This is a genomic window from Pseudomonas sp. TAE6080 (assembly GCF_018732265.1).
GTDB classification, from domain to species: Bacteria; Pseudomonadota; Gammaproteobacteria; order Pseudomonadales; family Pseudomonadaceae; genus Aquipseudomonas; species Aquipseudomonas brenneri.
Window position 1 is genome coordinate 112,328 of record NZ_JAHIDY010000006.1, and the last position, 57,671, is coordinate 169,998.

The 57,671-nt window shown below is 61.6% G+C and carries 42 protein-coding genes and 1 pseudogene (1 of these 43 cut by a window edge); 20 read left to right on the forward strand and 23 right to left on the reverse strand.

Features of this window, described 5'->3' with window-relative positions; translation table 11 throughout:
* Window positions 1-31: 31 nt before the first annotated feature.
* From KL786_RS06945 to KL786_RS06960, 4 genes are all read right to left on the reverse strand, one after another.
* Complete coding sequence (locus KL786_RS06945) at window positions 32-1,195, reverse strand: EAL domain-containing protein (protein WP_215517129.1); 1,164 nt, start codon at window positions 1,193-1,195, stop codon at window positions 32-34.
* Between the two features lie 94 nt (window positions 1,196-1,289).
* Window positions 1,290-1,631 (reverse strand): hypothetical protein, encoded by a 342-nt coding sequence (locus KL786_RS06950; protein WP_215517130.1) that lies wholly within the window; start codon window positions 1,629-1,631, stop codon window positions 1,290-1,292.
* Complete coding sequence (locus KL786_RS06955) at window positions 1,628-2,014, reverse strand: phage holin family protein (protein WP_032862786.1); 387 nt, start codon at window positions 2,012-2,014, stop codon at window positions 1,628-1,630. Before KL786_RS06955 ends, KL786_RS06950 begins: the two co-directional genes overlap by 4 nt.
* Window positions 2,015-2,016: 2 nt before the next feature.
* On the reverse strand, window positions 2,017-2,331 hold the full coding sequence (locus KL786_RS06960; RefSeq protein WP_029298079.1) for an ElaB/YgaM/YqjD family protein: 315 nt from the start codon (window positions 2,329-2,331) through the stop codon (window positions 2,017-2,019).
* Window positions 2,332-2,685: 354 nt separating this feature from the next.
* Between KL786_RS06960 and KL786_RS06965 the strand changes: the two genes are divergently transcribed.
* Complete coding sequence (locus tag KL786_RS06965; protein ID WP_215517131.1) at window positions 2,686-3,894, forward strand: ammonium transporter; 1,209 nt, start codon at window positions 2,686-2,688, stop codon at window positions 3,892-3,894.
* Here the strand turns inward: KL786_RS06965 and KL786_RS06970 are convergent.
* Complete coding sequence (locus KL786_RS06970; protein WP_252193625.1) at window positions 3,881-5,617, reverse strand: cation:proton antiporter; 1,737 nt, start codon at window positions 5,615-5,617, stop codon at window positions 3,881-3,883. The two genes, KL786_RS06965 and KL786_RS06970, sit on opposite strands and share 14 nt — an antisense overlap.
* 148 nt (window positions 5,618-5,765) lie before the next feature.
* Between KL786_RS06970 and KL786_RS06975 the strand changes: the two genes are divergently transcribed.
* From KL786_RS06975 to KL786_RS06985, 3 genes are all read left to right on the forward strand, one after another.
* Window positions 5,766-6,002: a glutaredoxin family protein gene (locus KL786_RS06975; protein ID WP_032862783.1), complete on the forward strand. Its 237-nt coding sequence runs from the start codon at window positions 5,766-5,768 to the stop codon at window positions 6,000-6,002.
* 75 nt (window positions 6,003-6,077) lie between these two features.
* Complete coding sequence (locus KL786_RS06980; protein WP_032862791.1) at window positions 6,078-6,413, forward strand: hypothetical protein; 336 nt, start codon at window positions 6,078-6,080, stop codon at window positions 6,411-6,413.
* 49 nt (window positions 6,414-6,462) lie between these two features.
* Entirely contained in the window at window positions 6,463-7,353 is an 891-nt protein-coding gene (locus tag KL786_RS06985) for a pseudouridine synthase (protein WP_215517132.1), read from the forward strand.
* A gap of 68 nt (window positions 7,354-7,421) precedes the next feature.
* Here KL786_RS06985 and KL786_RS06990 read toward each other — a convergent pair whose 3' ends face one another.
* Window positions 7,422-7,643, reverse strand: a complete 222-nt coding sequence (locus KL786_RS06990; protein ID WP_029298091.1) for a YgdI/YgdR family lipoprotein — start codon at window positions 7,641-7,643, stop codon at window positions 7,422-7,424.
* 80 nt (window positions 7,644-7,723) lie between these two features.
* Window positions 7,724-8,326 carry a molybdenum cofactor guanylyltransferase MobA gene (mobA, locus tag KL786_RS06995; RefSeq protein WP_215517133.1) on the reverse strand — a complete coding sequence of 201 codons (603 nt, stop codon included), beginning with the start codon at window positions 8,324-8,326 and terminating at the stop codon, window positions 7,724-7,726.
* A 76-nt stretch (window positions 8,327-8,402) separates the two neighbouring features.
* Here mobA and moaB point away from each other — a divergent pair, with 76 nt between their 5' ends.
* From moaB to yegS, 3 genes and pseudogenes are all read left to right on the forward strand, one after another.
* A complete protein-coding gene (moaB, locus tag KL786_RS07000) occupies window positions 8,403-8,942 on the forward strand; it encodes a molybdenum cofactor biosynthesis protein B (protein ID WP_215517134.1) in 540 nt (179 codons plus the stop codon).
* The gene (locus tag KL786_RS07005; protein ID WP_215517135.1) at window positions 8,926-10,152 is read left to right on the forward strand and encodes a molybdopterin molybdotransferase MoeA; all 1,227 of its coding nucleotides are present in this window, start codon (window positions 8,926-8,928) and stop codon (window positions 10,150-10,152) included. The genes moaB and KL786_RS07005 overlap by 17 nt, the downstream gene beginning before the upstream one ends.
* 87 nt (window positions 10,153-10,239) lie before the next feature.
* Window positions 10,240-11,164: pseudogene (yegS, locus tag KL786_RS07010) on the forward strand (lipid kinase YegS); the annotation flags it as partial.
* Here yegS and KL786_RS07015 read toward each other — a convergent pair.
* From KL786_RS07015 to KL786_RS07025, 3 genes are all read right to left on the reverse strand, one after another.
* Window positions 11,126-11,785 (reverse strand): response regulator transcription factor, encoded by a 660-nt coding sequence (locus KL786_RS07015; RefSeq protein WP_032862776.1) that lies wholly within the window; start codon window positions 11,783-11,785, stop codon window positions 11,126-11,128. The pseudogene yegS and the gene KL786_RS07015 overlap by 39 nt on opposite strands.
* Entirely contained in the window at window positions 11,782-12,675 is an 894-nt protein-coding gene (locus KL786_RS07020) for a sensor histidine kinase (protein WP_215517136.1), read from the reverse strand. Before KL786_RS07020 ends, KL786_RS07015 begins: the two co-directional genes overlap by 4 nt.
* 337 nt (window positions 12,676-13,012) lie before the next feature.
* Window positions 13,013-13,459 carry a hypothetical protein gene (locus tag KL786_RS07025; protein ID WP_390898761.1) on the reverse strand — a complete coding sequence of 149 codons (447 nt, stop codon included), beginning with the start codon at window positions 13,457-13,459 and terminating at the stop codon, window positions 13,013-13,015.
* A gap of 552 nt (window positions 13,460-14,011) precedes the next feature.
* On the opposite strand from KL786_RS07025, the gene KL786_RS07030 reads away from it, so the two are divergent.
* Window positions 14,012-14,947, forward strand: a complete 936-nt coding sequence (locus tag KL786_RS07030; protein ID WP_065942574.1) for a chemotaxis protein CheV — start codon at window positions 14,012-14,014, stop codon at window positions 14,945-14,947.
* 109 nt (window positions 14,948-15,056) lie between these two features.
* Window positions 15,057-15,863 carry an MOSC domain-containing protein gene (locus KL786_RS07035; RefSeq protein ID WP_076963792.1) on the forward strand — a complete coding sequence of 269 codons (807 nt, stop codon included), beginning with the start codon at window positions 15,057-15,059 and terminating at the stop codon, window positions 15,861-15,863.
* A gap of 63 nt (window positions 15,864-15,926) precedes the next feature.
* Here KL786_RS07035 and ppnP read toward each other — a convergent pair whose 3' ends face one another.
* The 8 genes from ppnP to KL786_RS07075 form a co-directional block, all read right to left on the reverse strand.
* The gene (ppnP, locus tag KL786_RS07040) at window positions 15,927-16,211 is read right to left on the reverse strand and encodes a pyrimidine/purine nucleoside phosphorylase (RefSeq protein ID WP_215517138.1); all 285 of its coding nucleotides are present in this window, start codon (window positions 16,209-16,211) and stop codon (window positions 15,927-15,929) included.
* Between the two features lie 48 nt (window positions 16,212-16,259).
* Entirely contained in the window at window positions 16,260-16,802 is a 543-nt protein-coding gene (locus KL786_RS07045; protein WP_215517139.1) for a 3'-5' exonuclease, read from the reverse strand.
* Between the two features lie 70 nt (window positions 16,803-16,872).
* A complete protein-coding gene (locus KL786_RS07050; protein ID WP_215517140.1) occupies window positions 16,873-18,807 on the reverse strand; it encodes an acetyl/propionyl/methylcrotonyl-CoA carboxylase subunit alpha in 1,935 nt (644 codons plus the stop codon).
* 148 nt (window positions 18,808-18,955) lie between these two features.
* Entirely contained in the window at window positions 18,956-19,717 is a 762-nt protein-coding gene (locus tag KL786_RS07055) for an enoyl-CoA hydratase/isomerase family protein (protein WP_215517173.1), read from the reverse strand.
* A gap of 17 nt (window positions 19,718-19,734) precedes the next feature.
* On the reverse strand, window positions 19,735-20,892 hold the full coding sequence (atuD, locus tag KL786_RS07060) for a citronellyl-CoA dehydrogenase (RefSeq protein ID WP_032862768.1): 1,158 nt from the start codon (window positions 20,890-20,892) through the stop codon (window positions 19,735-19,737).
* Between the two features lie 20 nt (window positions 20,893-20,912).
* On the reverse strand, window positions 20,913-22,529 hold the full coding sequence (atuC, locus tag KL786_RS07065; protein ID WP_215517141.1) for a geranyl-CoA carboxylase subunit beta: 1,617 nt from the start codon (window positions 22,527-22,529) through the stop codon (window positions 20,913-20,915).
* Window positions 22,530-22,532: 3 nt separating this feature from the next.
* Window positions 22,533-23,420: an SDR family oxidoreductase gene (locus KL786_RS07070; protein ID WP_215517142.1), complete on the reverse strand. Its 888-nt coding sequence runs from the start codon at window positions 23,418-23,420 to the stop codon at window positions 22,533-22,535.
* A 12-nt stretch (window positions 23,421-23,432) separates the two neighbouring features.
* The gene (locus KL786_RS07075; protein ID WP_215517143.1) at window positions 23,433-25,211 is read right to left on the reverse strand and encodes an acyclic terpene utilization AtuA family protein; all 1,779 of its coding nucleotides are present in this window, start codon (window positions 25,209-25,211) and stop codon (window positions 23,433-23,435) included.
* 157 nt (window positions 25,212-25,368) lie between these two features.
* Between KL786_RS07075 and KL786_RS07080 the strand changes: the two genes are divergently transcribed.
* The 3 genes from KL786_RS07080 to KL786_RS07090 all read left to right on the forward strand — a co-directional run bounded on the left by KL786_RS07080 (window position 25,369) and on the right by KL786_RS07090 (window position 27,981).
* Window positions 25,369-25,992, forward strand: a complete 624-nt coding sequence (locus tag KL786_RS07080; RefSeq protein ID WP_032862762.1) for a TetR/AcrR family transcriptional regulator — start codon at window positions 25,369-25,371, stop codon at window positions 25,990-25,992.
* A 97-nt stretch (window positions 25,993-26,089) separates the two neighbouring features.
* Window positions 26,090-26,887, forward strand: a complete 798-nt coding sequence (locus KL786_RS07085) for a substrate-binding periplasmic protein (protein WP_215517144.1) — start codon at window positions 26,090-26,092, stop codon at window positions 26,885-26,887.
* 80 nt (window positions 26,888-26,967) lie between these two features.
* The gene (locus KL786_RS07090; RefSeq protein WP_215517145.1) at window positions 26,968-27,981 is read left to right on the forward strand and encodes a GNAT family N-acetyltransferase; all 1,014 of its coding nucleotides are present in this window, start codon (window positions 26,968-26,970) and stop codon (window positions 27,979-27,981) included.
* An 87-nt stretch (window positions 27,982-28,068) separates the two neighbouring features.
* Here KL786_RS07090 and KL786_RS07095 read toward each other — a convergent pair whose 3' ends face one another.
* Window positions 28,069-28,620 (reverse strand): RNA polymerase factor sigma-70, encoded by a 552-nt coding sequence (locus KL786_RS07095; RefSeq protein WP_029298131.1) that lies wholly within the window; start codon window positions 28,618-28,620, stop codon window positions 28,069-28,071.
* Between the two features lie 446 nt (window positions 28,621-29,066).
* Between KL786_RS07095 and KL786_RS07100 the strand changes: the two genes are divergently transcribed.
* From KL786_RS07100 to KL786_RS07110, 3 genes are all read left to right on the forward strand, one after another.
* Complete coding sequence (locus KL786_RS07100) at window positions 29,067-42,011, forward strand: non-ribosomal peptide synthetase (protein WP_215517146.1); 12,945 nt, start codon at window positions 29,067-29,069, stop codon at window positions 42,009-42,011.
* Window positions 42,012-42,161: 150 nt separating this feature from the next.
* Window positions 42,162-44,897, forward strand: coding sequence for a carbohydrate binding domain-containing protein (locus KL786_RS07105; protein WP_215517147.1), 2,736 nt, complete (start codon window positions 42,162-42,164; stop codon window positions 44,895-44,897).
* A 171-nt stretch (window positions 44,898-45,068) separates the two neighbouring features.
* The gene (locus KL786_RS07110; RefSeq protein ID WP_215517148.1) at window positions 45,069-48,470 is read left to right on the forward strand and encodes a hypothetical protein; all 3,402 of its coding nucleotides are present in this window, start codon (window positions 45,069-45,071) and stop codon (window positions 48,468-48,470) included.
* Between the two features lie 82 nt (window positions 48,471-48,552).
* Here the strand turns inward: KL786_RS07110 and dsbG are convergent, their stop codons facing one another.
* The 3 genes from dsbG to dsbD are packed head-to-tail and all read right to left on the reverse strand — an operon-like array spanning window position 48,553 to window position 51,889.
* A complete protein-coding gene (dsbG, locus tag KL786_RS07115) occupies window positions 48,553-49,314 on the reverse strand; it encodes a thiol:disulfide interchange protein DsbG (protein ID WP_215517149.1) in 762 nt (253 codons plus the stop codon).
* Entirely contained in the window at window positions 49,290-50,159 is an 870-nt protein-coding gene (locus KL786_RS07120) for a TlpA disulfide reductase family protein (RefSeq protein WP_215517150.1), read from the reverse strand. Before KL786_RS07120 ends, dsbG begins: the two co-directional genes overlap by 25 nt.
* Window positions 50,159-51,889 carry a protein-disulfide reductase DsbD gene (gene dsbD, locus KL786_RS07125; RefSeq protein ID WP_215517151.1) on the reverse strand — a complete coding sequence of 577 codons (1,731 nt, stop codon included), beginning with the start codon at window positions 51,887-51,889 and terminating at the stop codon, window positions 50,159-50,161. Before dsbD ends, KL786_RS07120 begins: the two co-directional genes overlap by 1 nt.
* Before the next feature lie 171 nt (window positions 51,890-52,060).
* Here dsbD and KL786_RS07130 point away from each other — a divergent pair, with 171 nt between their 5' ends.
* The 5 genes from KL786_RS07130 (at window position 52,061) to KL786_RS07150 (ending at window position 56,829) form a co-directional block, all read left to right on the forward strand.
* The gene (locus KL786_RS07130) at window positions 52,061-52,741 is read left to right on the forward strand and encodes a response regulator (protein ID WP_032862754.1); all 681 of its coding nucleotides are present in this window, start codon (window positions 52,061-52,063) and stop codon (window positions 52,739-52,741) included.
* Window positions 52,738-54,060 carry an ATP-binding protein gene (locus KL786_RS07135; protein WP_215517152.1) on the forward strand — a complete coding sequence of 441 codons (1,323 nt, stop codon included), beginning with the start codon at window positions 52,738-52,740 and terminating at the stop codon, window positions 54,058-54,060. The genes KL786_RS07130 and KL786_RS07135 overlap by 4 nt, the downstream gene beginning before the upstream one ends.
* A 123-nt stretch (window positions 54,061-54,183) precedes the next feature.
* A complete protein-coding gene (locus KL786_RS07140; protein ID WP_215517153.1) occupies window positions 54,184-54,957 on the forward strand; it encodes an N-acetylmuramoyl-L-alanine amidase in 774 nt (257 codons plus the stop codon).
* A gap of 155 nt (window positions 54,958-55,112) precedes the next feature.
* On the forward strand, window positions 55,113-56,525 hold the full coding sequence (locus KL786_RS07145; RefSeq protein WP_215517154.1) for an aspartate aminotransferase family protein: 1,413 nt from the start codon (window positions 55,113-55,115) through the stop codon (window positions 56,523-56,525).
* 79 nt (window positions 56,526-56,604) lie between these two features.
* A complete protein-coding gene (locus tag KL786_RS07150) occupies window positions 56,605-56,829 on the forward strand; it encodes an MbtH family protein (RefSeq protein ID WP_029298158.1) in 225 nt (74 codons plus the stop codon).
* Window positions 56,830-56,885: 56 nt separating this feature from the next.
* Here the strand turns inward: KL786_RS07150 and KL786_RS07155 are convergent, their stop codons facing one another.
* Window positions 56,886-57,671 carry the 3' portion of a metal ABC transporter solute-binding protein, Zn/Mn family gene (locus KL786_RS07155; protein ID WP_215517155.1) on the reverse strand. It continues 138 nt past the right edge of the window, so only the last 786 of its 924 coding nucleotides appear in the window; the start codon falls outside the window, past its right edge; it ends in the stop codon at window positions 56,886-56,888.

Below are 57,671 nucleotides of genomic sequence, written 5' to 3' on the forward strand. Positions count from 1 at the left end.
CCGGTTCGGCGTGCCCGGAGCAAGCGAAAAACTACAGGCCGGCGGCGTCAATATCGATTAACAGCAAGCGCTGACCGTTATCGAAGAATTGTCCTGCTGTCAGGCAGTATTGATTGGTTGTGGCATCGCGGTAGGTGGTGGAGAGAATCACGCGGCGTTCTTCCCAGCCCTCGGCCAGCAGGTGATAGAAATAGGGGCGCCATGACCAGTTGTGGCCCAGGTAGCGGCCGTCCGCTTGCCAGGCATTTTGGCGCCACTCGAAGTTGGGAGTCAGTTGGGTGCCGTGGCGATCGCACTGATAGAACCGCAGCAGCCTGGGGAAACCCGGCAACCATGGCAGTTGATTCAGCGGCTCCTGGGCCAGTACCCAGCCTTGCAGGATCTGCATCAACTCGATCAGTTGCTGGCGCAGCAGCATGATTCGCCCGCGCTCTGCCAGTTTCTGCTGCACATATGCCTGGCGCAGCACGGCGAAACGCGGGACGAAGGCATCGGCTGCGAACCAGTTCAGTTGCGCCTGGGCAAAGAGGTAGCCTTGGACATAACGCGCGCCACATTCAAGGGCAAAGTTCAGTTGCGCTTCGGTTTCCACACCTTCGGCAATGATCCAGCACCCAGTTTTTTCCGCCATTTGGGCCAGGGCGCGCACCACTTCACTGCTTGGGCCTCCCAGGGCCGCGGCCTGGAACAGGCGCATATCCAGCTTGAGGATATCCGGGCGCAGGGCCAGGACCCGATCCAGTTGCGAATACCCGGCACCAAAATCATCAATGGCAATCCGTGCGCCGGCCTGACGGTAGCGTGCGACGACCTCGGCCAGGCGCTGGCTGTCACCTCCCAGTTCGGTGATCTCAAACACAATGCGTTGTGGATCGATGTCATGGGCCTGTAACTGTTTCAGGCTGGGCAGCGGTTGGCCCGGTCGCAGCAGGGTGATCCAGCGGGGGGAGATATTGAGGCTCAGGAACCAGTCTTCAGGCGCTTCATGCAGGCGGCTCAGGGCATTGTCACGGATCTTGCGGTCCAGGCGGCGCAACGCCGAGGTAGGCGTACGGGCATCGGCGAACAACGGGCCGACCGACAGCAATTGCCCGTCTGTCTGTTGCAGGCGGCCCAGTGCTTCCACCCCGGCAATACGGCCGGTGGCGGTGTCGATAAACGGTTGGAAAAATGCGAGCGGTTGCCCGTCAATCACAGAGCCTCCTTAGGATGCTTCAGTATGAAAAAGGCCCGGCCCCTACAGAGAGGGCGCCGGGCCTGATCCATGTGCAAGAATGCAGCCAGTTGCGTCAGGGCTTGCGGGCGGCACTCTGCATGGCGAGCTTGATCAAGGGGATCAGTCCTGCACCGAGTCGTACCAGGCGGGTCATGGTGCCGATTCCGCCACTCTTGGCGCCTTTACCGGTGAAAAATCCCAGCAGGGTCACCGCCGCGACGCCCCACAGCGGCGCATGCTTGATACCGAACCCGTCCTGCCAGCTCTGGCCCATGTTGCGCACCTTTTGCAGGGGCAGCAGCAATTGCTGGGATTCGTGGCGAATTTCCTGGCGGTGCATTTCCATGCGCAGGCGAATCAACGCCTTGCGCATTTCCCGCCGGGAGTTGGTTTGCGGCAGTTCAGTCAGGCTCATGGCAGCAGGCGCTCCCGGTCGTTGGCCAGCTCTTCGAGGGTGGCGTGGAAAGGCGTGGACTCATCGAATACCGCGGCCTTCAAGCGCAGCCCGCAGAACGCTGCGGCGAGTACATAAAACACGCATAGGCTGATGATCCCGGTCAGGCGATAGGTATCCCAGACCAGGATCATGACCAGCGCCGATAACCCCACCAGCAGCAGCAGGGCAAACACCAGCGCCAGGCCGGCAAACAGCAGCAGGCTGACAGTGCGTGCCTTCTGTTCCTGCAACTCGATGCCGAACAGCTCGACATGGCTGTGCAGCAAGCCCAGGACAGCCGCGCCGAGGCGCCGCGAGGTGGAGCTTGGGCCCGTGGACGAGCCGGTTTCGCCGTTAGACATGATTAGCGCCTTGTAGCCAACAGGCCGATCAGAAAGCCCACGCCGGCCGCGATACCCACGGACTGCCAAGGGTTGGCCTGTACGTAGTCTTCGGTGGCAGTGACTGCCGCCTTGCCGCGTTCGCGCAAGGAGTCTTCAGTCAACTTCAGGGTTTCCCGGGCTTGCAGCAGGCTGTCGTGGATTTTCGAACGCAGCTCATCAGCTTGGTCACCGGCCAGAATCGCGGTGTCGTCCAGCAGCTTTTCGGTATCGCTGACCAGGGTCTGGAAATCTTCCATCAGTATTTCTTGAGCAGTCTTTGCCGTTTTTCTGGCCATGGTTAACTCCGTGAGTGGCTGTCTGATGCTTTTGCAGGGTTTTGGTTGAGAGTCGCCGGTATCGGTGAAGGTTCACTGCAATTGTCTGGTACAGCTTTTGCTTTGCCTTGGTGCGCGAGCCGCAAGGCTTGCGCGCAATGTGGGCGGTTTCGGCAAAAGCCTTGAAAAACCTTACCCTAAATCACTAAAACCCGTGGAAAAACCCACAAGTCACTGCCTTCTTCATCTGTCGTCGCGCCAAAGCGGTTCAAACCCTCTCAAGAAGGGTGGAACGCGTGGTGCCAATTTAGTGCGCGACCGTCGGCAATGAACTGCTTTGGTGCTTTTTCCTGAACTGCAGGCCTGCCAATTCCCATGGAAAATGTGCAAAGCGCGGTGGACACCCTGGTCCACAGCTCCAATACGCTGTTTATTCTGATCGGCGCGGTAATGGTCCTGGCGATGCATGCCGGTTTCGCGTTTCTGGAGGTCGGTACGGTGCGGCAGAAGAATCAGGTCAACGCGTTGTCGAAAATCCTCAGTGATTTTGCGGCCTCGACCCTGGCCTATTTCTTTATAGGCTATTGGATCTCCTATGGGGTCAGCTTTATGCAGCCGGCCGCAGTGCTCAGTGCCGACCATGGCTATGGCCTGGTGAAGTTCTTTTTCCTGCTGACCTTCGCGGCTGCCATCCCGGCGATCATCTCCGGAGGCATTGCCGAACGTGCACGCTTTGCTCCACAGCTGTGCGCCACGGCGTTGATCGTGGCGTTCATCTACCCGTTTTTCGAGGGCATGGTGTGGAACGGCAACTTCGGTCTGCAAGCCTGGTTGCTGGCGACCTTTGGCGCGACGTTCCATGACTTTGCCGGTTCCGTAGTGGTCCACGCCATGGGCGGGTGGTTGGCGTTGGCTGCGGTGCTGCTGCTGGGCCCGCGCCAGGGACGATATCGCGATGGACGCCTGGTGGCGTTCGCGCCTTCGAGCATCCCCTTCCTGGCGCTGGGCTCGTGGATATTGATCGTCGGCTGGTTCGGTTTCAACGTGATGAGTGCGCAGACCCTTTCCGGTGTGAGCGGGCTGGTGGCGGTCAACTCGCTGATGGCGATGGTGGGCGGTACCGTGGCGGCGCTGGTGATCGGGCGTAATGATCCGGGCTTTTTGCACAATGGTCCGTTGGCCGGGTTGGTGGCGATTTGCGCCGGTTCCGACCTGATGCACCCGGTGGGGGCATTGGTCACCGGCGTGGTGGCCGGTGGCTTGTTCGTCTGGTGCTTTATCGCCGCCCAGGCGCGTTGGAAGATCGATGATGTGCTGGGTGTCTGGCCGCTGCATGGCTTGTGCGGTGTGTGGGGCGGGATTGCCTGCGGGATCTTCGGGCAGAGCGCCTTGGGTGGGCTGGGCGGCGTGAGCCTGATCAGCCAGTTGATCGGCACCGCCCTGGGGGTGGTAGTGGCCCTGGCTGGCGGGTTGCTGGTGTATGGCGTGCTCAAGCGCATCTGCGGCCTGCGCTTGAGTCAGGAAGAGGAGTACTACGGCGCGGACTTGTCGATCCATAAGATTGGTGCGGTCAGTCAGGATTGATCGGCGCTTGCCGGCTGTCGTCGGTGTGCTGGTAGAAACCGTGAAGCAAGCGGTAACGGTTGCGCCGCACTTCGTCGACCCGCTCGCGCACTTGCTGGTCAGGCTGGCCGAGCATGATCAGCGCGTGTGACGCGAGCATCAGGCTCGACTCCAGCAACTCGGGCACCACCTCGCTGGCGCCGGCAGCCTTCAGTTCGGTCAGTTGGCTGTCGTCGCGGGTGCGCACCAGGATCGGCACCTTGTGGTTGATTCGACGCGCTTCCTTGAGCACCACCAGTGCTACATCCGCATTGTCCACGGCAATCACCACCAGGCGCGCGCGCTCCAGGCCGACCGCGCTGAGCAAGGCGCCGCGTCGGCAATCGCCATAATGCACGCTGCTGTCCTCAGTGGCGGCTTCCTGTACGCGCTCGGGGTCATCGTCCAGAGCAATGAACGCCTGTTGTTCACGGCGCAGAAAACGCCCGATGGACTGACCAACGCGGCCATAGCCGCAGATCAGCACGTGCCCGCGCAGCTCGGCGTTGAGCGCGGTGATTGCTTCCAGTTGCACTTGCTGGTTGGGCTTGCGATGCAGGCGCAGCGCGATAGCGGGCGCGGCCCGCAGCAACAGGGGCGTCAGCAGCATGGAGCAGAACGTCGCCGCCAGTAGCAGGCTGCTGATTTTGCCTGGCAGCATATTGCTCAATTGCATCTGCGCCATCAATGCAAAGCAGAATTCACCCCCCTGGGCCAGGGCCAGGCCACTGCGCCAGGCGGTTTCGCTGTCGCTGCCGCGCAGCTTGACCAGCGCGGCTACGACGCAGCCCTTGATCAGCATCAGCGCCAGGGTCAACCCGAGGATCTGCAGGCTGTGACTGATGAACAGCTGCAGGTCGATCAACATGCCGATGCTGACAAAAAACAGTCCCAGCAGGATGTCGCGAAACGGCCGGATATCCGCTTCGATCTGGTGCCGGTAATGACTTTCCCCCAGCAGCATGCCCGCCAGGAATGCGCCGAGGGCTGGCGACAGGCCCAGCAGGTGTGTCAGCCAGGCCGTGAGCAGCACGATCACCAGGGCCAGCAGCACGAACAGCTCTGCCGAATGTGAGGCGGCCACTTCGTGAAACAGGCGCGGCAACAGCCAGCGGCTGGCGAGCAGCAGGCCGAGAAACAGCACCACGGTCTTGCCCAGGGTCAGGGGCAGCGCCCAGTACCAGGCTTGTTCGCTGCTACCGGCGAACACCGGGACCAGGGTCAGCAACAGTACCGCGACCACGTCCTGGAACAGCAGCACGCCAATCGCATTCTGCCCATGACTGCTGAATATCTCCCCCAGGCTGGTCAACTCCTTGCTCACAATGGCGGTCGATGACAGGGCCAGACCGGCCCCTAGCAGCAACGCGGCCACCGGCGACATGCCTATCAACAGCAGCAACCCGCCCAGCAATACCGAGCAGCACAGTACTTGCAGGCTGCCCAGGCCAAACACCACCCGGCGCAGGGTGAGCATCTTGGACAGGGAAAACTCCAGGCCCAGGGAAAACAGCAGGAATACCACCCCCAGTTCGGCGAGGTCTGGCAGGTCTTCGCTGTCATTGACCCAGTCCAGGGCTGTTGGCCCGACGGCCAGGCCCACGCACAGGTAGCCGAGCACCGGCGGCAGCTGCAGCCGGCGAAACAGCGCAATGACCACCAGGGATGAGGCAAGAATGATCAGCAGGTTGGCAAACACAGACATCTCCGTCGGGGTGTTGCGGGAAAAAAGCCGCGAGAATCGCTGAATCAGTTATAGGCCATGGTGATCTGGATCAGGTGTTTGTCGCGACTTGGCGAGGTTTTTCCGACGGCCTAGAATGAACGCCTGTTTTCTATCGGGTCTGTTCATCATGCCTCCTGAATGCCAGCTGTTCGGCACCTTGGCCTGCCACCTTTGCGAGCTTGCCGAAGAAGAAATCATGCCGTTGGTCGAACACGGACTGTTGGTTGAGCTGATGGATATCAGTGAATCCGAAACCCTGTTCGAAGCCTATGGCCTAAGGATTCCGGTACTGCGCCGGGTGGATACCGGGGCAGAACTGGATTGGCCTTTCGACACTGAGCAAGTGGTTGCCTTTCTACGTTAGCGCTAATCCCATGGCAGGTTGCTGATTATTCGGTTACTGTATGTTTGTACAGCGATTGAGTGAGAGGGAATGCCCGTGGTGAATGTTGAACAATTGAAAAGCAGCGTCAACCGCATGTCCGTCGATATTGTGCGCGATGCTGTGAATGAACTGCGGCTCGATGGCCTGGTCACGGAAGGCAAGACGCCGTTCAACAAAGTGCATTTCAATACCTGCTTTGCCGAAATCGAGGCGCTGTTCCAGCGCGCCGGTTATCACAAGCAACTGGATGTGGTGGGTTACCAGGGGTTGCTGTATGCGCTCTATGACCCTGGCCGCTGGGAGGCGGTGGATGTACTGCGCTGGCTCAAGGAGTTCACCGAGGCGGCCAGTGCCTCGCCGGTACTGCGGGCCGAGTTGGTCAAGGCTTGAGGATTTGGGGGATAATGCCCCTTTGGTTTTTCAAGTCTTGAGTGTGTGCATGTCCGATACCGGTTTTTCCGCGGCCCAGAACCAAGCCAGTACGTTGTACCTGCCACCTGGCTCCTGGGTGACGGTGCTCGATTGCCTGTGCGGGCACTTTCGCGCTATCGGCCGCGAGCAGTGGCTGGACCGTATCGCCCGTGGTCGGGTGCTGGATGGCAATGGCCAGCCCATCGGTGTGGACCTGGCCTACAAGGAAGGACTGCGCATCCACTACTTTCGCGAAGTGCCGGATGAAAAGCCGATCCCGGTGCAGGAGGCCATCCTGTACGCCGATGAGCACCTGGTGGTGGCCGACAAACCGCATTTCCTGCCCGTCACTCCCGCCGGCGAATACGTCGAGCAGACGTTGCTGCGCCGCTTGATCCGCCGCCTGGATAACCCGTCACTGGTACCGCTGCATCGGATCGATCGCCATACCGCTGGGCTGGTGCTGTTCTCTGCCAACCCACAAAGCCGCTCGGCTTATCAGCAACTGTTCCCCACCCGCCAGATCGATAAACTCTACGAAGCCATTGCACCGGCCTTGCCTGGGCTGACATTTCCGTTGGTCCACAAGAGCCGCCTGGTCGATGGCGAACCGTTTTTCCGCATGCAGGAAGGGCCCGGAGTTAGCAACACGGAAACGGCAGTGCAGGTGCGCGAGAAGAACGGCGACCTGTGGCGCTATGGCCTGTTTCCGGTGACGGGCAAGAAGCATCAACTGCGCGTGCATATGACGGCGCTGGGCGCGAGTATCTGCAATGACCCGTTTTACCCCCAGGTTATCAAGGATGCCGTGGATGACTACGCCAACCCGCTCAAGTTGCTGGCCCAGGGCGTACGGTTTATCGACCCGGTGACGGGCGAGGAGCGCAGTTTCAGCAGCAGGAACAAGCTTGAGTGGTGATGTTTGCCACACGCCAGATACAACAAAGCCCGCTCAAAAGCGGGCTTTGTTGTATCTGGCGTTAAGACTTACAGGTCTTTAACGGTGCGAACCTGATCCTTGTTGATGCGGGTGCGCTTGCCATCCAGTTGTTCGAATTCGTAGAAGCCCGAATCCTGATCGAATTTAGGGGTATCGACAGCCTGGATTTCGCGACCGTCATTCAGGGTGATCACTGTTGGCGAGGCGCAACCGGCGAGGGTAGCAAGGCCCAGTGCAAGCATGAGAGCGGCGATGGTCCGTTGGGTCATGAGTCTTCTCCGAGAGTAATGCTGTATTGAGTTCTGACCTTGTGACGTGTGCAACGTCGGCAAAGTTCCTTGTCTAGCGCTCATTCTGACACGCCAGGGCGTGGGTGCAACAACTCTGGCGTATTGAGGTTGGCCAGGCGTGGGTCGTTTTCTGCGCAATCGAGCGCCTGTGCCCCCAGTTTCAGCAGGATCTGGCGCGGGCTGCGCTCTGCAGCCAGCCAGGCGTTCTCTACCGCCTCGCGCAGATGCGTCGGTATGACGCAGAGCAAAGGTTCCCAGAACGCGCCGTGGCGGATCATCACCGGCACCTGTGGGTGTTGCCGTGCGGTTTCGAGCAGGTCGGCCAGCAGCTGCCCATCGATGTGCGGCACATCACAGGGCAATATCAATAAGTGCTCGTGGCGTGCGGCGGCCAGCCCGGCGCGGATGCCGGCCAAGGGACCGGGGAAGTCTGCACTGTCGTCGTTCACCAACTGGTCGCCATAGGGGGCGTACTGCGCCTGATTGCGGTTGCAGGAGATGATCAGGTCGTCGGTCAACGGCCGCACCAACTGGTGCAGGTGGGCAATCAGCGGTTGCCCGTGCCAGTCGAGCAGGCCCTTGTCCAGCCCGCCCATGCGCTGGCCGCGACCGCCGGCCAGCAACAGGATCGAGCAGGGCAGGGGCGAAGAATTGAATGGCATGACGGCTCCGCAGGGGCAGTGAAATAGGGGGCTGTGATATAACATCGGGCTGTTCCTTCGACAACCGGACCGAGCCATGAAAGCCAAGGCTGATGCGCCTTTCGTACCTCTGAACATCGCTGTACTGACCGTCAGCGACACCCGTACCCTGGAAACCGACACCTCCGGGCAGGTCTTCGTCGACCGCCTGCTCGCGGCGGGCCATCACCTGGCCGAACGGGTACTGCTCAAAGATGACCTCTACAAAATCCGTGCGCAAGTGGCGCACTGGATCGCCGAGGATGTGGTGCAAGTGGTACTGATCACCGGCGGCACCGGCTTCACTGGTCGCGACAGCACCCCGGAAGCCGTCAGTTGCTTGCTGGACAAGCAAGTGGACGGGTTTGGCGAGCTGTTCCGGCAGATATCGGTCGCCGATATCGGCACCTCCACCGTACAGTCCCGTGCCTTGGCCGGCCTGGCCAATGGCACCCTGGTGTGCTGCCTGCCGGGCTCTACCAATGCGGTGCGTACCGGTTGGGACGGGATCCTCGCCGAACAGTTGGATGCGCGCCATCGCCCGTGCAATTTCGTGCCGCACCTCAAGCTCGCCGAGCCGTGTGAATCTCGTGGATAAGCCCGGCAAAACCGGTGCGTTGATGCCCGTGGAAGAGGCCCTTGAGCGGCTGTTGAGCATGGCCGAGGCTGCGCCGATCCGTGAGCAGGAACACCTACCCTTGGCCGAGTGCGACGGGCGCGTGCTGGCTGAGGCGCTGGTGTCCACCCTCGACCTGCCGCCTTGGCCCAACAGTGCCATGGATGGCTACGCCTTGCGCACCGCCGATTGGGCGGGGGAACCGCTGGTAGTGAGCCAGCGCATCTTCGCCGGCCAGGCCCCTGAGCCCTTGGCGCCAGGTACCTGTGCGCGGATTTTCACCGGCGCCCCGGTACCCGAAGGGGCCGACTGCGTGGAAATGCAGGAAAACGTCGAGGTGCAGCCCGATCAGCGCGTGAGCTTTACCCAAGCACTGCACCCAGGGCAAAACATCCGCCCCAAAGGCCAGGAGACAACTGTCGGTGAAGAAGTCCTGGCTGCCGGCACGCGTCTGGGGCCGATTGAACTGGGCCTGGCAGCCTCCTTGGGTCGCGACCGACTGCCTGTGGTGCGCCGCGTGCGTGTGGCGGTGTTGTCGACGGGCGACGAGTTGATCGAGCCGGGCCTGCCGTTGGGGCCGGGGCAGATCTACAACAGTAACCGCCGAGTGTTGTGCAGTTGGTTGCAACGCCTGGGCTGCGAGGTGATCGACGCCGGTATCTTGCCCGATGACCTGGAGTTGACCCGTACCCGCCTGGGCGCACTGGGTGCGGTGGACTTGATTCTGTCTACCGGCGGTGTCTCGGTGGGGGAGGCCGACTTCCTCGGTATCGCTCTACGCGAGGAGGGTGAGTTGGCCTTGTGGAAGCTGGCGATCAAGCCTGGTAAACCGCTGACATTCGGCCATTTTCGCGGTGTGCCGGTGATCGGTCTGCCGGGGAATCCGGCGTCCACCCTGGTCACGTTCGCCCTGCTGGCACGGCCCTACCTGCTGCGCCGCCAGGGTGTCGAAGCGGTGCAGCCCCTGCGTTTCGAGGTGCCGGTGGGATTCGTCTGGGCCAAACCGGGCAATCGTCGCGAATACCTGCGCGGGCGCCTTGAGCAAGGGCGGGCGGTGATCTACCAGAACCAGAGTTCCGGTGTCTTGCGCAGTGCCGCCTGGGCCGAGGGTTTGGTAGAAGTCCTGGAAGGCACCACATTGGCCATCGGTGACCGGGTTAACTTCATTCCCCTGAGTGAACTGCTGGGCTGAAGAATTAATTGACAGCCCAATGGCTTTTTTCCGCTTGTCGAAGGTCAACATCCCTCAGGTCCCCTGCAACGATAGGAGCTTCACCCCATGAGCACACCCAAGGCACTGCTGATTCTGCACGGCAAGCAAGCCCTCAATGAAGACGTGCGAGCGGCAGTGCAAGGCAAGCGTGAGCAGGGCTGGGAGCTGGCAGTTCGCGTCACCTGGGAGGGCGGCGATGCCCAGCGCCTGGTGGATGAGGCCCTGGAGGCTGGTTACACACGCTTGATCGCGGGTGGTGGCGACGGCACGTTGCGCGATGTGGCCGAGGCCATGGCTCGCGCCAAGACTGACGCCAGCCTGGTGCTGATGCCCCTGGGCACCGCCAATGACTTCGCCCGTGCGGCCGGTGTGCCGCTGGAGCCGCACCTGGCCCTGGAACTGCTGGACGTTGCACCGCACGCCATTGACCTGGGGGAAGTGGGCGGGCAGGTTTTCCTCAACATGGCTACCGGCGGCTTTGGCAGCCAGGTCACGGCCAACACCTCCGAGGACCTGAAAAAGGTGCTGGGCGGCGCGGCTTATCTGTTTACCGGCCTGTCGCGCTTCAGCGAGTTGCGGGCGGCCTACGGAGAACTGGTGGGGCCGGACTTTCATTGGCGCGGTGAGTTGCTGGCGCTGGGGATCGGCAACGGTCGCCAGGCCGGTGGCGGGCATGAACTGTGTCCTGGCGCGCTGGCCGATGATGGCTTGCTGGATATCAGCATTCTGCCGGCACCCCAGGAAGTGGTCGGCACCTTGCGCAGCCTGATGACCGACGGCTGGGGCCTGGACAACCTGTTTGTGCGGGCACGCCTGCCGTGGGTGGAAATCAAGGTGGCCGAAGGGCTGGATATCAACCTCGATGGCGAACCGCTCAAAGGCAATGATCTGCACTTTCGTGCCTTGCCCAAGGCCTTGCAGGTGCACTTGCCGCTGGACTCACCGTTGCTGGCTAATCGTCCAGGCTGATGATCTGCTCGCGCACGGCAAACAGCACCAGGCCGGCGACATCGAAAATCTGCAGGCGCTTCATGATTTGCGAGCGGTGAGCTTCCACGGTCTTGATGCTCAGGCCCAGGCCGTGGGCAATTTCCCGGGTGGACTTGCCGCGCACGATCAGGCGCAGGATTTCCAATTGGCGTGCGGTCAGGTTGTGGCGCTGCACCGGCTGCGTGGTTTGCGACTGGCTGTGGATCAAGGCCTGGTTGATCACCGTGTGCGCGATGGCCGGGCTCAGGTAGCGCTCGTTATTGCGCAGGGCCAGCAACGCATGCTCCAGCTCGTTGGCGGTGGTGTCCTTGAGCAGGTAGCCGTGGGCGCCTGACTCCAGGGCACGCATGATCAACTGCGGGTCGGTGTGCATCGAGAGGATCAGCACTTTGCTCTTGGGGTAGGCGTGCTTGAGTTGCTGCAACGCATCCAGGCCGCTGGTGTGTTTCATCGACAGGTCCAGCAGGACGATATCGGGCTGCAAGGCAGTAAATTGTGCCAGCACCTGCGCGCCATCATTGGCTTCGCCGATCACGGCGTAGCCGGGGATATCGAGGATCAGCGCACGCACGCCGGCCCGGATCAGTGCGTGGTCATCCACCAGGAGTAAATTGCAGGTCACTCTAAAACCTTAGGCGTACTGGCCCGTTCGAGGGCGCGGGGCGCCCAGGGGAAAAGCGCCTCGATCCGCGTCCCGGAACCGGGCTGGCTCCTGACGGACAGCGTGCCTCCCAGTTGATCAATGCGCTCGGACATGCCCGCCATGCCTCGTTGCCCCTCCAGGCCGGGGTCGGTAGCGGGCGAGAATCCCTGGCCGTCATCACTGATAAACAGTGACAACCCCTGGGGCAGGCGTTGCAGGCGCACCAGCAGGTTGCGTGCCTGGGCATGGCGCAGCATGTTGGTCACGGCCTCCTGGGTGATACGAAAGGCCGCCACCGCCATCTCTTCCGGAATTCCGGCCAGGCGTTGCTGGCATTCCAGGCTCCAGTGCACAGGGGTGTTTTCCAGGGTCTTGAGCAGGTGCGCGCGCAGGCTTGCTTCCAGGCCCAGGCTGGCCAGCTGCCGGGGGTTGAGAATGGCCGAGACGTCGCGCACCTTGGCCAGGGTTTCGTTGAGGGTGTTACACAGCACATTGCACTGCCCCTGCAACTCTGCCGGCAGGCGACGCTGGAGCCAGTCACATTGCAGCTTGGCGGCAGTCAGCAGTTGACCGATATCGTCATGCAGTTCGCGGCTAAGGCGATGACGCTCGTTTTCCTGGACTTGCAACAAGCGGTCTGCCAATTCCTGGGGTTGAAACTTGATGGACTTGCGCGAGCGCCAACGCTGCAGGCCAACGGCGGCCAGGATGGCGAGGTTGAGCAGTAGCAGGAGTATCGGCAGCGGAGCCTGGTGGGCATATACCCACAGGCTGACAAGGGTCGCGCACAGGCACAGGCCAAGCGTGATCCAGCGGGTACTGCTTCGGGATCCGAATCTGGCGATGAGTGACTTGGGGCTGGTGTACATAGCAGATGGAGCCGATGGGTGTTCGCTGCGGGTAGACCGGTCACGACCGCTGACTGGGCTCTGTTTGAAAAGCATATTGAGTCTGATAAGAGTTCGAAGGCGTTCTCGGGGGTTTTACAGCATGCCGGTCAGCCACTTCGAGCGCGGCAATAGTACCATCAACAATTACCGCTGGTCGCCTGGAACGGTGCTTAGTTCAACGGTGGCTAGTTGTATTATTAATCTTGTCTTGCATCGTTATTACCAATGCTGGCTCATTGATAGTTGGCTGGCTAAATACCTGCTCGGGCACTAGTTGGGCACCCACTGGCATGCCCGGATTAACCGCGAGGCCTGTTCAGGAGGCGTGGGGCATGGATTGGCGACAGGAGCTGCCAATGTCCTTCTGTGGGATCTGCCGGGCGACGGTTTCAATCAGCGTGGTTTGTTCCGCTTCATCCAGGCTGAGCTTGCCGGTCTTGAAATCGATCAATTCCAATTGCCAGGCCAGTAATGTCAGACAGTCATGCAGGGCTGAGAGCGCCGCATCATGCAGTTGCACCGGGTTTTGGGCATTGCTGATCAGGGCCTGGATATGCCGCGAAAAATTGCCGATGACTTCCAGCGCCATGGCGTCGGCTTTCTCGGCCAGCCGGGTCAGGCTGTTTTTCATGCAGTCGATAGCATCGTTGTCGTTGCGGATCAAATGCAGGTGGCTCAAGCATTCCTCCGACTTGGCCAGCAGCATTTCGGCCTCCAGAAGGAACTCGGGAAGTGCATCTTGCCACTCTTTACCGTCGTTCATCATGAAAGTCTCCACAACATACGGTCAGATAGTGAGATGTAGTACTGGCGTAATAGCTGCAAACTAGCGCCGAAATATGACCGGAATCTGTAGTTCGTTTCTGATTTTTTAGTAGTACTTTTATTTGACTGATGAGCGTCGTGACTGCTGGCGCTGCTTGCAGTAGAAACATCCAGAGGCATTCGCATCACTTCGATTGCCCAGGTGTTAATGCCTGGAAGGCCCTTGGGCCGTGGGCTTGCGATAGCAAACAAAAGCCTGACTCCATTCATGCAATGAGAATGGCGTCACATTAATGGCTATTGGATATCGCGAATATCAGGTTGGACCCGATTGTGACTAGGGGAATCCCCTATGGCGTGGAACCTCGTGGTGTTTTGAGGGTCACGCGTGGCTGACGGGCTGGCAGTGAGATGACTTCAGTAAAGCATGATGTCAGTGTGACATCAATGCATTTGCGTGGCATTTTAGCGGGGGTCAAGGTCTGGCACTGTTTGCCGATAACCTCTTCCAGTAAGCAGCAAATCTTTCAGCGCACCCCAGGAGTCTTCAATGGCCGGCATTCTCGACACGGTAGATCAACGCACGCAATTGGTGGGTGAGAATCGCCTGGAGATCCTCATGTTTCGCCTGGCAGGGCGCCAGCTGTTCGCGATCAACGTGTTCAAGGTGCAGGAAGTCCTGCAATTGCCCAAGCTGACGCTGATGCCCCAGCGCCACCCGTTTGTCTGCGGCGTGGTCAACCTGCGCGGCCAGACCTTGCCGGTGATCGACCTGTCCCAGGCCATCGGCATGCGCCCACTGGTGCCGGGGCCTAACAGCACCATTATCGTTACCGAGTACAACCGTTCGGTACAGGCCTTCCTGGTGGGCGGCGTCGACCGTATCGTCAACATGACCTGGGAGTCGATCCTGCCGCCGCCGGCCAGCGCCGGGCGCCAGCACTACCTCACGGCGATCAGCAAGGTGGATGAGCAGTTGGTCGAGATCATCGACGTGGAAAAAGTCCTTGCCGAGATCGTGCCCTACAACGCCAAGGTCTCCCGGGAAAAGCTCGAAGACCCGGTGCTCGAACGGGCCCGTGGCCGCGAAGTGCTGTTGGTGGATGACTCCAATGTGGCCTTGTCGCAACTGCGCGACACCCTGGGGCAACTGGGGGTCAAGATGCATATCGCCAGTGACGGCCTCAAGGCCTTGAACATGCTCAAGGCGTGGGCGGACAGCGGTGTGGTGATGACCGACAAACTGTTGATGATCTTCACCGATGCCGAAATGCCCGAGATGGACGGCTACCGCCTGACTACCGAGATCCGCAACGACCCGCGCCTGCGCGGTCTCTATGTGGTGCTGCACACTTCGTTGTCTGGCAGTTTCAACGACTCGATGGTGAAGAAGGTCGGTTGCGACAACTTCCTCTCCAAGTTCCAGCCCGACAAACTGGTGGACGTGGTGCGCCAGCGCCTGATGCTGGATGAAATCCCGGCCTGATCCCCTGCCGGGGCCTACAGGTGATGGTGGCCTCGAATGCCAGCGGATATTTTGATTCTGCCAGCGGCCTCGTATAGGGTGACGTTTTTGCTCACAGGAACCCAGGCTCATGCTTCGTCTCAGTGCGTTGTATCGGTACCCCTTGAAGTCAGGCAAGGCAGAAACCTTGGCGCATATCGGCCTGGATAAACTCGGGCTGGACGGGGATCGACGCTGGATGTTGGTGGATGAGGCCAGCGGGCGTTTCCTGACCCAGCGGGCGGTGGCGCAGATGAGCCAGCTGTCGGCACTCTGGAATGCCAGCGGTGGCCTGACCTTGAGCGGTGCCGGCCGGCCCACCCTGGAGGTGGCGTTGCCCGGCGCTGACGCCGAGTTGCGTGGTGTCACCATTTGGCGCGACACCTTGCGGGTTCCCGATGCCGGCGATGAAGCGGCACGCTGGGTCAGCGACTTTATCGGCAAACCGACCCGGCTGGTACAGGTGCCCCTGGAGCGCGCGCGCACCACGGCGGCTGGTTATGGCAAGGATGATGACCAGGTTGCGTTCGCTGACGGTTTTCCGTTGTTGCTGATTGGCCAGGCGTCCCTCGACGATCTGTCGCAGCGTATCGGTCGGCCCATGGAAATGCTGCGCTTTCGCCCCAACCTGGTGATTGAAGGCAGCGAGGCCTTTGCCGAGGATGGCTGGAAGCGTATCCGCATTGGCGATGTGGAGTTGCGGGTGGTCAAGTCCTGTTCCCGTTGCATCCTCACCACCATCGACCCGGCAACCGGTGAGCGCAGTGCTGACCGTCAGCCGCTGGCAACCTTGGAAACCTACCGTAAAGAGCCCGATGGCGTGATGTTCGGCCAGAACCTGGTCAATGATGGGGTTGGCCGCCTGGAAGTCGGCATGCCGGTGACGATCCTGGAGTAAACCAGGCTTCACAGAAAATGCCCGTCTCACAGAGACGGGCATTTTTTTGCGCGGGGTAAAGGCTTAGCCGCGGTATTCGCACAGGTAGGCAGTGTCCACGGCCACTTTGAGCTGGAACTTGCTGTCGGCAGGCACATTGAACTGGCTGCCGGCGGCAAAGGTTTCCCAGGCATCGCTACCTGGCAACTTGACGCTCAACGCGCCTGAGACCACGTGCATGATTTCCCGCTGGGCCGTGCCGAATTCGTATTCACCCGGTGCCATGACGCCGATGGTCGCCGGGCCTTGCGGGGTACCGAAAGCGATCGACTTGACGGTGCCGTCGAAGTACTCATTGACTTTGAACATGGGTGAATCCTCGAAAAAAGGGGCAAGAAAGGCCGGCCAGTATGCCTTCTACACGGGCAAAATCAACGGCAGCAAGCGTGCCGTGTTACGCGCATCTTCCAGTGCCCGGTGTTGCTGGCCGTTGAACTGCATGCCCGCCAGTTGCAACGCACCATTGAGCCCCAGCGGCTTGTCCAGGCGCCGGGCCTTGGCGAAGCGTTGTTTGAGGTTCACATGGCGTGTCTGGCCAAGCACACTGGCCAAGCCATGGCGCTGCCACTCCAGTTCCAGTTGCTGGCGGTCGTAGTCGCCCCAACTGGCCCAGCCTTCCAGGCGCGGATGGTGCTGGCCCAGCCAGCGTTCGAACAGCGGCCAGACCTCGGTCAAAGGCGCCGCGCTGTCGATACTGGCCTGGCTGATGTGCGTCAACTGGCGGCAGAACGGCGTCAGCAACGGCCGGCGCAAAGGCCGCACGAAGCGCTGGAAGTGATCCAGTTCGCGGCCTTGACGGTTGACCAGGCTCACGCCGATTTCGATGATTTCCATCTCCGACACGGGCCAGCCGCCTTCATCCGTTGTGGCTTCAAGATCAATAATCAGCCAATGAGGCATCGCAGGTTCCCGTACTCATCCCTTTCTGATGGGGATAGAGCGTAGCCAAGCCTGGTAGTTCCGCCCAGGGCTACTCGATCTGCAGCAATACCTGGCGATTGCGCACCTGATCGCCTGCGGTGACGTGAATGGCCTTGACCACACCGTCGATGCCCGCCTTGAGCGGGTGCTCCATTTTCATGGCTTCGAGCACCAGCAGCAGTTGGCCTTTGCTCACCCTATCGCCTTCGCGCACCTGCGCCAGAATGATGGCCCCGTCCATTGGCGCCTTGACCGTACCGTTGCTGGCTGGCGTTTCACGACTGGCCACGGTTTGTGTCTGATTGCTCACGCACAGGCTGTTGCCGGCGTGCAACAGCCAGAGATGGGTGCCTTGCAAGTGATAGGCAACCCGTCGCCGAACGCCATTGATGTCCAGGCTGGCCCAACGCCCGTCGCTGTGGCGGATGTGTATATCGATGTTGGCGACTTGCACATGATCGTCCGCCAATAGCCGCACGCTGACCTCGTGACGGTGTTCATCGATGCCCAGGCGGTAGGTCCAGGGCACGTTGGCGTTGTTGCGCCAGCCCGCCAGGGCCGGGCGATGCACTGCCGAGCTGTGCCGATAGAACAGGGCGGCGGCCAGTGCCAGCGCTTCTTCGCTGATGGCGGGGCGGGCAATATCGCTGAAGTGTTCGGCGATAAACCCGGTGCTGAAATCTGCCGCGACAAACTGTGGATGCTGGAGCAGGTCCGCCAGTAACCGCTGATTGCTGGGAACCCCCAGCAACACGCAGTCCTGCACCGCGCGCAGCAGCTTGCGCCGCGCCTCTTCGCGAGTGGCGCCATGGGCGATGATCTTGCCCAGCATTGGGTCATAGAACGGGCTGATGCGCTGCGGGGCCTGCAAGCCATGGTCGACCCTGACGCCGGCCGCCGGCTCCCAGCGCAGTACCTCGCCGGTTTGTGGCAAGAAACCCTGGGCCGGGTCCTCGGCGTACAGTCGCACCTCCATGGCATGGCCGGTCAGCGTCACCTGCTCCTGGCGCAACGGCAGGGGTAGGCCGGCGGCGATTTGCAGTTGCCAATCCACCAGGTCCAGGCCGGTGATCAGTTCGGTGACCGGGTGTTCCACCTGCAGGCGGGTGTTCATTTCCAGGAAATAGAACTGCCCGTTCTGGTCCAGCAGGAATTCCACGGTGCCAGCACCGACATACTCCACCGCGCGCCCGGCCTTGAGCGCCGCCTCGCCCATGGCCTGGCGCAGCTCGGCGGTCATGACCGGGCAGGGCGCTTCTTCGATGACCTTCTGATGGCGGCGCTGCACCGAGCAATCACGCTCGCCCAGGTAGATCAGGTTGCCGTGGGCGTCGCCGAACAGCTGGATTTCCACATGGCGTGGCGCAATCAACGCCTGCTCCAGAATCAGCTCGTCGCTGCCAAACGCGTTCAGGGCTTCGGAGCGTGCGGTGTGCAACTGTTCTAGTAGTTGCGCAGGCGTATGCACCAAGCGCATGCCGCGTCCGCCGCCGCCGGCACTGGCCTTGATCATCAGCGGGTAGCCGATGCGTTCGGCCTCGTTTTGCAGGGTGGCGTCGTCTTGTGCGCTGCCCTGATAGCCGGCAATGCACGGCACACCCGCGGCGAGCATGGCGATTTTCGACAGGCGCTTGCTGCCCATCAGTTCGATGGCGTGGGCGCTGGGGCCGATGAATACCAGGCCGGCGGCGATGCAGGCCTTGGCGAACTCGGGGTTTTCCGACAGAAAACCATAACCGGGGTGGACCGCATCGGCGCCGGTGAGGCGCGCGGCGTCGAGGATCGCCGGGATGTTCAAGTAGGACTGCTGCACCGGGGCTGGGCCGATGTTGACGGCTTCGTCGGCCATGTGGACGTGCAGGGCGTTGGCGTCGGCCTCGCTATAGACTGCCACGGTGCGGTAGCCCAGGGCCTGGGCGGTGCGCTGGATGCGGCAGGCGATTTCGCCGCGGTTGGCGATCAGTATTTTATTGAAACTGGGCATGTTCGGTCCCTGTTTGATTGGTTGCGCAGGTGTTGGCTTATGTGGGAGCTGGCTTGCCTGCGATTGCATCACCTCGGTATCCCTGACAGACCGAGGTGCCCGCATCGCAGGCAAGCCAGCTCCCACAGGGGATGTGGCGTTTTCAAGATCAACTCACCCACCTGGCCTTGCGCTTCTCGACAAACGCCCGCGTTCCCTCAATGCCTTCTTCCCCGGTCACCGCCTCGGCAAACCAATCAGCCGCACGATCCAGCAACGGGCCCAACGGCTGATCCACACTCTCCAGCAGCAACGCCTTGGTCATCGCATTGGCACGCGGCGCACAACGCAACACCTGGCCCAACACCTCATCCAGGCGCTGCGCCAACCCCTGGGGATCATGCTCGACAAAATGCACCACCCCCAGGCGCTGCGCCTCGACCCCGTCAAACCGCGCCGCCGTCAACGCCAGGCGCCGGGCCTGGGTCAGGCCGATACGCTGCACCACAAAGGGTGCGATCTGTGCCGGCAGCACGCCGAGGCTGGTTTCCGGCAAGCCGAACTGCGCCTGGTGATCGGCAATCGCAATGTCGCTAACGCACGCCAGGCCAAAACCACCGCCCAACACCGCACCCTGCAACACCACGATCACCACCTGCGGCAATGCCTGGACCTCTTGCAGCAGCGCACCAAACACCCGGTTCAGATCTCGCAAGCCCTCGCGGCTGCTCGCACGGCTCATGTCCTTTACATCACCGCCGGCACAGAAATGCCCACCGGCGCCGCTGATCACCAATGCCCGCACCTGCTCGTCACGCGCGACATCCGCCAGCACCGTGCGCAGCTCGCTGACCATCTGCAAACTCATGGCATTGCGGCTCTGCGGGCGATTGAGGGTGATGTGCAGCACGCCGTTGTGCGGCTCCAGCATCAGCGTCTCGCAGGCATTCACGACTTTTTACCCGGCAGCGTGCCCATCAGTTTGCAGATGATCCCCAGCATGATCTCGTCGGCACCGCCGCCAATCGACACCAGGCGCACATCGCGATAGGCGCGGGCCACCGGGTTGTCCCACATAAAACCCATGCCGCCCCAGTATTGCAGGCAACTGTCGCTGACTTCACGGCCCAGGCGCCCGGCCTTGAGCTTGGCCATCGAGGCCAGCCGCGTCACGTCCTGGCCCTTGATGTATTGCTCGGTCGCCTGGTAGACCAGCGCACGCAGGCATTCGATTTCGGTGGACAGTTCGGCCAGGCGGAAGTGGATCACCTGGTTGTCGATCAAGGCCTTGCCGAAGGTCTGGCGCTCCTTGCAGTAGGCGATGGTGCTGTCGATACACGATTCCAGGCCCTTGATCATATTGGCTGCGCCAAACAGCCGTTCCTCCTGGAATTGCAGCATCTGCATCATGAACCCCGCGCCTTCATGGCCGATGCGGTTGCGCTGGGGGATGCGCACATCATCGAAAAACACCTGGGCAGTTTCCGAGCTGTGCATGCCGAGCTTTTCCAGGGGCGGGCTGACGCTGATACCGGGGGTGTTCATCGGCACCATGATCAGTGACTTGTTGATATGGGGCTTGCCGTCCGAGGTGTTGGCCAGCAGGCAGATAAAATCGGCACTGGGGGAGTTGGTGATCCACATTTTGCTGCCGTTGATCACGTAGTCGTCGCCATCCTTGCGTGCGTGGGTTTTCAAGCCCGCCACGTCGGAGCCGGCGCCGGTTTCCGAGACGCCGATGCAGCCGACTTGTTCGCCGCTGATGGCCGGGCGCAGGAATTCCTCGCGCAACTCATCGGAGCCAAAACGTGCGAGGGCCGGGGTGCACATATCGGTCTGCACGCCGATGGACATCGGGATACCGCCGCAGTGGATGGTGCCGAACTCTTCGGCGGCGACAATCGAGTAGCTGTAGTCCAGGCCCATGCCGCCGAACTTCTCGGGCTTGGAGATGCCCAGCAGGCCGAGGTCACCGGCCTTGCGGAAAATCTCGTGGATCGGGAAGCGCCCGGCTTTTTCCCATGCGTCGACATGGGGGTTGATCTCGCGGTCGACAAAAGCCCGTATGGTACGACGCAGCTCTTCGTGTTCCTGGGTGAAGATCATTTTTATTGTTCTCCTGATCGTTAAAAGCGCGCGACGCCGAAGCTGTTGGGTTGCAATTGGCGTACCTGGGCCTCTTGGCAGATATCCAGCAGGTAACCCAGCAAGGTGCGGGTGTCCCGTGGGTCAATCAGCCCGTCGTCCCACAGGTTGGCGCTGCCATACAGGGCCGTGGACTGGCTATCGAGTTTCTGTGCGGTGACCTGTTCGAGCATGTCGAGCATCTTGGGGTCGGGCACCAGGCCGTCTTTCAATTGCTTGGCCTCGGTGACAATGCGCAGCACTTTGCCGGCCTGGGCGCCGCCCATCACGGCGGTGCGGCTGTTGGGCCAGGCAAAGATAAAGCGCGGGTCCAGGCCGCGGCCGCACATCGCATAGTTGCCGGCGCCGTAGGAACCGCCGACCACCACAGTCAGCTTGGGCACGCGGGCATTGGCCACCGCCTGGATCATCTTCGCGCCGTGCTTGATCACCCCTTGTTGTTCGGATTCGGTGCCGACCATAAAACCGGTGGTGTTGTGGAAGAACAGCAGCGGGGTCTGGCTCTGGTCGCACAGCTGGATAAACTGCGCGGCCTTGCTCGCGCCCTTGGGGGTGATTGGGCCGTTGTTGCCGATAAACCCGCAGGCGCGGCCCTGGATCTGCAAGTGGCCGCAGACGGTGTGGGGATCGTACTCGCCCTTGAATTCGAGAAAGTTGGAGCCGTCGGCGATGCGCGCGATGATTTCCCGTGCGTCGTAGGGCTTTTTCGGGTCGTCGGGGATCAGCCCCAGCAACTCTTCAATCGGGTACAGCGGCTCGGCGTAGGCCCGCACCGGCAGGGGCGGCAGCCGGTCGTCCCACGGTAATAGGCTGACAATCTCGCGCACGATGCGCACGCCGTCGGCATCATTTTGCGCCAGGTATTCGGCGGTGCCGGCGGTTTGCGCATGCATCTGGGCGCCACCCAGTTCTTCATCCGTCGCCACTTCGCCAGTGGCCGCCTTGAGCAGCGGGGGGCCGGCCAGAAACAGCTTGGCCTTGCCGCGCACTACCACCACGTAATCCGAAAGTCCCGGTTGATAGGCACCGCCAGCGGTGGCCGAGCCGTGGACTACGGTGATCTGCGGCAGGCCCATGGCCGACATCCGTGCCTGGTTGGCAAAGCTGCGCGCACCTTCGACGAAAATCTCGGCGGCGTAGTTGAGGTTGGCGCCGCCGCTTTCGGCCAGCGTCACCACCGGCAGTTTGTTTTCCATGGCGATCTGTTGCAGGCGCAGGGATTTTTTCAGGCCCGATGGCGAGATCGTGCCGCCCTTGATCGCACTGTTATTGGCCACCACCAGCATGCGCACGCCGCTGACATAGCCGATACCGGCAATCAAGCCGCCACCGGCGGCGCTGCCGTCCTTGTCGTCGTGCAGCTTGTAGCCGGCCAGGCTCGCCAGTTCGAGGAAGGGCGCACCGGGGTCGAGCAACAGGTTCAGGCGTTCGCGGGGCAGCAGTTGGCCGCGTTTGTCGAACTTGCCCTTGGCTTCGGCGGCCTTGTCCAACAGGTTCTGTTCCAGTTGGCGCAGGTGGTTGATGGCCGTGAGCATGGCCTCGCGGTTCTGTGTGAACTGTGGGCTATGGGCGTCGAGTAGCGAGTCGATGACCGGCATGGTTTATTGGCCCTCCTTGAGCACATCCGGCAGGTAGGCACGGTGGAAACCATTGAAGGACGGGCTCGGCGGCTGGGCCTTGTGCAGCGGCCAGGCACGGCTGCCCAGGCTGGCGGCGCCGTCGATGCGCAGGGTGCTGCCGCTGACGAACGCGGCGGCGGGGCTGAGCAGGAACACAATCGCCGCGCTGACTTCCGACTCGGTGCCAATGCGCTTGAGCGGTACATGCTCGCGCAGGGTCGGGATCACCGCCTTGAACGCACCTTCGTAGGTGTCCATGCCGCTGGAGGCGATCCAGCCTGGCGCCACGGCATTGACCCGCACCCCGGCGTAGCCCCACTCGAACGCGGCGGTCTTGGTGAAGTTGTCCATCCCCGAGCGTGCCGCGCCGGAGTGGCCCATGCCAGGCATGCCGCCCCACATATCGGCCAGCATGTTGACGATGGCGCCGCCTTTTGTTCCCAAAGAAGGTTTGCTCATGGATTGGTTGAACACCTCACGCGCCATCAGGAAACCGCCCACCAGGTTGGTGCGCAGCACCGTTTCAAAGCCTTTTTGATTGATCGACGCCAGGGGCGAGGGGTATTGGCCACCTGCGTTGTTCACCAGGCCGTGGATTGGTCCATGCTGCTCGATAATCTGGCTGACCAGCGCCTTCACCGCCTCTTCATCGCGAATATCGCAGGCCTGCCAACTGGCGCGGCCACCGTCATCGCTGATTTCCTGGGCGACACCTTGCAGTTTTTCCGGCTTGCGCCCCACCAGCACCACATGGGCGCCGAGGGCTGCCAGTTCGTGGGCGGTGCAGCGGCCGATGCCACTGCCGCCACCGGTGACGATAATGGTCTGCCCCAGGAACAGGTCGGCTTTGAAGATCGAGTCGAAGGCCACGGCGAGAGTCCCTTAGTTGAGTTGATCGGCGAGGTGGCGGGGCACGGCAATCGGTATTTCCAGCAGTTGCTGGGCGAAGGCCTTGCCCTGTGGGTCGATGCGCAGGCTGGCGATACCGCCGCCGCCCAGGGCGTTTTCCAGGAGGAAATTGAGGCTGTGGCTGCCGGGCAGGTACCAGCGTTCCACGCGCCCATGCACTGGGTCGAGGACGTGGCTCATCCAGTCGACGATCACCTCGGGCGTCAACGCCTCTGCAATCCACGGCAAGTATTCGGGCCGGCGCGCGATCACGCCGATATTGCTGTGATTGCCCTTGTCACCGGAGCGCGCCACGGCCAGTTTGACCAGGGGCACGCTGGCGTCGGCGCGGCCTTCGGGCCGGGGTGGGTCGAGGGGGGCGTGGGGTGTGCCTAAGGCGGCCGTGGCCGGCAGCTCGCAGGTGTGGGACTGGCCCTGGAAGTCGACGCTCAAGGTGCAGGCGCGCTTATCGATCAGGAACGAAAACAGGCGGATCAGCGGATACACGGTGGGCCTGCCGCCAACGATGCCGGTCAGGCCCGGCGCCATGCCGGTGGCTGCCTGGGCAATTTCCCGGGCGAACAGCACCAGCGCTTGTTTGTTCGGGTGGCGCACCGCCAGTTTGAGCACCACCTCGCGGCAATCCTGGCGCCGGGCGTGGGCGCCGTAGGTGGCTTCGCTGCCGAGCAATTCAATATTGACCTCGGTATAGGGCGCCCAGCCGCGCTGGCTGAACAGTTGCGAAGTCTTGTTGATGATCGCCTGGCTGACCCGCTCGGCCTTGGCCACCGCATCCATGCCGGCCAGCAGGCAACTGGCGGTGCAGCGAAAACCGTCGGGGTAGGTGGCGCTGACTTTGTACTGATCGGTCGGCGCCAGGCCTTTGGCACCGCGCAGGCGTACGCGGTTTTCGCCTTGTTGCTCCAGCGTGACCTGGCTGAAGTCGCAGATCACATCCGGCAGCAGATAGGTGCGGGGGTCGCCGATTTCATACAGCAGTTGTTCGGCGACGCTCAGTTCGCTGATCAACCCGCCCGTGCCCGCAGCTTTGCTGACGGTGAACTGGCCGTCGGCGCTGACGTCGACAATCGGGAAGCCGATGTGCTCGTAGTCCGGCACCTCGCGCCAATCGGTGAAGTTGCCGCCGGTGCACTGCGCGCCGCATTCGATGATATGCCCGGCCAGCGCGGCCTGGGCCAGTCGGTCGTAGTCCTGCCACGACCAGTTGAATTCATGCACCAGGGCCGCGCTGACCACCGCGCTGTCCACTACGCGCCCGGTGATGACGATATCGGCGCCCAGTTGCAGGGCCTGGACGATGCCCGGCGCGCCGAGGTAGGCATTGGTCGACACGCACATCGCCGGCAACGGCGCGCCGCTGAACATATCGCTGATGCCCTGCAGTTGCTTGAACTGCGGTTGCAGGTCGTCGCCCAGCACCACGGCGATTTTCAGCGGCACCCGTGCCTGGTCGCAGGCGGCCTGCAATGCCGCGGCGCAGGCCTGGGGGTGGATGCCGCCGGCGTTACTGATCACGCGGATGCCCTGGCGCTGGATATCGGCGAGCAATGGCGCAAGCACTTCGACAAAGTCCGTCGCGTAGCCGGCCTGGGGATCCTTCATCCGCGCCCCGGCGAGGATCGACATGGTGACCTCCGCCAGGTAGTCGAACACCAGGTAATCCAGGGCGCCGCCGTGCACCAACTGCGCGGCGGCGGTGCAGGTGTCGCCCCAGAATGCACTGGCGCAGCCGATACGAACGGTCTTGTCCATGGGACGTCCTTCTCTGGAAAATCGCTGGGTCGAGACTACCAAGCAAGCGCTTGGTTTGTAAACTCTGCTCATAACTTTTGCCCAAGCGCTTGCTTGGGTGGCTGTCACGGCCTAAATTGCCGGCCATGACGCAATCAAAGTAGTTGAGGAGAGCAGCATGGATGAGCAAAAAGCCCTGGAGGTGATGCGCACCATGGTGGACGGCGGGCAACTGACCGACCCCGACAGCGCCCGGGGCAAGCTGCTGCAGACCGCGGCTCACCTGTTTCGCAACAAGGGCTTTGAACGCACTACCGTGCGTGACCTGGCCAGTGCTGTGGGGATCCAGTCCGGCAGCATCTTTCATCACTTCAAGAGCAAGGACGAAATCCTGCGGGCGGTGATGGAAGAAACCATCCATTACAACACCGCGCTGATGCACGCCTCCCTGGCCGAAGCGAGCAACGTGCGCGAGCGGGTGCTGGCGCTGATTCGCTGTGAGTTGCAGTCGATCATGGGCGGCAGCGGCGAAGCCATGGCCGTGCTGGTGTATGAATGGCGTTCGCTGTCGGCAGAAGGGCAGGCCCAGGTGCTGGCGTTGCGTGATGTCTACGAAGATATCTGGCTGCAGGTGCTGGGTGAGGCCAAGCAGGCGGGTTATATCAAGGGCGATGTGTTTATCACCCGGCGTTTTCTGACCGGGGCGTTGTCCTGGACCACGACCTGGTTCCGCGCCCAGGGCAGCATGACCCTCGAACAATTGGCCGATGAGGCGTTGCTGATGGTTCTCAAGGCTGATTAGGCCTGGAGCGCAAGCCATTTATTGTCGGGCCGAAAGTTGTCTCTCCAGACAAAAACGCCTAGCTTAGCGAGATTCAGATTTGAACGGTGCGTGCCTGATGTTTTCGCCATTGCGGCTGGCTGCGGGACTTACAGTATTGGCAATGGGCACCCTGTGGCAGGCGCAAGTTTCGGCGGCCCAGTTGGTGCGGATCGGTGCCGCGCATTTTCCGCCGTACACCGTGCGTCCGGAGCAGGGCGCCGACACCGGATTGCTGCCGCAACTGCTGGAGGCGCTGAATCGTACGCAGACCGATTACCAGTTCGTGCTGGTGCCGACGTCCATCCCCCGGCGTTTTCGTGATTTCGAACAAGGCCGGGTCGACATGGCCATCTTCGAGAACCCGCAGTGGGGGTGGCAGGATATTCCCCATACCAGCGTCGACATGGGCCTGGAGGACGCCGAGATTTTTGTCGCCCAGCGCCAGCCCGGTCGCGACCAGGGGTATTTCGCCGAGCTCAAGGGCAAGCGCCTGGCGGTGTTCAGCGGTTATCACTACGCCTTTGCCAACTTCAACCCCGACCCCAAGGCCATGGCCGCGCAGTTCAATGCCACGTTGACCTATTCCCATGACAGCAACTTGCTGATGGTGACCCGTGGCCGTGCGGATATCGCCCTGGTGACGCGCTCCTACCTCAGCGACTTCATGGTGCGCAATGCCGACACTGCCGGGCAGTTCCTGGTGTCCGAACGCATTGACCAGGTCTACCACCACTACGCATTGCTGCGGCCCAAGGCAGCGATCAGTGGCCCGGCGTTTGCCGAGTTGCTCAAGGGCCTGCGCGACAGTGGCGAGTTGCTGAAGATCTTCGAACCGTACCGCATCGATGTGCTGCCGGTAGCGGATGCGCCCTGATCCCGGTAACGGCGCTTAAATTTTTGCTGTTGGTTCACGTCACTTCGTCTAACTGTCGATGATTACCGTGAGCCCCTTCCATGCCTAATCCCAATGATTTGTCAGTCCTGCCACTTCCGGCAGGGCCCACCCTGAACGCAGACGAAAGCGATAGCCGCCTGACCCTGACCCTTGCAGGCCAGCCGTTGGTGCGCCTGCGCCTGGCGCGCGGCGATGCACTGGACGTGCATCTGCAAAACCCCGCTGAGGTTCCTTCGGTGCAAGCCTTGTGGGCAGCGTGTTACTGGCTGTTTGCCCGGGAACCCGAGCGCCAGCAACTGACCTGGCACCTGGAGCACACCCCTGACGATGCCCTGCGCAGCGGCCTGCTGCTGGCCACCGACGTGGCGGGGCAGTTGCGTTGCGAGCGCACCTTGTTCTGGCAATTGCCGCAGCCGTGGTTGGGCCAGCCGTTGAATGATGCCTATCCGCAGCAGATGATTATCAGCAACGGCAAGCGCCATCCGGTGCGTGCGCCCAAGCCGCGCGGTGAAGTCTATCGACGCTTCGATGCACGCCTGGGTGCGTGGATCTCACTGCGCACGCTGGAGATCGATGTCGACCTGGCGCGCTTCAATCGCTGGCAGAACAGCGCGCGTGTCGCCAACTTCTGGCAGGAAAGCGGCAGCCTGGAGCAGCATCGCGACTACCTGACGAAGCTGGACGCCGACCCGCATACCCTGACGCTGATCGGCTGTCTCGACGATGAACCCTTTGCCTATTTCGAGGCCTATTGGGCCAAGGAGGACCGCATCGCGCCGTTCTATGATGCGGACGATTACGACCGGGGTATCCATATGCTGGTGGGGGAGGAGCATCACCGTGGGCCGCACAAGGTTGCCAGTTGGCTGTCGGCGCTGGTGCACTACCTGTTCCTCGACGACCCGCGCACCCAACGCGTGGTGGCGGAACCGCGAGCCGACAATGCGAAGATGATCGGGCATATGCAGAACCAGTGTTTCCACTGCGAGAAGGAATTCGATTTCCCCCACAAGCGTGCGGCGCTGATGATCCTGGGGCGGGAGCGGTTTTTTGAGCGGTGTGGGTTGGTCTGAGCGCTACAGGGCAACGAATATCAAATGTGTGGGAGCGAGCAAGTCCGCTCCCACACAAGCTCACCCGTGATTGCAATTGCGGGGTGCTCAGACGCGTCGGGCAAAGGTATCGCTATGCGTCCCCGAAACCTTACGGCAGTGCACCAACGCATCGCGGATCATGAAGTTGACCAGGGTCGGCGACACGCCCAGTTCCTTGGCAATGTCCTTCTGCGGCACGCCATGCAGGCGGTACATCTCGAACGCGTAGCGCGTGCGCTGGGGCAACTCGGTCAGGGCGTCGGCGATGTTTTCCAGGGTGGAAAAATTGATATGCGAGGTTTCGGGTGAAGCGCCATGAATAACCACATTCAAGCCTTCCTCTTCCGTCCCGGAGTACTTCAGTTCCAGGGCCTGTTTACGGTAGTGGTCGATAGCCAGGTTGCGCACGATCTGGAACAGATAGCTCAGTTGCGCCTTGAACGACGAGGTGATCTGCGGTGCCGATTGCAGTCTGAAGTAGGCGTCCTGCACCACGTCTTCGGCGCGGGAACGGCAGCCGGTAATGCGCGCCGCGATCTTGACCAGGATCAGTCGATTATCGACAAACGCCTGGAGTAACGGTGAATCGCACCTGCTTGTGGATACTTGTTCCGTCATGGAAATCACCTTGCTGCAATAAGGTTTTAGTGGAGGGCATCCTTGCTGAGGCCTCCTACATATCGGGCAACAAATTATTCTTAATGATAATGATTGTCAAATGAGAAGTGGGATTAATCTTATTCCGAAATATAAATTGTGAGGCGCTTCTCTTTGTGTGTGGGCCTGGGCCTGCTGACTAATTATTTTGTCGGGCCATCCGTTCTCATTGGTGACAGGCCAGCCAGCACGCTGGCCAAGGATTTGCACCCGGAGGAGGACGACATGCGTTTGTATCGCGAGAACCCAGCGTTCCAGGCAAGGGTGGTCTGAGATGAGCACATCGACCCGCTGGCACCATGGTGCTGCGCGACGAGCGGCCCTGGCGACCGGCTGAACACGTCGCCACGCGCCCACGCCCTCTATCCCCGATTTCCCCGTAAGCCGATTTCAGGCAGGAACCCCTCATGATGGACGCCTTCGAACTTCCCCGCACTCTGGTCCAGTCCCTCCAGCGCCGTGCCGCGCAGACCCCGGATCAAGTGGCCCTGCGCTTTCTGGCCGAGTCTGCCGACGACACCGTAGTGCTCAGCTACCGTGACCTGGACCTGCGCGCCCGCACCATCGCCGCCGCCCTGCAGGCCTCGGCCGGGCTGGGCGAGCGTGCGGTGCTGCTGTTCCCCAGCGGGCCGGACTATGTCGCGGCGTTTTTTGGCTGCCTGTACGCCGGGGTCATCGCGGTACCGGCCTATCCGCCGGAGTCGACCCGTCGCCATCACCAGGAGCGGTTGCTGTCGATCATTGCCGATGCCGAGCCAAGGCTGTTGCTGACCAGCAGCGGTTTGCGCGACTCGCTGGGGCAGATCCAGGAAGCGCCGCCCTTGCTCTGCGTGGATGAGCTGCACAGTGACATTGCCGCAGGCTGGGCCACGCCAAACCTGCAGGATGACGATATCGCCTTCCTGCAATACACCTCCGGTTCCACCGCCTTGCCCAAGGGTGTGCAAGTCACTCACGGCAACCTGGTGGCCAACGAACTGCTGATCCGCCGTGGCTTTGGCATCGACCTCAACCCCGATGACGTGATTGTCAGCTGGCTGCCGCTGTACCACGACATGGGCCTGATTGGCGGCCTGCTGCAACCGATCTTCAGTGGCGTGCCGTGCGTGCTGATGTCGCCGGCGTACTTCCTCGGCCGGCCCTTGCGCTGGCTGGAAGCAATCAGCCAATACCGCGGGACCATCAGCGGTGGCCCGGACTTCGCCTACCGCCTGTGCAGCGAGCGGGTCAGCGACTCGGCCCTTGCGCGCCTCGACCTGAGTCATTGGCGCGTGGCTTATTCCGGCTCCGAGCCGATTCGCCTGGACACCCTGGAGCGTTTCGCCGAGAAATTCGCAGGCTGCGGCTTCACCCCGAACAACTTCTTTGCCTCCTATGGCCTGGCCGAGGCGACTCTGTTTGTCGCCGGCGGCACCCGTGGCCAGGGCATTCCGGCCTTGCGCCTGGACGAACAGGCGTTGGCCGCCAACCGGGCGAAGCCTGGGCAGGGCAGTGCGATCATGAGTTGCGGCACCAGCCAGCCCGAGCACGGGGTGCTGATCGTCGAGCCCCATACCCTGGCTGAACTGGACGACAACTACGTCGGCGAAATCTGGGCCACCGGCCCGAGCATTGCCCACGGCTACTGGCGCAACCCCGAAGCCACCGCCAAGACCTTCGTGCAGCATGCCGGTCGCACCTGGCTGCGCACCGGAGACCTGGGTTTTATGCGTGACGGTGAGGTGTATATCACCGGGCGCCTCAAGGACCTGTTGATCGTGCGTGGCCACAACCTGTACCCGCAAGACATCGAGCAAACCGTCGAGTGCGAAGTGGAAGTGGTGCGCAAGGGTCGTGTCGCGGCGTTTGCGGTGAATGACCAGGGCCTGGAAGGGATTGGCATTGCCGCAGAGATCAGCCGCAGCGTGCAGAAGATCCTGCCGCCCGAAGCCCTGATCAAGGCCATCCGCCAGGCGGTGGCCGAGGCCTATCAAGAGGCGCCGTGCGTGGTGGTGCTGCTTAACCCCGGCGCGCTGCCGAAAACCTCCAGTGGCAAGGTCCAGCGTTCGGCTTGCCGCACTCGCCTGGCCGATGGCAGCCTCGACAGCTACGCGCAGTTCCCCGACCAGCAGGTGCAGGCGGGTGATGAGGCCTTGGCGTCAGGGCTGCAACAGCAGATCGCCGCGATCTGGTGTGAGCAGTTGCAGGTGGAACAGGTGGCTGGCGATGATCACTTCTTCTTGCTCGGCGGCAACTCCATCAGTGCCACCCAGGTGGTCGCGCGCCTGCGCGAGAGCCTGGGCCTGGAGCTCAATCTGCGCCTGTTGTTCGAGGCGCCGGTGCTGGCCGACTTTGCCGCCAGCGTCGGGCAATTGCAGCAGGACGGTGGTGTGGCCCAGGGCGCAATCAGCGCCTTGTCACGCCAGCAGGATATGCCGCAATCCCTGGCGCAAAACCGCCTGTGGATCACCTGGCAGTTGGACCGGCAGAGCAGCGCCTACACCATTCCCGGTGCATTGCGCCTGCGTGGCGAGCTGGATGAAGACGCGCTGCACACAAGCTTCGCGCAACTGATCCAGCGCCACGAAGCGCTGCGTACGCGTTTTTATGAGCGCGACGGCCAGGGCATGCAGTGTGTCGATGCCCAGCGCGAGTTTGCCGTGCAGGTCATCGACCTGCGCGACCTGCCCGTGGCCGAGCGTGAGGCCCGCGCCGCACAGATCCGCGAGGACGAGGCACGCACCCAGTTCGACCTGGAGCAGGGCCCGCTGCTGTGGGTCACGCTGGTGCGCCTGGACGATGAGGATCACCAGTTGCTGGTGACGATGCACCACATCATCGCTGACGGCTGGTCGCTGAATGTATTGATCGATGAATTCTCGCGCCTCTACGCCGCCGCGTCCCAAGGCCAGACCCTAGAGTTGCCAGCCCTGGCCGTGCAGTACGCCGACTACGGCAGTTGGCAGCGCCAATGGCTGGCCGGAGGCGAAGGCCTGCGCCAATTGGCCTACTGGCAGCAGCAACTGGGTGACGAACATCCCACCCTGAGCCTGGCCACCGATCACCCGCGTTCGGCCCAGCAACGGCACAGCGCTTCGCGCTACAGCGTGCGTCTGGATGCGGACCTCGGCGCAGCCATCCGCCAGACTGCCCAGGCCCACCAGGCCACGCCATTCGTGCTGTTGCTGGCGGCATTCCAGAGCCTGTTGCACCGCTACAGCGGCCAGCGCGATATCCGCATCGGCGTGCCCAACGCCAACCGTGGGCGTCACGAAACCCAGGGCCTGATCGGCTTCTTTATCAACACCTTGGTGCTGCGCGCCGAGATGGATGCGCACCTGCCGTTCAGCGAGCTGCTGGCGGCGACACGCCTGGCGGCCACCGATGCCCAGGCCCATCAGGACTTGCCGTTCGAACAACTGCTGGAAGCTTTCCCGCAGGCTCGCGAACAGGGCCTGTTCCAGGTCATGTTCAACCACCAGCAGCGCGACCTCAGCGCCTTGCGCCGCCTGCCTGGCCTGCTCGCGCAAGAGTTGCCATGGCATAGCCGCGAAGCCAAGTTCGACCTGCAACTGCACAGCGAAGAAGACCGCAATGGGCGCCTGAGCCTGTCATTCGACTATGCCGACGAACTGTTCGACGCCAGTACTATCCAGCGTCTGGCCGCGCATTTGGTCAGCCTGTTGCAGGCTGTCTGCGCGCAACCACAGCAGGCTCTGGGCGATATCCCGCTGCTGAGCGCCAACGAGCATGCCCAGCAACGTATCTGGAGCGAGGCACCGTGCGCACCGGCGCAGCGTCTGGTGCCGGAGCAACTCAACCAGCATAACGACGAGCGCACCGCCCTGGTCTGGCAGGACGCCAGCCTGACCTTTGCCCAACTGCACACCCAGGCCAACCGCCTGGCCCATTACCTGCGTGATAAAGGCGTTGGCCCGGACGTGTGCGTGGCGATTGCCGCCGAGCGCTCGCCACAACTGCTGGTCGGCTTGCTGGCAATTCTCAAGGCCGGTGGCGCCTACGTGCCGCTGGACCCGGACTACCCGGCCGACCGCCTGGCCTACATGCTGGCCGACAGCGGTGTGCAATTGCTGCTGACCCAGACCTCTCTGCTGGCGCAGTTGCCAGCGCCTGAGGGCGTGTCGGTAATCGCCATGGACAGCCTCAAGCTCGACAGCTGGCCGACCCAGGCGCCGGGCCTGCACCTTGATCCCGACAACCTCGCCTATGTGATCTACACCTCCGGCTCCACTGGCCAGCCCAAGGGCGTGGGCAACACCCATGGCGCCCTGGCGGAGCGTTTGCAATGGATGCAGGCCACCTACTCGTTGGATGAAAGCGATGTGCTGATGCAAAAGGCACCGATCAGTTTCGACGTGTCGGTGTGGGAATGCTTCTGGCCGCTGATCACCGGTTGCCGCCTGGTACTGGCCGGCCCCGGCGAGCATCGTGACCCCCATCGCATTGCGCAGTTGGTGCAGGAACATGGGGTCACCACCCTGCATTTTGTGCCGCCACTGTTGCAGCTGTTTGTCGACGAGCCGCTGGCGGCCGAGTGCACCAGCCTGCGCCGGGTGTTCTCCGGTGGTGAAGCCTTGCCCGCCGAATTGCGCAATCGGGTCCTAGCGCAATGGCCAGCGGTGCAGTTGCACAACCGCTATGGGCCGACCGAAACCGCCATCAACGTCACCCATTGGCATTGCCAGGGTGCAGATGGTGAACGCTCGCCGATCGGCCGGCCACTGGGCAATGTGATTTGCCGGGTGCTGGACGCGCAATTCAACCTGCTGCCGGCGGGTGTGCCGGGCGAGCTGTGCATCGGCGGGATTGGTCTGGCGCGCGGTTATCTGGGGCGTGCGGGGCTGACGGCCGAGCGTTTTGTGGCCGACCCGCTGGGCGCGGCGGGCGCGCGCCTGTACCGCACCGGCGACCGCGTGCGCTGGGCTGCCGATGGCGTGCTGGAGTACCTCGGGCGCCTGGACCAGCAGGTCAAGCTGCGCGGCTTTCGCGTCGAACCGGAAGAAATCGAGGCGCGTCTGTTGGCCCAGGACGGCATTGCCCAGGCGGTGGTGCTGATCCGCGACACCGCTGGCGGTGCGCAGTTGATCGGTTACTACACCGCCAGCGGCGAGCAGGATGAGCAGGACGTGAAAGCCGCCCTGGCCGCCGAGTTGCCGGAGTACATGGTGCCGGCGCAACTGATACAACTCGATGTCATGCCGCTGAGCCCCAGTGGCAAGGTGGATCGTCGTGCCTTGCCGGAACCGGTGTGGCAGGTGCGTGAACATGTGGAGCCGCAAACCGCGCTGGAACAGCAAATCGCCGGGATCTGGCGCACGGTGTTGGGCCTGCCGCGCATCGGCCTGCGCGACGACTTCTTCGCCCTTGGCGGCCACTCGCTGCTGGCCACGCAAATCATCTCCCGCACGCGCCAGGCCTGTGATGTGGAGCTGCCGCTGCGCACCTTGTTCGAAGCCAGCGAGTTGGGTGATTTTGCCGAGCAGGTCCGCGTGATCCAGGCCAGCGGCCAGCGTAACCAGCAGACTGCGATTGGCAAGGTCGATCGCAGCCAGCCGGTGCCGCTGTCCTATTCCCAACAGCGCATGTGGTTCCTCTGGCAAATGGAGCCGGACAGCCCGGCCTATAACGTCGGCGGCATGGCGCGCTTGCGCGGGGTGCTGGATGTGGGGCGTTTCGAGGCGGCGTTGCAAGCCTTGATCATGCGTCATGAAACCCTGCGTACCACGTTCCCGAGTGTCGATGGCGTAGCCCGGCAGAAAGTCGCCGCGCAAAGCAGCGTGCGCATGAGCTGGCAGGATTTCTCGGCCCTGAACGAGGCCGAGCGCCAACTGCGCTTGCAGCAACTGGCCGACCAGGAAGCCCACAGCCCGTTCAACCTGGAGACCGGGCCGCTGCTGCGCGCCTGCCTGGTCAAGGCTGGCGATCAGGAGCACTACCTGGTGCTGACCCTGCACCATATCGTCACCGAAGGCTGGGCCATGGACATCTTTGCCCGTGAACTCAGCGCGCTATACGAAGCCTTTATCGATGAGCGCGAATCGCCGCTCGAACCCCTGCCAGTGCAGTACCTGGACTACAGCGTGTGGCAGCGCCAATGGCTGGAGGCCGGTGAGCGTCAGCGCCAGCTCGACTACTGGACCGCGCAACTGGGCAACGAACATCCCTTGCTGGAACTGCCCAGCGATCGGCCACGCCCGGCAGTGCAAAGTCACCAGGGCGAGTTGTACCGTTTTGACCTCAGCGCCGACCTGGCCGCCAGGGTTCGCGCCTTCAATGCCGAGCATGGCCTGACGCTGTTCATGACCATGACCGCAACCCTGGCCACGCTGCTCTACCGCTACAGCGGCCAGACCGACCTGCGCATCGGCGCGCCAGTGGCCAACCGGATCCGCCCGGAAAGCGAAGGGCTGATCGGTGCCTTCCTCAACACCCAGGTATTGCGTTGCCAGCTCGATGGGCAGATGCGTGTCGGCGAGCTGTTTGAGCACGTGCGCCACACCGTGATCGAGGGCCAGTCCCATCAGGACCTGCCGTTCGATCATCTGGTGGAAGCCCTGCAACCGCCGCGCAGTGCCGCGTATAACCCGTTGTTCCAGGTGATGTGCAACGTGCAGCGCTGGGAGTTCCAGCAAAGCCGGCAACTGGCCGCAATGACCGTCGAATACCTGGCCAATGACGCGCGTGCCACCAAGTTCGACCTCAACCTGGAAGTCACCGACCTCGACCATCGCCTGGGTTGCTGCCTGACCTACAGCACCGACCTGTTCGACGAGCCGCGCATTGCACGCATGGCGGCCCATTGGTGCAACCTGCTGGAGGCGATGATCGCCGATCCGCAGCAGCGTTTGAGCGAGCTGGCGCTGCTGCAGATCGATGAACAGCGTGCCCTGCAAGACAGCCTCGGGATCGAGGCCGGCGAGCACCGTCTCGACCAGTGCATCCATCATCTGTTCAGCCAGCAGGTCCAGGCCCGTGGCGAGGCCCCGGCGCTGACCTTTGCCGGGCAGACCCTGAGCTACCGTGAGCTGGACAGCCGCGCCAATCGCCTGGCCTGGATGCTGCGCGAGCGTGGGGTTGGCCCGCAGGTGCGGGTCGGCCTGGCGCTGCCGCGATCCCTGGAAATGGTCATCGGCCTGCTGGCGATTCTCAAGGCCGGTGGCGCCTATGTGCCGCTGGACCCGGAATACCCGCTGGACCGCCTGCACTACATGATCGAAGACAGCGGCATCGGCCTGTTGCTCAGCGATGCGGCGATGTTCGATGCCCTGGGCACGCTGCCTGCCAGCGTCAGTTGCTGGTGCCTGGAAGATGACCTGCCGGTGCTCGCCAATTACCCGGCCAGCGACCTGCCGGCGATCAGCCTGGCGCAACATCAGGCGTACCTGATCTACACCTCCGGTTCCACCGGCAAGCCCAAGGGCGTGGTGGTGTCCCACGGTGAGATCGCCATGCATTGCCAGGCGGTGATCGGGCGGTTTGGCATGCGCCCTGACGATTGCGAACTGCATTTCTACTCGATCAACTTTGATGCTGCCACCGAGCGCCTGCTGGTGCCGCTGCTCAGTGGCGCGCAGGTGGTGTTGCGGGCCCAGGGCCAATGGGATGCCGAAGAGATCTGTGGGCTGATCCGCGAGCATCGCATCAATATCCTCGGCTTTACCCCAAGCTATGGCAGCCAGTTGGCGCAATGGCTCGCCACGCAACACCAGACCTTGCCGGTGCGCATGTGCATCACCGGCGGCGAAGCCCTGACCGGCGAGCATTTGGCGCGTATCCGTGCGGCGTTCCAGCCGGCGCTGTTTTTCAACGCCTACGGGCCGACCGAAACGGTGGTCATGCCCCTGGCAAGCCTGGCCCCCGAAGTGCTAGAGGAGGGCGCTGGCAGCGTGCCGATCGGCAGCATCATCGGTGCGCGGGTCGCCTATATTCTGGACGCCGACTTGGCACTGGTGCCCCAAGGTGCCACTGGCGAGCTATTCGTCGGCGGTGCGGGCCTGGCCCAGGGTTATCACCAGCGTCCGGGCATGACCGCCGAACGTTTTGTGGCTGACCCGTATGCCGATGGCGGGCGGCTCTATCGCACCGGCGATCTGGTGCGCCAACGCGCCGATGGCCTGGTGGAGTACCTGGGGCGGATCGACCATCAGGTGAAAATCCGTGGTTTCCGTATCGAGTTGGGCGAGATCGAAACCTGCCTGCTTGAGCATGAGGCGGTCCGTGAGGCCGTGGTCCTGGCCCTGGATGCGCCGAGTGGCAAGCAACTGGCGGCGTATCTGGTCAGCGACGCCAGCGATCACACAGCCTTGCGCGAGGTGCTCAAGACGCACCTCAAGGCGCAATTGCCCGACTACATGGTGCCCACGCACCTGATGGTGCTGGACAGCATGCCGCTGACCGCCAACGGCAAGCTTGACCGCCGTGCCCTGCCGCAACCGGACCCTGAAGCCAACCGCCAGCAGTACGTGGCGCCGAGCAATGAGCTGGAACTGAGCCTCGCCGCGATCTGGTGTGCGGTGCTCAACGTGCAGCAGGTCGGGTTGCACGATAATTTCTTCGAGCTGGGCGGCGATTCGATCCTGTCGATCCAGGTGGTCAGCCGGGCGCGGCAGGCGGGGATTCACTTCAGCCCGCGCGACCTGTTCCAGCACCAGACCGTGCAGGCCCTGGCAGCGGTGGCCACGCGCAGTGAGCTGATCACTGCCGAGCAGGGTGTATTGACGGGTCCCACGGGGATGACGCCGATCCAGCACTGGTTCTTCGACAGCGACATCCCGGCGCGCCAGCACTGGAACCAGGCCTTGTTGCTGGCACCGGTGCAGGCTCTGGACCCGCATCGCCTTGAACAGGCGCTGTTGGCCGTGCTGGAGCACCACGACGCCTTGCGCCTGAGCTTCACCCAGCGCGACGCGCAATGGAATGCCGAGCATCTGGCGGTGCCGGAAGGCGGGGTGTTGTGGCTGGCCCAGGTGACGGATATGCAGCAGTGCGAGGCGCTGTTCGTCGATGCCCAGCGCAGCCTTGACCTGGAACACGGCCCGCTGCTGCGCGCCTTGCTGGTGGACGGGCCGATTGGCCAGCAACGCTTGCTGATCGCGATCCATCACCTGGTGGTGGATGGCGTGTCCTGGCGTGTATTGCTTGAAGACCTGCAAAACGTCTATCGCCAATTGAGCGACGGCCAGGCCGTCAGCCTGCCGGCCAAGACCAGTGCGTTACGCGACTGGGCCGCGCGTTTGCAGGCCTATGCCAGCAGCGAATCCCTGCGTGAAGAACTGAGCCTATGGCAGCAACAGTTGGCCGGCCCGCCGGTTGAACTGCCGGTGGACCGCGCGCACGGCAGCCTGCGCAATCGTGACGCGCAGACCGTCAGCGTGCGCCTGGATGCCGAGCGCACCCGCCAATTGCTGCAACAGGCGCCGAGCGCCTATCGCACCCAGGTCAACGACCTGCTGCTGACCGCACTGGCCCGCGTGCTGTGCCGCTGGAGCGGGCACGAGTCGACGCTGATCCAATTGGAAGGCCACGGCCGCGAAACCCTGTTCGATGAAATCGACCTGACCCGCAGTGTCGGTTGGTTCACCAGCGCGTACCCGCTGCGCCTGACCCCGCTGGATATCGAGGAGGCCAGCGGGCAGGGCGCATCGATCAAGGCGATCAAGGAGCAACTGCGGGCGGTGCCCCACAAGGGCCTGGGTTATGGCGTGCTGCGCTACCTGGCCGACAGTACTTGTCGCCAGGCCATGGCCGCGTTGCCGAGCGCTTCGATCACCTTCAACTACCTGGGGCAGTTCGACCAGAGCTTTGATAGCCAGGCGCTGTTCCATCCATTGGAAGCGTCTGCCGGGCCGGCCCATGATCTGGATGCGCCGCTGCCCAATGCCTTGAGTGTGGACAGCCAGGTGTACGGCGGCGAGTTGGTACTGCGCTGGACCTTCAGCTGTGAGCGCCATGACCACCAGACCATCAGCGAACTGGCCGAGGCCTACCTGGGCGAGTTGCAGAGCCTGATCGCCCACTGCCTGAGCGATGAGGCCGGCGGCCTGACGCCGTCCGATTTCCCGCTGGCGCACCTGACCCAGCCACAACTGGACGCGTTGCCAGTGCCGGCCAGCGCCATCGAAGACGTGTACCCGCTGACGCCGATGCAGGAGGGTTTGCTGTTGCATACCCTGCTGGAGCCGGGCACCGGTTTGTACTACATGCAGGACCGCTACCGCATCAACAGCGAGCTCAACCCCGAGCGCTTTGCCCTGGCCTGGAAAGCCGTGATCGCCCGGCATGAAGCCTTGCGGGCGTCGTTCTGCTGGAACGTGGGCGAAGACATGTTGCAGGTGATCCACAAGCCCGGCAGCACGCCCATCGAGTATCTGGACTGGAGTACTGTCCCTGAAACCGAGCAAGAGCCACGCCTGCAAGCGTTGCTGAAAAATGAGCGCGAAGACGGTTTTGATCTGCTCAACCAGGCGCCGTTCCACCTGCGCCTGATTCGCGTCGGCGAAGCCCGCTACTGGTTCATGATGAGCAACCATCACATCCTGATCGATGCCTGGTGCCGCTCGTTGTTGATGAATGACTTCTTCGATATCTACATGGCATTGGGTGAAGGCCGCGAGGCGCAGTTGGCAGCGCCGCCACGTTATCGCGACTACATTGCCTGGCTGCAACGCCAGAACCTGGCCGAGGCGCGGCAGTGGTGGCAACAGAACCTGCAAGGCTTTGAGCGCACCACGCCCATTCCGAGCGACCGACCATTCATGCGCGAACACGCCGGCCATAGCGGCGGCATGGTGGTGGGTGATTGCTACACCCGTCTGGATGTACGCGACGGTGCGCAATTGCGCGAGCTGGCCCAGGCGCACCAGTTGACTGTGAATACCTTCGCCCAGGCGGCGTGGGCCTTGGTGTTGCGGCGCTTGAGCGGTGAGCGTGACGTGCTGTTCGGCGTCACTGTGGCAGGGCGCCCGGTGGACATGCCGCACATGCAGCGCACGGTCGGCCTGTTCATCAACAGCATCGCCCTGCGGGTCAAGTTGCCTGAGGACGATCAGCCGTGCAGTGTGCGCCAGTGGTTGAGCACCTTGCTCGACAGCAATATGCAACTGCGCGAATACGAGTACCTGCCGCTGGTGACGATCCAGGAGCACAGCGAACTGCCCAAGGGCCAGCCGCTGTTCGACAGCCTGTTTGTATTTGAAAACGCCCCGGTGGAAGTCTCGGTGCTGGACCGTGCGCAAAGCTTGAACGCCACCTCGGACTCGGGCCGCACCCACACCAACTTCCCGCTGACAGCCGTGTGCTACCCGGGCGATGACCTGGGGTTGCACCTGTCCTACGACCAGCGTTATTTCGATGAAACCACCGTGCAAGGCATGCTCGCTGAGTTCAAGCGCCTGCTGCTGGCGCTGGTGCAGGGCTTCCATGGCGATATGGCCGACCTGCCGCTGATTGGCGAGCAGGAGCGTGAATTCCTGGTGGACGGTTGCAACCAGAGCGCCCATGACTACCCGCTGGAACGCAGCTACGTCGAACTGTTCGAGGAGCAAGTGGCGCAGCATCCGCAGCGCATTGCCGCCAGTTGCCTGGACCAGCAATGGACTTATGCCGATCTGAATCAGCACAGCAACCGCCTGGGCCATGCGCTGGTCGCGGCGGGTGTCGGCCCGGATCAGCCGGTGGCGCTGCTGGCCGAGCGTGGCCTGGATCTGCTGGGCATGATCATCGGCAGCTTCAAGGCCGGTGCGGGTTACCTGCCACTCGACCCGGGTCTGCCGACCCAGCGCCTGAGCCGTATCATCGACTTGAGTCGCACACCGTTGCTGGTGTGTACCGAGGCCTGCCGTGAACAGGCGCAGGCATTGCTCGAAGATTTTGCCTGCGGCGCACGGCCGAAGTTGCTGGTGTGGGAAGAACTGGCAGGTGAGCACACCAACCCGGAGATCTACAGTGCCCCGGACAACCTCGCCTATGTGATCTACACCTCCGGCTCCACAGGGCTGCCCAAGGGCGTGATGGTCGAACAGCGCGGCATGCTCAACAACCAACTGAGCAAGGTGCCGTACCTGCAACTGAGCGAGCAGGATGTGATCGCGCAGACGGCCTCGCAGAGTTTTGATATTTCCGTGTGGCAGTTCCTTGCCGCGCCGCTGTTCGGCGCGCGGGTGGACATCGTGCCCAACACCATTGCCCATGACCCGCAGGGTTTGCTGGCCCATGTCCAGGTCCAGGGCATCACGGTGCTGGAGAGCGTGCCGTCGCTGATCCAGGGCATGCTCGCCCAGGACCACATCAGCCTGGATGGCCTGCGCTGGATGTTGCCGACCGGTGAAGCGATGTTGCCTGCACTGGCACACCAATGGCTGTTGCGCTACCCGGATATCGGCCTGGTCAATGCCTACGGCCCGGCGGAATGCTCGGATGACGTGGCGTTCTTCCGTGTCGACCTGGCCTCGACCCGCGGCACCTACCTGCCGATTGGTACCCCGACGGATAACAACCGCTTGTACCTGCTCGATGGTGCGCTGGAGCTGGTGCCACAAGGTGCGGTCGGTGAGCTGTGCGTGGCCGGCACCGGAGTGGGGCGTGGTTATGTCAGTGATCCGCTGCGTACCGCCCAGGTGTTTGTGCCGGATCCGTTTGGTGCTCCGGGGGAGCGCTTGTATCGCACCGGCGACCTGGCGCGTCGGCGCAGTGACGGCGTGCTGGAGTACGTCGGGCGTATCGATCATCAGGTGAAGATCCGCGGTTACCGCATCGAACTGGGTGAAATCGAGGCCCGCCTGCATGAGCAGCCCGAGGTGCGTGATGCTGCGGTCGGCGTGCAGGAAGGTGTCAACGGCAAGCACTTGGTCGGCTATCTGGTTGCCAGCGATGCCAGCCTCAACCCCGGCGAACGCCTGGACCGTATCAAGCAACGCCTGCGTGCCGAACTGCCGGAATATATGGTGCCACTGCACTGGCTGTGGCTCGACCGCCTGCCGTTGAACGCCAACGGCAAACTCGACCGCAAGGCCCTGCCGGCCTTGGAAATCGGCCAGTTGCACAGCCAGGACTACCTGGCACCGCGTAGCGAACTGGAGCAGACCCTGGCCACGATCTGGGCCGAGGTGCTGAAGGTCGACAAGGTTGGGGTGCAGGACAACTTCTTCGAACTGGGTGGGCATTCGTTGCTGGCCACGCAAATTGCTTCGCGGGTGCAGAAAGCCCTGCAGCGTGATGTACCGCTGCGGGCGATGTTCGAATGCAGCACGGTAGAGGAATTGGCGGCGTACATCGACGGGTTGGCGGCCAATGAAATCAGCGCTGGGACGGTGGATCGGCTGAGTGATCTGATGGCGGAACTGGAGGGGTTGTGAGCCGCCCGCTGGTCGGGAAAGCTGGGGTTTTTCAAGCGAACTGTCAAGTCTGACAGTAGGCAGGACTCCTGATCCAAGGGTTAGATAAATGGAGTTTCTGGTCGACGCGGCCAGGCCCGACAGTTATCTAACATTGGACAGGAGTCTATCGTGGCTAAAAAACCGATCCCCACCCAAACCCCGGTTTCCAAAGCGCCCAGTGGAGTATCCGACCCACTGCAAAAGCCTGAAGCAGAATTGCCCTATGCGATCATTCAGTACGCCGCGAACAACAGCGTGCTTTACCCCATGGATGCGATTGATGGCACGACCGCGAAGCTGACCCTGTCAACGGGGGCCACCAACGTCATTTTTTACATGGCCATAAAGGGGCAGGACGAGCCGGTATTCGAGCCCGTTCCTGTGGCACCTGGGATTGATGTAGTTGATATTCGCGCACAATTGATCAGTTACTGCATTGGCCATACGGTGTTGATCAAGTACACGGCCGTAGAGGGAGGCGTCTTTAAGGAATCTCTGGTGCTGGAGCTGGAAGTTCAACAGATCCGGGAGGAGCACCTCGTTGTATCGAGGCCGGTGTTTAAACACGCCAAACCGGTATGGGGCACTTTGACGTTGAACATGTCTGACCTGGTTGACGGGCCTGGCAATAAGATCAATGAAACCGTTGAAGTGGAGGCCTGGCCGCTGATATATGAGGGGCAACGCCTGTTTATTATTGTCGCGGGTAACCAGCACATACCGCCGTACCGTTTTATCTGGGTTGCGTTTGACCATGTGGTGCAAGCCAGCGAGGCTCATGCCGGCCATGTGTTCAGGTTCTCTCTGTCACGCGCCTGGCTGTCCAGGTTGGCGGATTACTCGGCGATAACCGTCCACCATGGTGTGATTTGGGATAAGACTGCGCCTGTGCTTCCTGAGCCGGGTGACCCTCTTATTGAAAATCCGCTCCCGGTTAACGCCCAGGACTTCCACCTGCGCACTACCTCGTTGTTACGGGTGGACTCGGCGCAGGATCTGCCGCCACCGCACTTATTGGAGTCGGTAGAGTTGCCCCCCGGTCACTGGCAGGTCAACCCCACCAATACCGTCAACGGCGGGCATGTCATTGTTGCCTACGAGGGTATGACTGAGGGCGATCATGTCTGTGTTTATGCCAGCGACCCGGACCTTGGGTCTGTGCCGCTTGGGTGCAAGGACGTGCAAGCCGGCGAGACAAGTCTGTCATTTGAGGTTGCGCCCGAGATCATTGCGGCCCTATTCAACAAAACGATGACGCTGAAGTACAGCCTGCAATTTGACAGTTACCAACCCCAGTACTCTCCTGACCGCGTGATCAAGGTACTTGGGCCTCAACTCAGCACGCCGGGTATCGAACAGGCAACAGGGCCGGTCGTAGACCTCAATACGTTCTCCGGTAACGCAACAGGATTGGTGCCTGTCTGGAACTATGCGGCTGAGGGGCAATGCTGCTGGATGTGGCTGACCGGTATGCTTGCAGATGGCAGCCCTTACCGGTTCGACGTCTTGATGGGGGAGCCGCTTACAGCACACTGGCTAGCCAATGGTGTCGACACGGCTATCTTGCGCAATGAGTTGAAAAAACTGGCGGATTGCAGTGACGTTGACCTGCACTTTGCTGCGAGTTTTGATGGCAAGTGCGATCGGGCGAGCGCCATCGAATTCCCGTCGAAGTCCTTCAGCATTGCCCTGGAACACTGGATATTGCGCGCCCCCCAAGTCACCGAAGCGGTAGGTAACGACTTGACCGTCTGGAATGGGCGCGACGGTGTGCATGTCGAGGTGGAATATGAAGGTAGCAATCCTGATCACACCCTCAGTGTTTGTTGGAATAGACCCAATGGCAGTTGCTGGCCACTGGGTTCTCAGCCTGGCAGTGCGTCTGGAGCGGTACGCTTCTTTCTGCCACGTGAGGCCGTGATCGAGAGTATTGGTAAAACGGTAAAGATTGAATACACCGTGAGCAATGCTTGCAAGGTGCAGACTTCTGATGACTTGAACTTGACGATCAGTGTTCCTGTGCGCTTGCCAACGCCGGTCGTAGAACAGGCCACACCACGTGCTACTCAAAATGGCATTTTGGATCTGCGTACCTTTGCCGGCGATGCCGACATCACGGTGGAGAAATGGTGGTTTATTCTGTTGGGGCAGGTTGGCTGGTTGGAATGTACGGGCATCGCAGAGAATGGCTCCGCTCACACCATTAAAGTGTCCATTGCCGAGCCGGTAACCCAAAGTGAAGTGTCCGGTGGACTGAAGAAACTGCTCAAGCGTGCGGAGCTGGAGAAGCTGCGTGATAGAACCAGCCTGGTAGTTGCATTCAAGGCGACGCCTGATGTGGGTGGTGTGCTGGGCAATGCGATTGCATTTGCGACGTTGCATCTGCAGTTTCGCAAGGCGCTTTACGACCATACAGACTTCAATCTTGAGGACAAAGGCTGGAATGGCTGGAATAAAGGTCCGGGCGCCACGAGTCCTGCAGATTTGGTGATTAAGCCAGGCGCTGTGCCTGGATCGCCTAACGGGCATTACTTGCAGGACTGGGGCTATACCAATACGAGCGACCCTGCCACGCAGCGCGTGAAGCTGTACAAGGACTTCACCGAGCTGGAAGTGGGGCGTACCTATAGGTTCAGTGCCTGGGTCCGGGATATTCCAGAATTGGCTAATAGGCCTCGTTTGGTCATCGTGGCCCAAGGGCAGGAAATATCCCCGGTAACGCTGCCGACTACGTCCTGGCATTTGCTCCAGGGTACGTTCAAGGCCAACTCAAGCACGGCGCGGCTCAGTCTTGATAATCTCCAGATGGGGATAGGTCCTGGCAATGACTACGACGTAACGGGACTTACCGTGGCAGAGGTGTGACCTGCGGGCGGTACAGGTAGTGGGCCGTGAGTCGATTATGTGCTTTTCGTTTGTCTGAACTGTCAATTCTGACAGTAGGCAAACGTCCCGTTTCAGGGGCTAGATACCAGCAGATTCAGGGCCTGTCACTCAGGCTCGCTGGTTATCTTTCCCAGGACAGGAGGTCTTCCCATGGTTAAAAAAACCACCCTCAAGAGTTCGCAATCGGCTGCTACCCAGCCACTCGCCGAAATCACCGTCGAATTACCCTATCCGCAGATCCAATTCGCCACCAATAACAGCATTCTGTACCCCATAGATGCAATTGATGGCACTGCCGCGACCATCAAGTTCACCGGCATGGGCACCACACCCATCACACTGCATTTGGCCATCAAGGACCAGGATGAGCCGGCGTTCGCGCCCATTGTGCAAGCGGGCAGCTCTAGCGGCAGTGTCGACATTCCTATCCCATGGCAAACGATCAGTACCTGCATCGGGCATACCATTTTGATCTGGTATACCGCGATGGTGGGGGGGCAGCTCAAGCAGTCGTTGGTACTGGAGTTGGAAGTGCAACAGATCCGCGAGCAGGATCTCAAGGCATCGCTACCGATATTTGCCCATGCGCAGTACGTTCATAGCACCTGGCAACTGGACATGAAACTCTTCAGCGGCGACGAGACTATCAAGGTCAAGGCGTGGCCGATGATCCAGGCCGGGCAGCGCTTGTTCATCAATGTGGCCGGTGACCAGCACAAACCTCCGTTCGCGTTTATCTGGGTGGCCCGGGACCATGTGGTGACGGCGGCGCAAGCCCATGCCGGCTATGTCTTTGAGTTCAAGCTTTCACGCAGTTGGATGGCACGTCGCGGGGACTATTCGGCCCTGACCATTCACATTGCAGTGATCTTCGATGGCACCGATCCGAAGCCTGCGGTCCCGGTGGATCCGATCTACGAAACACAGCTTCCCGAAAACGCCCACGAGTTTCATCCGCGTACGACTGCGCTGTTGTTTGTCGATACATCATTGCATTTGCCGGTTCCGACATTGGTTGAGGCTGAAGGCCTGGGGCAGGTTGATCCCCTCAAGTTGTTGGAGGGTGCTACGGTCCGTGTCTGTTATGAGGATATGCGGAGCACGGACAGTATTGCCTTGTGTTGGGTGTCCACCTTTGGTGATTACGCTCCCATCGCATCGCAGTATGGGGTGGAGGAGGGGTGCATCGATTTCCATGTGCCACGGTTGTACGTGGGTATGCGCCTGGATAATTTTGCGCAATTTTTATACATCGTAACCCGGGAGGGTGAGCAGCACCTGTCGCCTAAAGGCCAGGTAAGAATCCCGCTGCCAGCCAACTTGCCCCGTCCACAGATCCTGGAGGCTCCGTTCAATACGTTGGACCTTGGGCAGATGTGCTGTGATGATCCGGTGACTATTCATGTTGCCCCTTGGCCATTTATCGGCATCACTCAAGTTGCTCAGCTGTATATCGGTGGGGTCTACTCTGATGGTTCGAAAGCCAGGCTGTACCCTTTTGATGATGAGCCGATTACCGAAGAAGACATTCGAAACGGTTGGAACCGGACCTTGTCTCGGGCCGAACTGGCGGCGCTCAAGCATGACAGTGAGTTGTATATCCTGTTCAGCATCGAGTTCCTGCCGCGCAAAGAATCGAGGCCGATTTATCGGTCATTCCCATCGTTGCTGGTGAATTTGCTCACAGAGCCCCATTTGGAACTGTCTGCGCCGCATCTCGTCGAGTCCGTGGACTGCGGAACCGATGGCTGGGTAATCAACCCGGTGAACACGGTGGAGGGTGCGCATATCCAGGTGGCTTACGAAAGGATGTGCCTTGGGGATCGGGTCTGTCCGAGTTTTACCGGTACGCCTGGGCCAGGCTCGCCAGCGCTGGAGTGTCATGTCGTCGCGGAGGGTGAGCAGAGCCTTGTATTCCAGGTGCCGCCTTCGGCGATCAGTGCCAACCTGCGGCAGAGAATTTCTACGTCTTACACCGTGTCGCGTTCGTGTGGTGGTTTCTGGGAGTCGCCGGCACAAGAGGTGCAAATCCTTGATATCAGTGGCCTGCCCACGCCTGCGGTGGAACAGGCCACGGGCAGCACGCTGGACCTCAATACCTTTGCCGCAGATGCTACTGCGACTGTACGTGCATGGCCTTATATAGCGTTGGGTCAACCTTGCTGGCTGTGGGGGACGGGAGTCTTGGAGGATGGCAGCGCCTATAGCTTTGAAGTGCTGGTAGGCGAGCCAGTAACCGTGGCATGGCTGGCCAATGGCGTCGACACGTCACTACCGCGTGAAGAGTTGCAGAAACTGGCGGATTGCCGTGACTTTAAAGTGCATTTTGCGGTGAATTTCAACGGTCAGTCCGATAAAGCCAGTGCCAAGGAGTTTGCGCCGTTGGTACTGCATATCGTGCAGGAAGATCTGGATCTTGATGCCCCGACAGTGCGTGAAGCAGTGGGCTCGGACCTGACTGTCTGGAATGGCCGCGATGGCGTGACAGTGCGAGTGGCCTACGAACTGATCAATCCCAACCATGCAATCAGCGTGTGCTGGAAACGTGCGGATGGCAGTTGTTTGCCGCTGATATCGAAGCCCGGAAGCAGTGATCCGAAATACGTGGATTGCCTTATCCCGCGAGAGGCGGTAATCCATGGCATCGGCAAGACGGTGACGATCAACTACACCGTCACGAGCCTGTGCAAAGTTGTCACTTCCCCGGACCTTGATCTGCAAATCAGTGTTCCAGTGCGGCTACCGACACCGGTGGTAAGACAGGCTACCAACACTATTCTTGATTTGGGAACTTTCGCTGGGAACGCCAATATTACCGTTGAAAAATGGTGGTTTATCTTGCCGGGACAAAGAGTCTGGTTGCGCGGGGTTGGAACCAGAGTCGACGGTACTGTCTACACCATTAATGTTTCTTTGGGGAAGCAGGTGACGGCGGCAGAAGTGAGCGCGGGATTAAATGAAGTATTAATTAGAACTGAGCTTGAGATGTTGAAGCATAACACTCCTCTTGTGTTTACTTGCAAGGTTACCGCAGACGGAAGTGTAAACGAAAGCGAGGCCACGGAGTTTCCCCCGCTGGAACTGACGTTGATAAGACCTCTTGCCATAATCGAGGAGAAATTTGAGAACCTGTCCATACAAGAGTACACAGTGGGTGGCGTCATTGATACGCCAACTATGAAGGTGACATTTGTTTCTGGGCCCTTTACGGCGGGAATAATGCTTTATGGTTATGAGCCATATTCTTCAGGTAAAGCCTATGCGATGTATCGGAATCAAGACGATGTGCTTCGGCCGCAAAAGCATCGGTTTGATTTTAAGCGTAAGTTGGAGTATGTGAAGTTTGCATGGGTGTGGAAGCAACTTGCAGGGCGTGTGATATTTTACGATAAAGATAACCGTGTGCTTGCTGTGCAGGACTATCCTGATGAAAACAGGGGTGGTTTTTGGGTTGAGTATTTGGCTTCCAGCGGTCGTGAGATTTCAAGCCTGGAAGTGATTGTGGTGGACTATTCGTTTATTGATAACTTTACGATGTGGTATCGACGTTAAGCAGTAGTGGTTCTTGCAAGTATTGATACCAACGAATGCCCGCACTGTGCGGGCATTTTTAATTAGGAATTGCCAGTCTGAATCATTTGGCCCCTAGAATTTTCCCTAGTTTATCCGGCGACGGCGCCCCTTGCTGTTGCTGCAATTGCCCCTTGTCATCCAGATAGAAAATCGCCGGCGTGGCCGACAACTCCAGCTCTTCCATCAACTTCATATTGGCATCGAGCTTGGCCTGGATCTCGGCAGGGATCTTGGCCAGCGCCTTGAGCTTGCTGGCTTTACCTGCGGATTCATGTTCTTCCAGGGCCTTGGCTGTGTCTTGGCTCGCCAGCAGCGCCGCCGATTTGCCCGGGCTGTCCTCGCGAATGATCCCGACCATGATGTGGCGCAACTGCACCTTGCCCGCTTTTACCCAAGGCCGCGCCTGTTCCCAGAACATGTTGCAGTACGGGCAATTGGGGTCGCTGAACAGGTACACAGTGCGTGGGGCATTTTTATCGCCGTCCTGGATCCAACTGCTCTGCTCCATCTTGGCCCAGATTTCCTTGGCCATCGGCGCGTAGACCAGTTTCTCCAGGGGCGCGGTGCTCAGGTCGTTGCCTTTGGCGTCGTACAGATTGCCGGCAAGCACGTGCTGGCCGTCGGCGGTCAGGTACAGGGCCATGCCACGGTTCTGGTACTGCGCGGCATAGCCTTTGAGCCCACCCGGTGCGTCGAAGCTGCCGATGATCTTGGCGCCCTTGGCTTCGATCTGTTTGATCGGCGCCGGCCATTCTTCGGCATGGGCGAGGGTGGCTGCCAGGGTCAGGGGCAGTAGGGTCAGCAGGTGGCGGAGGCGGGGCATAGGGGTTTCCTTGTTGTGGCCGGCTGGGCGGCGGTCGAGTCCGTGGGGTCGAAAGATTCCATGGCGCGGGCCAGGCTGGCCTGGGACAGTTCGCCGAGGTGGCTGTTGATCAGGCGACCGTCGGCTTGGTAGAACAGCGTGGTGGGCAGTGCCATGGAGCCCACGGCCTGGCCGAGGCGGCCGCTGGCGTCGAACAGTACGTTGTCCAGGTTCAGGCCCTGGGTCGCCAGGTAGGTGCTGACGCTTTGCATGCTTTCGGCCTGGTTGACGAACAGGAAGGTCACATCAGGCCGTTGTTTCTGGGCGTTTTCCAGTACCGGCATTTCCCGTCGGCACGGCGGGCACCAGGTGGCCCACAGGTTGATCACCAACGGGCCGCCCTGATAGTCGGCCAGTTGCACGGTTTCGCCATCGGCATTGCGCAAGGCAATGTCTGGCAGGCGCGTGCCTCGCTCGAAGATGTTCAGGGACAAACTGGCCAGTGCCCAGAAAGCCAGGCCGGTGATCACGCCTGCACTCAACGGCTTGCGCAGGGCCGGGCGACGCCAGCCCCACAGGATGGCGCCAAGCAGCAGGGCAATGACGCCAGGCCAGGCGAGAAAACCACCGTCGCGCAGGTCGACGATTTGCAGTGGATCGTCACGGTAATACGCCCAATACATCAGTACAAAGCTGATCCGTGCACTGAGCATGCCCAGCAGGAACAGGCTGAACAGCACTGACTCCGGGTTCTCGCCGCCGCGCTTGGCCACGCGCCAACCCACCAGTGTGGCGAGGATCAGCGCACTGATCAGCAGCAGGTGGTTCAAGGCGATGGCGAAGGTGCCGATGGTCAAGGTCAGCATCAGAGTGCATCCCGGGTCTGGGTCCAGCGTTGCAGGAAGGCTTGCGCATTCACTTCGCCGGTGATGCGTTGGGCGCGGCGCTCTTCACCGTCGGGGCCAATCCACACGAAGCTCGGTGGGCCGGGGACTTTATAGCGGCCCAGCAGTTCACGGCTGGCAGCGTTGTCGGCAGTGACGTCCAGGCGCAACAGGCGCACGTTCTTCAGCGCATCCATCACTTCGGGTTTGCCGAATACCTGTTTTTCCATGATCTTGCACGACACACACCAGTCGGCGTAGTAGTCCAGCAGCACCCATTGGCCCTGGGCCTTGGCGCTGTCGAGCTGGGCTTGCAGGGCCACCGGGTCGTTGATCGTGGTGAAGGCGTCATGGGCCGTCGGTGCGCTGGCGACCTGCGAACCGCCGAAGACCTTGAGCGGCTGCCACAGATCATCGCTGCCACCGGCGGCACCGATGACCAGAATGGCGCCCCACAGCCCCAGGACCAGGGAACCTGCGCCCAGTACCTTGGCGACCAGCCCGTATTCGCGGGCCAGGCTCCAGCCGCAGTAAGCCATGACCAGGGCCAGCACGCCCCACAGGCCTAGCCACAGGCTTTCGTCGATCACCGGGCGAATCATCAACACGGCGGTCGCAAGGAACAGGAAGCCGAAGACGCCCTTGAGCACATTCATCCAGTTGCCAGGCTTGGGCAGGAAGCGATTGCCCACGGTCACCAACAGCAGCAATGGCACCCCGATACCGATGCCCATGGCAAACAGGATCAGGCCGCCGTGCAGGGCATTGCCGCTTTGCGCGATGTACAGCAGGGCGCCGGCCAGGGGCGCGGTCATGCACGGGCCCACTAACAGGCCGGACAAGGCCCCGAGCACACCGGCGCCGACCAGGCTGCCACCGCTTTGCTGGCGAGTGGCGTTGTCCAGGCGGTCGCGCAGGAAGGCCGGCAATTGCAGTTCGAAGAAACCGAACATCGGCAGGGCCAGGATCACAAACAGCGCGGCGAAGCTGCCGAGGATCCACGGCGTTTGCAGCAGTGCGGCCAGGTTGCTGCCCGCCAGCGCGGCCAGCACGCCGAGCGCGGCATACACCAGCGCCATGCACACCACATAGCTGGAGGCCATGGCAAAACCACGGCGTGGGCTGGCGCCGCTGCCCACCACCAGGCCGGCGAGGATCGGCAGCATCGGCAGCGAACAAGGGGCAAATGCCAGCAACAGGCCGAGGCCGAAGAACACCAGCAGGCTCCAGCCCAGGCTGCGTTGTTGCAGGCCGCTGGCCAGGCTCTCATCCTGGGCCTCGGCGGTGGCGGCAACCGCCGGGTTGCCGCCCAGGTCAACGGTGAGCGATTGCGGCGGATAGCACAGGCCAGCATCGGCACAACCCTGCCAGCCCAGCTTGACCTGGCCGGTGGCGCCGGCCGGCAGCTTCACTTCCAGGCCCTGGCGGTACACTTGTTGCTCGCCAAAGAACTCGTCGCTATGGGCTTCGCCCTGCGGCAGCACCGGCTGCTGGGCCAGGCCGTCGAACTTCATGCGTTGCTGGTACAGGTAATAACCGTCGGCAATCTGCCAATACAGTTGGGTTTCACCCGAAGCCAGGCGCTCTGAGGTAAAGGTGAAGGCTTTGCCCACCGGAAGGAATTCGGCTTTGGTTTCGAAAGGATTGCTGCCAGGCGCGGCCTGGGCCAATCCGGTGAACACTATCAGCAGGAAGATAAACAGATGCCGCATGGTCAAGCCTTAGTTCGATGCAAGTGGGGCACACAATGTGTGGCGCTGATTAACCGATGATTAACCGGGCTATTCTAGAGTGTAGGGATTATCGGGGCGCGCATCTTTTCACGGCATAATGCGTACTTAATCCGTCCTCCTTTAAATCAACCTTTTTGCACAGGGTTCACCATGCACGTACTGGTCTGTGAAGACGATGACCTGATTGCCAGTGGCATTGTTGCCGGCCTCGGCGCCCAGGGCTTTACGGTCGAGCGCGTGGGCACGGCCGCAGCCGCCCGGGCGATGCTCAAGGCGGCGCAGTTCGACATCATGGTGCTGGACCTCGGCCTGCCGGATGAAGACGGCCTCAAACTGCTGCAACAACAGCGCAGTGCGGGCCTGGAGATCCCGGTGTTGATCCTCACCGCACGGGATTCGGTGACCAACCGGGTCGACGGCCTGCAAGCCGGCGCCGACGATTACTTGCTCAAACCCTTTGACCTGCGCGAGCTGGCCGCCCGCCTGCAGACCCTGTTGCGCCGGGTTGCCGGACGCAGCGTCGACCTGATCGAGCATGGCCGCTTGACCTACAGCCCCAGCAGCCGCGAAACCCTGTTGGGCGGCAAACCGGTTGACCTGTCCCGTCGCGAGCAAGCCCTGTTGCAGGCACTGCTGCACAACCGTGGCCGGGTGCTGTCCAGCGAGCAACTCAAGGACAGCGTCTATGGTTTCAACGATGAGCTGGAAAGTAACGCCCTGAACGTGCACATCCACCACCTGCGTCGCAAGTTGGGCAATGGCATCGTCGAAACGGTGCGCGGCCTGGGCTACCGCCTGGGCCCGGCAGACGCCGGAGAGGACGCCTCGTGACGAGCCTGCGCCTGCGCCTGACCTTCAAACTGGGCGCCGCTTTTGTGCTGATCTGGGTGCTGGCGGCGGCCTGGATGCTCAACGACCTGCGTAACCAGATGATGTTTTCCCTGGACCAGCGTCTGGTGGCGTCGGCGCGCATGGTGGCCGGGCTGATGGAGCAGATGCCGGGCCTGGCGAGCGTGGGCGAGGGCAAGCGCTTTGGCGCCGAACAACTGAATGTACCGGGCGGCATGGCGTGCCAGGTCAGTTCGTTGCGCGGCGAAATCCTCGCCCGCAGTCACACCACCCCGGACCAGGGGCTGGAGTCCCGGCAAAGCGGCTTTCGCGACCAGATCATCGACGGTGCTGCCTGGCGCAGCTTTACCCTGGCGCGGGGCGATTTGTTGATCACCACGGCAGACCGCCAGGTGGAGCGCGAGGCGCTGAACATGTCGATCCTGCTCGCGGCTTCGGTGCCGGTGGGCGTGGCCCTGCTGGGCTGCCTGTGCCTGTTGTGGCTGGGGATCGGCCAGAGCCTGGTGCCGCTCAACCGCATGCGCGATGCCTTGATGCGCCGCAGTGCTGATTCCCTTGAACCTTTGCAGATTCATCCGTTGCCCAGCGAACTCAAGCCGCTGCTCGATACCCAGAACCAACTGCTGCAACGCATCGCCAAGACCATCGAGCGTGAGCGTCGCCTGACCGGTGATGCCGCCCACGAGTTGCGCAGCCCGCTCACGGCGATCAAGACCCATCTGCAAGTGGCGCGCATGACCGACGGTGCTGCCCGCGACCAATCCCTGGCCCATGCCGAGGAGGGTGCCGACCGCCTGCATCGCACCCTTGAGCAACTGCTGCTGCTGGCGCGGGTCGAGGGCAGCCTGTCGTTTGATGACGGCTTGCAGTCCAGTGCCGAACAAGTGGCACGCCTGGCGATCCAGGACGCAAATGCTGGGGATAATCGGCGGATCGACCTGATCCTGCCGGACAACCTGCCCCAGGACCCGGTGGAAATGCCCGTGGGCCTGGCGGTTGCCGCCTTGCGCAATCTGCTGGATAACGCCCTGCGCCACACCCCGCACGATACGCGGGTGGAATTGAGCGTGTTCACCCAGGGCAATCAAGTGGTGTTCCGCGTGCGTGACCACGGTGCGCCGATCTCCAGTGAAGACCTGCAACACCTGACCCAGCGTTTCTGGCGCAATGGCAACAGCGGCGGGTGTGGCCTGGGCCTGGCCATCGTGCAGGCGATTGTCCAGCGTTGCTCCTGCTCACTGGTTTTCGACAGCCAGGCTGATGGCCTGCGGGTCGACCTGGGCATGCCGTTACGGCGCTGATCCTTCCTTGCATACACATAACTACCGCCATCCTCAGGCCCGACGCTTCAGGATGGCGTTAATTTTTGTGTTTGCAGGTTTGCCGGCTGAATGACTCAGCCTGTATTGAAAAGGACAGCACCTATGTTGGTCATCGACTCCACTTATCCCGCCAAGGATTTTAATCAGCGCAATGGCGAAGCCGTGCGTCAGTTGGTGGTGCATTACACCGCCGCGCCCTTTGCCTCCTCCCTGCGCACCCTGACCCAGCAGGGAGTCAGTGCCCATTACCTGTTGCCCGACCCCCGTGAGGCGAGTTATCGAGACGCCGGTTACGACGAGTTGAGGGTGTTCCAGTTGGTGGATGAACGCCAGCGGGCCTGGCATGCGGGAGCCAGTCATTGGGCGGGGCGCGATAACGTCAACAGCCGTTCCATCGGCATCGAGATCGTCAACCTGGCCCGTGACGATGCTGGTGTCTTTACCTTCCCGCCCTATGACCCGGAGCAAGTCGAGGTGTTGATCGCACTGCTTCACGACATTTGCGCCCGTCATCCGCAGATCGGCGCTACTGATATCGTCGGCCATTCGGATGTTGCGTTCTGGCGCAAAAGTGACCCTGGGCCACAGTTGCCCTGGCCCGCCTTGTTCGCGGCGGGCCTCGGCGCCTGGTTCGATGAGGCCGCCAAGAATGCCTTTGTGCGGCGTTTTCGCATGGGCTTGCCGCAGGAGGTGGAGGTCGAGCGGGCCTTCCAGCGCTACGGTTACGCCCCGGCGAAAAACCGTCAGGCGTTCCAGCAGCGGGTGCGTGCATTCCAGATGCACTTTCGGCCCACCGATTACCGTGGGCAACTGGATATCGAAACCTGCGCGATTCTTTATGCGCTGAATGAAAAGTACACCAGTGCCGGCGAGTGACCGGTCATTTGCCGGTTTTTCATCGAGCCGGGTGTAAATCCTCGCGCCGCTGAAGCGTTTCCAGAACAGGAAATCCGTGCGCACGCCCTTTGGGGGCCAGACGTCAACGGGTTGGCAGTTTGGTCACCATCATCAGCGTATTGAGGGATCTAGAGATGTCAGTCGCTACCAGTCGCATTGAGGATTCGCTGGCGTCGGCCAGCCCGACTCCAGCAGAAACGCTTTACCAGTTCGATGAATCACCGCTGCTGGCCCGCCAGCGCCAGCAGGAATCCAATGCGCGCAGCTACCCCCGGCGCATCCCCCTGGCGCTCAAGCGGGCCAAGGGTATTTATGTCGAGGACGTTGAGGGTCGCAGCTTCATCGACTGCCTGGCCGGGGCCGGTACATTGGCGCTGGGGCATAACCATCCGGTGGTGATCGAGGCGATCCAGCAGGTGCTGCTGGACGAGTTGCCCTTGCATACCCTGGACTTGACCACGCCGGTCAAGGATCAGTTTGTGCAAGACCTGTTCGGCCTGCTACCCGCTGAACTGGCGCGTGAGGCGAAGATCCAGTTTTGCGGCCCCACCGGCACCGATGCGGTGGAAGCCGCGCTGAAACTGGTGCGTACCGCCACGGGACGCAGCACGGTGTTGTCGTTCCAGGGCGGCTATCACGGCATGAGCCAGGGCGCGTTGAGCCTGATGGGCAGCCTGGGACCGAAAAAACCGTTGGGTGCCTTGCTGGCCAATGGCGTGCAATTTTTACCATTCCCCTATGACTACCGCTGCCCGTTCGGCCTGGGGGGTGCAGAAGGGGTCAAGGTCAACCTGCATTACCTGGAAAACCTGCTCAATGACCCGGAGGCGGGCGTGTTGCTGCCGGCGGCGGTGATCGTCGAAGTGGTGCAGGGCGAGGGCGGCGTGATTCCGGCCGACCTCGACTGGCTGCGCGGCCTGCGGCGGATTACCGAGCAGGCCGGTGTGGCGCTGATTGTCGATGAAATCCAGAGCGGTTTCGGCCGCACCGGCAAGATGTTTGCCTTTGAGCATGCCGGCATCGTTCCGGATGTGGTGGTGCTGTCCAAAGCCATTGGCGGCAGTTTGCCGCTGGCGGTGGTGGTGTATCGCGAGTGGCTCGACACCTGGTTGCCGGGCGCCCATGCCGGCACCTTCCGTGGCAATCAGATGGCCATGGCGGCGGGTTCGGCAGTGATGCGCTATCTCAAGGAACACAAGGTTGCCGATCACGCGGCGGCCATGGGGGAGCGCCTGGCCGAACACCTGCGCATCCTGCAACGGGACTTCCCGCATCTGGGGGATATCCGTGGACGCGGCCTGATGCTGGGCGTGGAGTTGGTTAACCCCAGCGGCACGCCTGACGTCCAGGGCCACCCGCCGGTCCATCGGCAATTGGCGCCGCTGGTACAGCGCGAATGCCTCAAACGCGGGTTGATCCTGGAATTGGGCGGGCGTCATGGCAGTGTGGTGCGTTTCCTGCCGCCTTTGGTCATCACCGCCGCAGAAATCGACCGGGTGGCAGAGATCTTCGGGCGGGCGTTGGCGGCGGCAGTGGCCAGCCTCTAATTTTCCTGCACCGCTATACGTTCCTACATACATCAGCCACGCGCGGTGCGTGGCAACCTTTAAGTGACGGAGAACCGCAATGACCTCAGTATTTGACCGCGAAGACATCCTGTTCCAGGTAGTGGTCAACCATGAAGAACAGTATTCCATCTGGCCCGACTACAAGGCCGTACCCGAAGGCTGGCGCACCGTGGGTAAGAGCGGGATGAAGAAAGAGTGCCTGGCCTACATCGAAGAAGTGTGGACTGATATGCGCCCGCTGAGCCTGCGCCAGAAGATGGATGCCCAGGCAATCGCTGGCTGAACGCAAAAAAATGTGGGAGCGAGCAAGCCCGCTCCCACATAGGTATTGCATCGCTTTCAGGGTGCCAATGCCTTGATCACCTGATCCACATTCCCTTCCAACTCTGCCACCGGGTCTGCGCCGTCGGTGCTCAGCACCAGCAGCTTCGATCCCCCCGCGCTGATGGCGGCTTTCACCGCCTCAGCCGGTTGACGATGGTGCAGCACCAATGCCACGTCGTTGTCCTTCAGGCTGGCGGTCAGTGTTTGCAACGCCTCGGCGGACCATTCGGTATCCGGCCGTGGGTCGGTGCTGAGCAACTCCAGGTTCAAGCCACTCACCAGATAAGCAAAGTGATCGCTCAGGCTGACCACGCTCAAATTGTCGGCCTGGGCCAGGCGTGCCTCGCTGTCGGCAGTGAGCTTGAGCAGGCGTTGCTTGAGGCTGGCCAGGTTGCTGTCGATGGTGGCCTTGGCACCTGGTGCCAGGCGGCTCAGGTCGGCAGCCATGACATCGGCCATGCGCCCCAGGTTGTTGCTCGATTGCCACGGCTGGCTGTTGAGACCATCGACGGTGCCCGGTTGCAGGGCCACGCCCGGCAAGCCACCGTCTACCGGGCGCGCGGCGTCCACTTCGACAATACGGATATTGCTGCGCCGGGCCACGGGGTACAGCGGGTCATCCGGCCACAGCGAACGCAGGCCGATCGCGGCGTCGGCGTCCAGCGCCAGGGTGTGCAGGGCCGGTGCGCCACGCCCAGTAAAATACGAAGTCTGGCGCGAACCCGGCAGGTTGGCCGGTGCCGCGCGTTCAAGCGTGACCTGGGTACCTTTGAGCAGGGTTTCGGCCAGGCCGTAGGTGAC

Bases quoted from the DNA above. Each gene is read 5' to 3' on its own strand.
- KL786_RS06960 (WP_029298079.1), bottom strand. From the start codon at position 2,331: ATGGCCAGAAAAACGGCAAAGACTGCTCAAGAAATACTGATGGAAGAT.
- KL786_RS07120 (WP_215517150.1), bottom strand. From the start codon at position 50,159: ATGCTGACCTTGACCATCGGCACCTTCGCCATCGCCTTGAACCACCTG.
- KL786_RS06955 (WP_032862786.1), bottom strand. From the start codon at position 2,014: ATGTCTAACGGCGAAACCGGCTCGTCCACGGGCCCAAGCTCCACCTCG.
- KL786_RS06990 (WP_029298091.1), bottom strand. From the start codon at position 7,643: ATGACCCAACGGACCATCGCCGCTCTCATGCTTGCACTGGGCCTTGCT.
- atuC (WP_215517141.1), bottom strand. From the start codon at position 22,529: ATGCCGGTCATCGACTCGCTACTCGACGCCCATAGCCCACAGTTCACA.
- KL786_RS07130 (WP_032862754.1), top strand. From the start codon at position 52,061: ATGCACGTACTGGTCTGTGAAGACGATGACCTGATTGCCAGTGGCATT.
- KL786_RS07145 (WP_215517154.1), top strand. From the start codon at position 55,113: ATGTCAGTCGCTACCAGTCGCATTGAGGATTCGCTGGCGTCGGCCAGC.
- KL786_RS07150 (WP_029298158.1), top strand. From the start codon at position 56,605: ATGACCTCAGTATTTGACCGCGAAGACATCCTGTTCCAGGTAGTGGTC.
- ppnP (WP_215517138.1), bottom strand. From the start codon at position 16,211: ATGTTCAAAGTCAATGAGTACTTCGACGGCACCGTCAAGTCGATCGCT.
- KL786_RS07090 (WP_215517145.1), top strand. From the start codon at position 26,968: ATGCCTAATCCCAATGATTTGTCAGTCCTGCCACTTCCGGCAGGGCCC.
- KL786_RS07055 (WP_215517173.1), bottom strand. From the start codon at position 19,717: ATGCTGGAGCCGCACAACGGCGTGCTGCACATCACCCTCAATCGCCCG.
- KL786_RS07020 (WP_215517136.1), bottom strand. From the start codon at position 12,675: ATGTACACCAGCCCCAAGTCACTCATCGCCAGATTCGGATCCCGAAGC.
- atuD (WP_032862768.1), bottom strand. From the start codon at position 20,892: ATGATCTTCACCCAGGAACACGAAGAGCTGCGTCGTACCATACGGGCT.
- KL786_RS07035 (WP_076963792.1), top strand. From the start codon at position 15,057: ATGCTTCGTCTCAGTGCGTTGTATCGGTACCCCTTGAAGTCAGGCAAG.
- dsbD (WP_215517151.1), bottom strand. From the start codon at position 51,889: ATGCGGCATCTGTTTATCTTCCTGCTGATAGTGTTCACCGGATTGGCC.
- KL786_RS06975 (WP_032862783.1), top strand. From the start codon at position 5,766: ATGCCTCCTGAATGCCAGCTGTTCGGCACCTTGGCCTGCCACCTTTGC.
- KL786_RS07050 (WP_215517140.1), bottom strand. From the start codon at position 18,807: ATGCCCAGTTTCAATAAAATACTGATCGCCAACCGCGGCGAAATCGCC.
- KL786_RS07030 (WP_065942574.1), top strand. From the start codon at position 14,012: ATGGCCGGCATTCTCGACACGGTAGATCAACGCACGCAATTGGTGGGT.
- KL786_RS06950 (WP_215517130.1), bottom strand. From the start codon at position 1,631: ATGAGCCTGACTGAACTGCCGCAAACCAACTCCCGGCGGGAAATGCGC.
- KL786_RS07100 (WP_215517146.1), top strand. From the start codon at position 29,067: ATGATGGACGCCTTCGAACTTCCCCGCACTCTGGTCCAGTCCCTCCAG.
- KL786_RS06965 (WP_215517131.1), top strand. From the start codon at position 2,686: ATGGAAAATGTGCAAAGCGCGGTGGACACCCTGGTCCACAGCTCCAAT.
- KL786_RS07110 (WP_215517148.1), top strand. From the start codon at position 45,069: ATGGTTAAAAAAACCACCCTCAAGAGTTCGCAATCGGCTGCTACCCAG.
- KL786_RS06985 (WP_215517132.1), top strand. From the start codon at position 6,463: ATGTCCGATACCGGTTTTTCCGCGGCCCAGAACCAAGCCAGTACGTTG.
- KL786_RS07140 (WP_215517153.1), top strand. From the start codon at position 54,184: ATGTTGGTCATCGACTCCACTTATCCCGCCAAGGATTTTAATCAGCGC.
- moaB (WP_215517134.1), top strand. From the start codon at position 8,403: ATGAAAGCCAAGGCTGATGCGCCTTTCGTACCTCTGAACATCGCTGTA.
- mobA (WP_215517133.1), bottom strand. From the start codon at position 8,326: ATGCCATTCAATTCTTCGCCCCTGCCCTGCTCGATCCTGTTGCTGGCC.
- KL786_RS07095 (WP_029298131.1), bottom strand. From the start codon at position 28,620: ATGACGGAACAAGTATCCACAAGCAGGTGCGATTCACCGTTACTCCAG.
- KL786_RS07025 (WP_390898761.1), bottom strand. From the start codon at position 13,459: ATGAACGACGGTAAAGAGTGGCAAGATGCACTTCCCGAGTTCCTTCTG.
- dsbG (WP_215517149.1), bottom strand. From the start codon at position 49,314: ATGCCCCGCCTCCGCCACCTGCTGACCCTACTGCCCCTGACCCTGGCA.
- KL786_RS07080 (WP_032862762.1), top strand. From the start codon at position 25,369: ATGGATGAGCAAAAAGCCCTGGAGGTGATGCGCACCATGGTGGACGGC.
- KL786_RS07045 (WP_215517139.1), bottom strand. From the start codon at position 16,802: ATGCCTCATTGGCTGATTATTGATCTTGAAGCCACAACGGATGAAGGC.
- KL786_RS06970 (WP_252193625.1), bottom strand. From the start codon at position 5,617: ATGTCTGTGTTTGCCAACCTGCTGATCATTCTTGCCTCATCCCTGGTG.
- KL786_RS07075 (WP_215517143.1), bottom strand. From the start codon at position 25,211: ATGGACAAGACCGTTCGTATCGGCTGCGCCAGTGCATTCTGGGGCGAC.
- KL786_RS07085 (WP_215517144.1), top strand. From the start codon at position 26,090: ATGTTTTCGCCATTGCGGCTGGCTGCGGGACTTACAGTATTGGCAATG.